Origin of the sequence: Microbacterium sp. p3-SID336 (genome assembly GCF_025143365.1) — a bacterium.
Classification (GTDB): Bacteria; Actinomycetota; Actinomycetes; order Actinomycetales; family Microbacteriaceae; genus Microbacterium.
Map to the genome: position 1 here is coordinate 56889 of NZ_JALXPE010000001.1, position 56128 is coordinate 113016.

At 69.7% G+C, this 56128-nt stretch carries 57 protein-coding genes, 1 tRNA gene and 1 pseudogene (2 of these 59 only partly in view); 42 read left to right on the plus strand and 17 right to left on the minus strand.

Translation table 11 applies throughout. The features are described 5' to 3' along the window. The 23 genes from pyrF to M3C17_RS00405 all read left to right on the plus strand — a co-directional run. Window positions 1–416 carry the final stretch of an orotidine-5'-phosphate decarboxylase gene (pyrF, locus tag M3C17_RS00295; RefSeq protein ID WP_259975602.1) on the plus strand. The gene continues 430 nt to the left of window position 1, outside the view, so 416 of the gene's 846 nt are visible here — the last part of the coding sequence; its start codon lies off the left edge, out of view; the stop codon is at window positions 414–416. Beyond that, window positions 409–1320, plus strand: a complete 912-nt coding sequence (gmk, locus tag M3C17_RS00300; protein WP_259975603.1) for a guanylate kinase — start codon at window positions 409–411, stop codon at window positions 1318–1320. The genes pyrF and gmk overlap by 8 nt, the downstream gene beginning before the upstream one ends. Window positions 1321–1386: 66 nt before the next feature. Continuing rightward, window positions 1387–1641, plus strand: coding sequence for a DNA-directed RNA polymerase subunit omega (gene rpoZ, locus M3C17_RS00305; protein ID WP_259975604.1), 255 nt, complete (start codon window positions 1387–1389; stop codon window positions 1639–1641). A gap of 91 nt (window positions 1642–1732) precedes the next feature. Next, window positions 1733–2926: a methionine adenosyltransferase gene (gene metK, locus M3C17_RS00310; protein WP_259975605.1), complete on the plus strand. Its 1194-nt coding sequence runs from the start codon at window positions 1733–1735 to the stop codon at window positions 2924–2926. 16 nt (window positions 2927–2942) lie between these two features. Further along, window positions 2943–4901, plus strand: coding sequence for a primosomal protein N' (locus M3C17_RS00315; RefSeq protein ID WP_259975606.1), 1959 nt, complete (start codon window positions 2943–2945; stop codon window positions 4899–4901). A gap of 18 nt (window positions 4902–4919) precedes the next feature. Beyond that, on the plus strand, window positions 4920–5837 hold the full coding sequence (fmt, locus tag M3C17_RS00320) for a methionyl-tRNA formyltransferase (protein WP_259975607.1): 918 nt from the start codon (window positions 4920–4922) through the stop codon (window positions 5835–5837). Beyond that, window positions 5834–7300 (plus strand): RsmB/NOP family class I SAM-dependent RNA methyltransferase, encoded by a 1467-nt coding sequence (locus M3C17_RS00325; RefSeq protein ID WP_259975608.1) that lies wholly within the window; start codon window positions 5834–5836, stop codon window positions 7298–7300. The genes fmt and M3C17_RS00325 overlap by 4 nt, the downstream gene beginning before the upstream one ends. A gap of 2 nt (window positions 7301–7302) precedes the next feature. Further along, window positions 7303–7983, plus strand: a complete 681-nt coding sequence (gene rpe / locus M3C17_RS00330) for a ribulose-phosphate 3-epimerase (protein ID WP_259975609.1) — start codon at window positions 7303–7305, stop codon at window positions 7981–7983. Continuing rightward, complete coding sequence (locus M3C17_RS00335; RefSeq protein ID WP_259975610.1) at window positions 7980–8243, plus strand: phosphoribosyl-ATP diphosphatase; 264 nt, start codon at window positions 7980–7982, stop codon at window positions 8241–8243. The genes rpe and M3C17_RS00335 overlap by 4 nt, the downstream gene beginning before the upstream one ends. 38 nt (window positions 8244–8281) lie before the next feature. Continuing rightward, complete coding sequence (gene hisG, locus M3C17_RS00340) at window positions 8282–9121, plus strand: ATP phosphoribosyltransferase (protein WP_259975611.1); 840 nt, start codon at window positions 8282–8284, stop codon at window positions 9119–9121. After that, window positions 9121–9882 (plus strand): imidazole glycerol phosphate synthase subunit HisF, encoded by a 762-nt coding sequence (hisF, locus tag M3C17_RS00345; protein WP_259975612.1) that lies wholly within the window; start codon window positions 9121–9123, stop codon window positions 9880–9882. Before hisG ends, hisF begins: the two co-directional genes overlap by 1 nt. Beyond that, complete coding sequence (hisI, locus tag M3C17_RS00350; protein ID WP_259975613.1) at window positions 9879–10262, plus strand: phosphoribosyl-AMP cyclohydrolase; 384 nt, start codon at window positions 9879–9881, stop codon at window positions 10260–10262. The genes hisF and hisI overlap by 4 nt, the downstream gene beginning before the upstream one ends. After that, window positions 10259–10849: a Trp biosynthesis-associated membrane protein gene (locus tag M3C17_RS00355; RefSeq protein WP_259975614.1), complete on the plus strand. Its 591-nt coding sequence runs from the start codon at window positions 10259–10261 to the stop codon at window positions 10847–10849. Before hisI ends, M3C17_RS00355 begins: the two co-directional genes overlap by 4 nt. A gap of 44 nt (window positions 10850–10893) precedes the next feature. Continuing rightward, window positions 10894–11124, plus strand: a complete 231-nt coding sequence (locus M3C17_RS00360) for an HGxxPAAW family protein (RefSeq protein WP_259975615.1) — start codon at window positions 10894–10896, stop codon at window positions 11122–11124. Window positions 11125–11126: 2 nt separating this feature from the next. Then, window positions 11127–11900 carry an indole-3-glycerol phosphate synthase TrpC gene (gene trpC, locus M3C17_RS00365; protein WP_259975692.1) on the plus strand — a complete coding sequence of 258 codons (774 nt, stop codon included), beginning with the start codon at window positions 11127–11129 and terminating at the stop codon, window positions 11898–11900. After that, a complete protein-coding gene (gene trpB, locus M3C17_RS00370) occupies window positions 11897–13165 on the plus strand; it encodes a tryptophan synthase subunit beta (protein WP_259975616.1) in 1269 nt (422 codons plus the stop codon). The genes trpC and trpB overlap by 4 nt, the downstream gene beginning before the upstream one ends. Continuing rightward, window positions 13162–13965: a tryptophan synthase subunit alpha gene (trpA, locus tag M3C17_RS00375; protein WP_259975617.1), complete on the plus strand. Its 804-nt coding sequence runs from the start codon at window positions 13162–13164 to the stop codon at window positions 13963–13965. The genes trpB and trpA overlap by 4 nt, the downstream gene beginning before the upstream one ends. A 10-nt stretch (window positions 13966–13975) precedes the next feature. Beyond that, a complete protein-coding gene (lgt, locus tag M3C17_RS00380; protein WP_259975618.1) occupies window positions 13976–15022 on the plus strand; it encodes a prolipoprotein diacylglyceryl transferase in 1047 nt (348 codons plus the stop codon). 141 nt (window positions 15023–15163) lie between these two features. Continuing rightward, on the plus strand, window positions 15164–19687 hold the full coding sequence (gltB, locus tag M3C17_RS00385) for a glutamate synthase large subunit (RefSeq protein ID WP_259975693.1): 4524 nt from the start codon (window positions 15164–15166) through the stop codon (window positions 19685–19687). Then, window positions 19680–21146 carry a glutamate synthase subunit beta gene (locus tag M3C17_RS00390; RefSeq protein WP_259975619.1) on the plus strand — a complete coding sequence of 489 codons (1467 nt, stop codon included), beginning with the start codon at window positions 19680–19682 and terminating at the stop codon, window positions 21144–21146. The genes gltB and M3C17_RS00390 overlap by 8 nt, the downstream gene beginning before the upstream one ends. 58 nt (window positions 21147–21204) lie before the next feature. Then, on the plus strand, window positions 21205–22653 hold the full coding sequence (pyk, locus tag M3C17_RS00395; RefSeq protein WP_259975620.1) for a pyruvate kinase: 1449 nt from the start codon (window positions 21205–21207) through the stop codon (window positions 22651–22653). 110 nt (window positions 22654–22763) lie between these two features. After that, window positions 22764–23573 carry an alpha/beta fold hydrolase gene (locus tag M3C17_RS00400; protein WP_259975621.1) on the plus strand — a complete coding sequence of 270 codons (810 nt, stop codon included), beginning with the start codon at window positions 22764–22766 and terminating at the stop codon, window positions 23571–23573. Next, the gene (locus tag M3C17_RS00405) at window positions 23513–24226 is read left to right on the plus strand and encodes a triacylglycerol lipase (protein ID WP_259975622.1); all 714 of its coding nucleotides are present in this window, start codon (window positions 23513–23515) and stop codon (window positions 24224–24226) included. The genes M3C17_RS00400 and M3C17_RS00405 overlap by 61 nt, the downstream gene beginning before the upstream one ends. A 49-nt stretch (window positions 24227–24275) precedes the next feature. On the opposite strand, the gene M3C17_RS00410 is transcribed toward M3C17_RS00405, so the two are convergent. Beyond that, a tRNA-Leu gene (locus M3C17_RS00410) sits at window positions 24276–24358 on the minus strand. Between the two features lie 100 nt (window positions 24359–24458). Between M3C17_RS00410 and M3C17_RS00415 the strand changes: the two genes are divergently transcribed. Then, window positions 24459–25076 carry an ANTAR domain-containing response regulator gene (locus tag M3C17_RS00415; protein ID WP_025103469.1) on the plus strand — a complete coding sequence of 206 codons (618 nt, stop codon included), beginning with the start codon at window positions 24459–24461 and terminating at the stop codon, window positions 25074–25076. A gap of 8 nt (window positions 25077–25084) precedes the next feature. Further along, window positions 25085–25651, plus strand: a complete 567-nt coding sequence (locus M3C17_RS00420; RefSeq protein ID WP_259975623.1) for a GNAT family N-acetyltransferase — start codon at window positions 25085–25087, stop codon at window positions 25649–25651. Here the strand turns inward: M3C17_RS00420 and M3C17_RS00425 are convergent. Beyond that, on the minus strand, window positions 25626–26054 hold the full coding sequence (locus tag M3C17_RS00425) for a hotdog fold thioesterase (protein WP_259975624.1): 429 nt from the start codon (window positions 26052–26054) through the stop codon (window positions 25626–25628). The two genes, M3C17_RS00420 and M3C17_RS00425, sit on opposite strands and share 26 nt — an antisense overlap. A 45-nt stretch (window positions 26055–26099) precedes the next feature. Between M3C17_RS00425 and polA the strand changes: the two genes are divergently transcribed. The 4 genes from polA (at window position 26100) to M3C17_RS00445 (ending at window position 31502) form a co-directional block, all read left to right on the plus strand. After that, on the plus strand, window positions 26100–28733 hold the full coding sequence (gene polA, locus M3C17_RS00430) for a DNA polymerase I (RefSeq protein ID WP_259975625.1): 2634 nt from the start codon (window positions 26100–26102) through the stop codon (window positions 28731–28733). Between the two features lie 72 nt (window positions 28734–28805). After that, a complete protein-coding gene (locus tag M3C17_RS00435) occupies window positions 28806–30482 on the plus strand; it encodes a DUF885 domain-containing protein (protein ID WP_259975626.1) in 1677 nt (558 codons plus the stop codon). Window positions 30483–30607: 125 nt separating this feature from the next. After that, window positions 30608–30859 (plus strand): hypothetical protein, encoded by a 252-nt coding sequence (locus tag M3C17_RS00440; RefSeq protein ID WP_259975627.1) that lies wholly within the window; start codon window positions 30608–30610, stop codon window positions 30857–30859. A 157-nt stretch (window positions 30860–31016) separates the two neighbouring features. Next, a complete protein-coding gene (locus M3C17_RS00445; protein ID WP_259975628.1) occupies window positions 31017–31502 on the plus strand; it encodes a hypothetical protein in 486 nt (161 codons plus the stop codon). Between the two features lie 32 nt (window positions 31503–31534). Here the strand turns inward: M3C17_RS00445 and M3C17_RS00450 are convergent, their stop codons facing one another. Further along, entirely contained in the window at window positions 31535–32218 is a 684-nt protein-coding gene (locus tag M3C17_RS00450; RefSeq protein WP_259975629.1) for a zf-TFIIB domain-containing protein, read from the minus strand. 205 nt (window positions 32219–32423) lie between these two features. Between M3C17_RS00450 and M3C17_RS00455 the strand changes: the two genes are divergently transcribed. Together M3C17_RS00455 and M3C17_RS00460 are read left to right on the plus strand one after the other, a co-directional pair. Then, the gene (locus M3C17_RS00455) at window positions 32424–32990 is read left to right on the plus strand and encodes a hypothetical protein (protein WP_259975630.1); all 567 of its coding nucleotides are present in this window, start codon (window positions 32424–32426) and stop codon (window positions 32988–32990) included. A 322-nt stretch (window positions 32991–33312) separates the two neighbouring features. Further along, the gene (locus M3C17_RS00460; RefSeq protein ID WP_259975631.1) at window positions 33313–33456 is read left to right on the plus strand and encodes a hypothetical protein; all 144 of its coding nucleotides are present in this window, start codon (window positions 33313–33315) and stop codon (window positions 33454–33456) included. Window positions 33457–34430: 974 nt separating this feature from the next. Here the strand turns inward: M3C17_RS00460 and M3C17_RS00465 are convergent. Both M3C17_RS00465 and M3C17_RS00470 read right to left on the minus strand, forming a co-directional pair. Next, window positions 34431–34922 (minus strand): HIRAN domain-containing protein, encoded by a 492-nt coding sequence (locus M3C17_RS00465; protein WP_259975632.1) that lies wholly within the window; start codon window positions 34920–34922, stop codon window positions 34431–34433. Between the two features lie 117 nt (window positions 34923–35039). Beyond that, the gene (locus tag M3C17_RS00470; RefSeq protein ID WP_259975633.1) at window positions 35040–35369 is read right to left on the minus strand and encodes a hypothetical protein; all 330 of its coding nucleotides are present in this window, start codon (window positions 35367–35369) and stop codon (window positions 35040–35042) included. A 223-nt stretch (window positions 35370–35592) separates the two neighbouring features. Here M3C17_RS00470 and M3C17_RS00475 point away from each other — a divergent pair, with 223 nt between their 5' ends. Beyond that, a complete protein-coding gene (locus tag M3C17_RS00475) occupies window positions 35593–36198 on the plus strand; it encodes a hypothetical protein (RefSeq protein WP_259975634.1) in 606 nt (201 codons plus the stop codon). 298 nt (window positions 36199–36496) lie between these two features. On the opposite strand, the gene M3C17_RS00480 is transcribed toward M3C17_RS00475, so the two are convergent. The 3 genes from M3C17_RS00480 to M3C17_RS00490 all read right to left on the minus strand — a co-directional run bounded on the left by M3C17_RS00480 (window position 36497) and on the right by M3C17_RS00490 (window position 40189). Further along, a complete protein-coding gene (locus M3C17_RS00480; RefSeq protein ID WP_259975635.1) occupies window positions 36497–36823 on the minus strand; it encodes a hypothetical protein in 327 nt (108 codons plus the stop codon). An 86-nt stretch (window positions 36824–36909) separates the two neighbouring features. Then, window positions 36910–37848 carry a P22 phage major capsid protein family protein gene (locus tag M3C17_RS00485; RefSeq protein ID WP_259975636.1) on the minus strand — a complete coding sequence of 313 codons (939 nt, stop codon included), beginning with the start codon at window positions 37846–37848 and terminating at the stop codon, window positions 36910–36912. Between the two features lie 853 nt (window positions 37849–38701). Further along, window positions 38702–40189: a recombinase family protein gene (locus M3C17_RS00490; RefSeq protein WP_396819413.1), complete on the minus strand. Its 1488-nt coding sequence runs from the start codon at window positions 40187–40189 to the stop codon at window positions 38702–38704. On the opposite strand from M3C17_RS00490, the pseudogene M3C17_RS00495 reads away from it, so the two are divergent. The 6 genes and pseudogenes from M3C17_RS00495 to M3C17_RS00520 all read left to right on the plus strand — a co-directional run. Then, window positions 40180–40344: pseudogene (locus M3C17_RS00495) on the plus strand (DUF885 family protein); the annotation flags it as partial. The gene M3C17_RS00490 and the pseudogene M3C17_RS00495 sit on opposite strands and share 10 nt — an antisense overlap. A 60-nt stretch (window positions 40345–40404) precedes the next feature. Continuing rightward, on the plus strand, window positions 40405–41439 hold the full coding sequence (locus M3C17_RS00500) for an LLM class flavin-dependent oxidoreductase (protein WP_259975638.1): 1035 nt from the start codon (window positions 40405–40407) through the stop codon (window positions 41437–41439). 47 nt (window positions 41440–41486) lie between these two features. Continuing rightward, window positions 41487–42839: an MFS transporter gene (locus M3C17_RS00505; protein WP_259975639.1), complete on the plus strand. Its 1353-nt coding sequence runs from the start codon at window positions 41487–41489 to the stop codon at window positions 42837–42839. A gap of 43 nt (window positions 42840–42882) precedes the next feature. Then, a complete protein-coding gene (locus tag M3C17_RS00510) occupies window positions 42883–43629 on the plus strand; it encodes an SGNH/GDSL hydrolase family protein (RefSeq protein WP_259975695.1) in 747 nt (248 codons plus the stop codon). Between the two features lie 84 nt (window positions 43630–43713). Continuing rightward, window positions 43714–44460: a formylglycine-generating enzyme family protein gene (locus M3C17_RS00515; protein WP_259975640.1), complete on the plus strand. Its 747-nt coding sequence runs from the start codon at window positions 43714–43716 to the stop codon at window positions 44458–44460. Between the two features lie 105 nt (window positions 44461–44565). Continuing rightward, a complete protein-coding gene (locus M3C17_RS00520) occupies window positions 44566–45378 on the plus strand; it encodes an arginase family protein (protein WP_259975641.1) in 813 nt (270 codons plus the stop codon). A gap of 21 nt (window positions 45379–45399) precedes the next feature. On the opposite strand, the gene M3C17_RS00525 is transcribed toward M3C17_RS00520, so the two are convergent. Together M3C17_RS00525 and M3C17_RS00530 are read right to left on the minus strand one after the other, a co-directional pair. Continuing rightward, complete coding sequence (locus M3C17_RS00525) at window positions 45400–46578, minus strand: DUF4232 domain-containing protein (RefSeq protein WP_259975642.1); 1179 nt, start codon at window positions 46576–46578, stop codon at window positions 45400–45402. An 18-nt stretch (window positions 46579–46596) separates the two neighbouring features. Then, complete coding sequence (locus tag M3C17_RS00530) at window positions 46597–47916, minus strand: nitrate/nitrite transporter (RefSeq protein ID WP_259975696.1); 1320 nt, start codon at window positions 47914–47916, stop codon at window positions 46597–46599. A 77-nt stretch (window positions 47917–47993) separates the two neighbouring features. Here M3C17_RS00530 and M3C17_RS00535 point away from each other — a divergent pair, with 77 nt between their 5' ends. Together M3C17_RS00535 and M3C17_RS00540 are read left to right on the plus strand one after the other, a co-directional pair. Then, the gene (locus M3C17_RS00535) at window positions 47994–48362 is read left to right on the plus strand and encodes a VOC family protein (RefSeq protein WP_259975643.1); all 369 of its coding nucleotides are present in this window, start codon (window positions 47994–47996) and stop codon (window positions 48360–48362) included. 30 nt (window positions 48363–48392) lie between these two features. Next, complete coding sequence (locus M3C17_RS00540) at window positions 48393–48830, plus strand: pyridoxamine 5'-phosphate oxidase family protein (RefSeq protein WP_259975644.1); 438 nt, start codon at window positions 48393–48395, stop codon at window positions 48828–48830. Between the two features lie 21 nt (window positions 48831–48851). Here the strand turns inward: M3C17_RS00540 and M3C17_RS00545 are convergent, their stop codons facing one another. The 6 genes from M3C17_RS00545 to M3C17_RS00570 all read right to left on the minus strand — a co-directional run bounded on the left by M3C17_RS00545 (window position 48852) and on the right by M3C17_RS00570 (window position 54318). Then, the gene (locus M3C17_RS00545) at window positions 48852–49070 is read right to left on the minus strand and encodes a hypothetical protein (protein ID WP_259975645.1); all 219 of its coding nucleotides are present in this window, start codon (window positions 49068–49070) and stop codon (window positions 48852–48854) included. Further along, on the minus strand, window positions 49037–50011 hold the full coding sequence (locus tag M3C17_RS00550; protein ID WP_311198412.1) for an alpha/beta hydrolase: 975 nt from the start codon (window positions 50009–50011) through the stop codon (window positions 49037–49039). Before M3C17_RS00550 ends, M3C17_RS00545 begins: the two co-directional genes overlap by 34 nt. After that, window positions 49971–50762: a bifunctional 2-polyprenyl-6-hydroxyphenol methylase/3-demethylubiquinol 3-O-methyltransferase UbiG gene (locus tag M3C17_RS00555; protein WP_259975647.1), complete on the minus strand. Its 792-nt coding sequence runs from the start codon at window positions 50760–50762 to the stop codon at window positions 49971–49973. Before M3C17_RS00555 ends, M3C17_RS00550 begins: the two co-directional genes overlap by 41 nt. A 343-nt stretch (window positions 50763–51105) precedes the next feature. Beyond that, window positions 51106–53466 (minus strand): excinuclease ABC subunit UvrA, encoded by a 2361-nt coding sequence (locus tag M3C17_RS00560; protein ID WP_259975648.1) that lies wholly within the window; start codon window positions 53464–53466, stop codon window positions 51106–51108. 37 nt (window positions 53467–53503) lie between these two features. Beyond that, entirely contained in the window at window positions 53504–53914 is a 411-nt protein-coding gene (locus M3C17_RS00565; RefSeq protein ID WP_259975649.1) for a VOC family protein, read from the minus strand. Window positions 53915–53919: 5 nt separating this feature from the next. After that, window positions 53920–54318 carry a helix-turn-helix transcriptional regulator gene (locus M3C17_RS00570; RefSeq protein WP_259975697.1) on the minus strand — a complete coding sequence of 133 codons (399 nt, stop codon included), beginning with the start codon at window positions 54316–54318 and terminating at the stop codon, window positions 53920–53922. Between the two features lie 179 nt (window positions 54319–54497). Here M3C17_RS00570 and M3C17_RS00575 point away from each other — a divergent pair, with 179 nt between their 5' ends. After that, window positions 54498–55094, plus strand: coding sequence for an HdeD family acid-resistance protein (locus M3C17_RS00575; RefSeq protein ID WP_259975650.1), 597 nt, complete (start codon window positions 54498–54500; stop codon window positions 55092–55094). Between the two features lie 65 nt (window positions 55095–55159). Here the strand turns inward: M3C17_RS00575 and M3C17_RS00580 are convergent, their stop codons facing one another. Further along, the gene (locus tag M3C17_RS00580) at window positions 55160–55924 is read right to left on the minus strand and encodes an SDR family oxidoreductase (protein ID WP_259975651.1); all 765 of its coding nucleotides are present in this window, start codon (window positions 55922–55924) and stop codon (window positions 55160–55162) included. Window positions 55925–56045: 121 nt separating this feature from the next. On the opposite strand from M3C17_RS00580, the gene M3C17_RS00585 reads away from it, so the two are divergent. Further along, on the plus strand, window positions 56046–56128 hold the beginning of the coding sequence (locus tag M3C17_RS00585) for an NfeD family protein (RefSeq protein ID WP_259975652.1). The gene runs 391 nt beyond the window's last position; 83 of the gene's 474 nt are visible here — the first part of the coding sequence; it begins with the start codon at window positions 56046–56048; its stop codon lies off the right edge, out of view.

Consider the following 56128-nt stretch of genomic DNA (forward strand, 5'->3'; position numbering starts at 1 on the left):
CGCACGGCAAGGGCCTGTTCGTGCTGGCCGCGACCAGCAACCCCGAGGCCGCCGAGCTGCAGCGCGCCACCACGGCGGACGGATCCACCGTGTCGGCGGCCGTCGTCGCCGCGGTGTCCGCGAGGAACGCCGCCGCGGTGGCTCCGGGGGAGTGGGGCAGCGTCGGCTTCGTCATCGGAGCGACCGTCGAGCGGACGCAGACCGGGATCGGCGACATCGACCCGCCCGCGCCGATCCTGGCCCCCGGCTTCGGCGCCCAGGGCGCCGAGCCCGCGCAGCTGACGGCACGATTCGGTGCACTCGCTCCGTGCGTGATCGCGAGCGAGAGCCGCAGCCTGCTCTCGGCGGGACCGGACGCTCTGTCTGATGCGATCGCGCAGCGCGCCGCCGAGTACCGGGAGGTGACCCGTGGCTGAGGAACGCCGTGCCGTCCCCGAGGTGGACAGGGCCGCAGCCGCGCGCCGTGCCGTGGAGCGCCGCCGTGCCAGAGCGTCGCTCAAGCGCGATCTCACGATGCGCGTCGTGACCCCCCAGTCCGTGCTGCACAAGGCCACCTCCGACCCCGACTCGGTCGAGGGCTCCTTGCGCGTCACCGATTTCCTGCTCGCGCTCCCCGCGATCGGCGCCGGCAAGCGCGACCGCGTGCTGGCCGAGCTGCACATCTCCCCGGTCAAGCGCCTGGGCGGTCTCGGCGCGCGGCAGCGACGCGTGCTGGAGGAGTGGCTGGACGGCAGGTTCCCCGTGCCCGCGCCGCGCGGAGCCCGCAGCCGCCTGCTGGTGCTCGCCGGGCCGACGGCCGTGGGCAAGGGGACCGTCGCCGCGCACATCCGCGAGAACCATCCCGAGATCCACCTCTCGGTCTCGGCGACCACGCGGGCACCCCGCCCGGGCGAGATCGACGGGGTGCACTACTACTTCGTCGACGACGCCGAGTTCGACCGGCTGATCGCCGACGGCGAGCTTCTGGAGTACGCGGTGGTCCACAACCGCTCGCGCTACGGCACGCCGCGGGCGCCCATCGACGCGGCCCTGGCCGAGGGCAAGACCGTCCTGCTGGAGATCGACCTGCAGGGTGCGAGGCAGGTCCGCGACGCCGAGCCGTCCGCCACGCTGATCTTCCTGCTGCCGCCGAGCTGGGACGAGCTCGTGCACCGACTGGTCGGACGCGGCACCGAGGACGCGGAGGAGCGGGCGCGCCGCCTGCGCACCGCGAAGGTCGAACTCGCGGCACAGAACGAGTTCGACCACCTCATCGTGAACGAGGACGTCGCCGCCGCCGCCCGCGAGGTCGTAGACTTGTCTACGAGCTCTGCGCGCTGACGCTTCTTCGCGCGCCCGCAGCACCGTCTTCGCGACGACCGTCGTCGCCTGATCAGGAGGTCCCCCATGGCCGGACGCAACAACGGCATCATCGATCCCCCCATCGACAACCTGCTGGAGCGGGTCGACTCCAAGTACGAGCTCGTGATCTACGCGGCCAAGCGCGCGCGCCAGATCAACGACTACTACTCCGACCTGCACGAGGGGAACCTGTTCGACAACGTGGGCCCGCTGGTCGACTCGTCCGTCGAGGACAAGCCGCTCACGATCGCGCTGCACGAGATCAACGAGGACAAGCTCCGCCTGCGTCACGTGGAGTGATCTTCGGCGACCGCGCCGCCGCGACGTCGGCGGTGCGGTCCAGAATGGGTGCCACACCCCTCCCACCGTCCGTCCCCGTTCTGGAGCCCCGATGAGCGCGCTGCGTCTGTTCACGTCCGAGTCCGTCACGGAAGGACACCCGGACAAGATCTGCGATCAGATCTCGGACAGCATCCTCGACGGCCTGCTCGCGAAGGACCCGGGCTCCCGCGTCGCGGTCGAGACCCTGGTCACGACCGGCCTCGTGCACGTCGCGGGCGAGATCAGGACGGACGCCTACGTCGACATCCCGACGATCGTGCGGCAGGTCGTCAACGGCATCGGCTACACGTCGTCCGACACCGGCTTCGACGGCGACTCGTGCGGCGTCAGCGTGTCCGTCGGCGAGCAGTCGAGCGACATCGCGCACGGCGTCGACAACGCGCAGGAGCATCGCGATGGCTCCTCCGTCGACCCGCTCGACGGTCTCGGCGCGGGCGACCAGGGCATCATGTTCGGCTTCGCGACGAACGAGACGCCGCAGCTCATGCCGATGGCCGCGTGGACCGCGCACCGCATCGCAGAGCGCCTGACGGAGGTACGTCGCAGCGGCCTCCTGCCCTTCCTCCGTCCCGACGGCAAGACGCAGGTGACGCTCGGCTACGACGGCTTCACACCGAAGACCGTCGATGCGGTCGTGCTGTCGACGCAGCACAACCCCGACATCTCGCAGGAGGACCTCAAGGCGCGGGTGCGTGAGCACGTGATCGACCCGGTGCTCGCGACCACCGGCCTCGACCTCGACGACGTCACCTACTACATCAACCCCGCCGGCCCCTTCGTCACCGGTGGCCCCAAGGGCGATGCGGGCCTCACGGGTCGCAAGATCATCATCGACACCTACGGGGGAGCGGCGAGGCACGGCGGAGGCGCGTTCAGCGGCAAGGACCCGTCGAAGGTGGATCGGTCCGGGGCCTACGCCACCCGCTGGGTCGCGAAGAACGCGGTCGCGGCCGGGCTCGCCGACCGCCTCGAGGTGCAGGTCGCCTATGCGATCGGCGTGGCACGCCCCGTCGGGCTGTACGTCGAGACGTTCGGCACCGGACGGGTGTCGGATGAGGTGATCACCCGGGCGATCGACGAGGTGTTCGATCTGCGCCCGCAGGCGATCATCGAGCAGCTCGACCTGCTGCGTCCGATCTACGCGCAGACGGCCGCCTACGGGCACTTCGGCCGCGAGCTCCCCGACTTCACGTGGGAGCGCACCGACCGCGCCGAAGAGCTGCGACGCGCTGCCGGGCTCTGATGGGGCCGCGGTCCTGATGTCTCCGGAGAGCCGGCGCATCGCGCGCGTGCTCCTCGATTCGCCGCTGCCACAGCTCGACCGGCTGTTCGACTACGCGCTGCCCGCCGAGCTCGGCGAGGTGGTTCCTGGCGTGCGCGTCCGGGTGCCGCTGCGCACCGCGGGGCGGGTCGTGGACGGCTACGTCGTGGAGCTGGACGTCGAGGACGACGCGGATCGCCCGCTCTCCGAGGTGGAGTCCGTGGTCTCGGCGGTGCCCGTGCTGCCCGAGCGGCTGTACCACCTGTGCCGTCGAGTCGCCGACCGTGCGGCCGGCTCGGCCTCCGATGTGCTGCGCCTCGTCATCCCCAAGCGACAGGTGCGCGTGGAGAAGGCCTGGACGGCGGATGCGCCCGTGCTCGCACCGGATGAGGCCGCGCTCACCGCCGCGGATGCGCTGATCGACACCTACGACGGGCTGCGGGCGGTGCTCGACGACCGCGGTCGCGCGGCGGTCGAGGCCGTCCCGCAGCTGTCGGACGACGTGCAGGGGTGGGCGCGTCTGCTCGCGGCCACCGCGGCGCACACGCTGGCGGCGGGGCGCTCGAGCATCCTCGTGGTGCCGGACCACCGCGACCTGGATCGCCTGCTCGTCGCCCTGGAGGCTGTGGTCCCGGCGGACGCGGTCGTGCGCCACGACTCCCGTCAGTCCAACCCCGACCGATACCGCGGGTTCCTGCGCACGCTGGAGGACGCGCCCTGCGTCGTGGTGGGCAACCGCTCCGCCGTCTACGCACCGGTCGTCGCGGGGGTGGTCGCCGTCTGGGATGACGGGGACTCACTGCTCAGCGAGCCGCTGGCGCCGGGCGTGCACGCCAGGGACGCAGCTCTGCTGCGACAGGAGTCCGAGCAGTCGGCACTGCTGCTGGTCGGGCACACCCGGACGACGGAGGCGGAGCGTCTCGTCGCGCACGGGTGGCTGCGCGATGTGCGCGCGGCCCGACGTGTGCTGCCGCGCGTGCTGCTGAGTACCCCGCAGGAGCTGGAGCGACCCGCAGCGCAGCGACTGCCGTCCTCCGCCTTCCTCGCGGCTCGGGCCGCCGCCGCCGAGGGACCGGTGCTCATCCAGGTGTCGCGACCGGGATTCGCCCCGTCCCTGGTATGCGCGGACTGCCGCGCGCCCGCGCGCTGCCCGCACTGCGGCGGTCCACTCGGTGCACGTCATCGCGGCGCCGTGCCCGTGTGCGGCTGGTGCGGCCGCGGAGCCGGGGCCTGGACGTGCCCCGCGTGCTCGTCGACGCGTCTGCGGCTGGCCTCGTCCGGCAGCGAACGCACGGCGGACGAGCTCGGTCGCGCGTTCCCCGGCGTGCGCGTGATCGTGGCCGACGGTGCGCACCCGGTCGAGCGCGTGGATGCGCGGCCGGCTCTCGTCGTCGCGACCCGCGGTGCGGAGCCGCTCGCGGAGGGCGGCTACCGCGCCGTGGTGCTGCTCGACGGCGCACGGATGCTGCAGGCGCCCGACCTCCGCGTCGGCGAGTCGTGTCTGCGGTGGTGGTCGAACGCGGCGGCGCTGGCGGCTCCGGGGGCGCCCGTGCACCTGGTCGGTGTGGACGGCGCCGTCGCCAAGGCCCTGGCCACGTGGAACCAGGCGGCGTACGCGCGCACCGAGCTCGAGCACCGCGCTCCGCTGCACATGCCGCCCACGGCGCGCGTGGCTCAGGTCGAGGGCACCGCGGCCGCCGTCGCACGGGCTCTCGAGTCCCTCGGCGCGCTGTCGCTGCCCGCCGACGCGGTGCTCGGGCCGGTCCCGGTCGAGGGGGACGACGTCCCGCCGCGGGTGCGGGCACTCGTGCGCTTCGACTACGGCGCAGGCACGAGGGTGGCGACCACGCTGCGCGCTGCCGTGGTGGCGGAGGCGGTGAACGGGCGGGGGGGCCGTGGCCGCGCGACCCGCAGCGCACTGACCGTGCGTCTCGATATCCTCGATCCAGAGCTCTGACCCTTCCGGAGAACCTTCATGCGTCTCGTCTTCGCCGGCACTCCTGCTGCCGCCGTCCCCACCCTCCGCCGTCTCGCCTCCGAGCACGACATCGCCGCCGTGGTGACGCGCCCGGATGCCCCGCTCGGGCGCAAGCGCGTCCTCACGCCCTCTCCCGTCGCGCAGGCCGCGGCCGAACTCGGTCTCCCGGTGATCCACGCCGCACGACTCGACGACGCGGCGACAGCGGAGGTGACGGCGCTCCAGCCCGAGCTCGGGGTGATCGTCGCGTACGGGGGACTCGTGCGAGAACCACTGCTGTCGGCGCCGACGGCCGGGTGGATCAATCTGCACTTCTCGCTCCTGCCGGCGTGGCGCGGCGCGGCGCCCGTGCAGCGCGCGCTCATCGCGGGGGACGCCGAGCTGGGCGCGAGCGTGTTCCAGCTGGTGCCGGAGCTCGACGCCGGCGACGTGTTCGCGTCGCGCACCGTCGCCGTCCCGCCGACGGCGACGGCCGGGGAGGCCCTCGCGACGCTGGCGCTCGACGGCGCTGAGCTCACCGCCGAGGTCGTCGCGGGGATCGCCGACGGTTCCGCGCGCGCTGTCCCGCAGCAGGGCGAGCCCACGTTCGCCGCCAAGCTGACCCTGGAGGACGGCCTGCTCGACTTCACCCAGCCGCTCGACGCGGTGTATGCCCGGTTCCGCGGTGTCACGCCGGAGCCCGGGGCGCACACGACCGTCGGCGGTCAGCGTCTCAAGATCCTCGCGGCAGAGCCGTCGCCCGACGCGGAGGTGCTGCCCCCCGGGCGCCTGGCCGGGACGAAGAGCGGGGTGCGGATCGGCACCGCCACCGCCCCGCTCACGGTGACGCGGCTGCAGCCCGCTGGCAAGGGCCCGATGAATGCGGCGGACTGGTGGCGCGGGCGGCAGGGAACCGAAGGGGAGGCCGGATCATGACCGACCGGGAACGCCGGAATCCGCCGGCACGGCACGGGACACGGCCGGCGGCCCCGGCACGGGAACACGGACCGCGGCGCACCGTGCAGCCGGCCCGGCGGGTGGCATACGAGGTGCTGCGCGCGGTGTCCGAGTCCGACGCCTATGCGAACCTGGTGCTGCCGTCGGCGATCGCCGATGCCGGGCTGGATGCGCAGGACGCGGCGCTCGCGACCGAGCTCACCTATGGCACGCTGCGACGCCGTGGCACGTACGACGCGGTCATCGCGAACGCCGCCGACCGTGCCGTGGACGCGATCGATCCGGCCGTCCTCGACGCGCTCCGGCTCGCCGTGCATCAGCTCCTTGCGACCAGGGTGGCCTCGCATGCCGCCGTGAACGAGTCGGTGAACCTCGTGGCGACCCACAGCGGTCGCGGGGCGGCGAGCTTCGCCAACGCGGTGCTGCGCCGCATCGCACGGGAGTCGCCCGGTGAGTGGCTGGAGCGCGTGGAGGCCGCTGCCCGGTCCGATGACGAGCGCCTCGCACTGCGGGCCGCCCATCCGGTGTGGGTCATCCGGGCGCTGCGGCGCGCTCTCGCGGCTGAGGGCAGGGGCGAGGAGCTCCCCGCGCTGCTGGAGGCCGACAACGTCTCGCCGGAGGTCACGCTGGTGGCGCTGCCCGGACTCGCCGAGCCGGGGGAGCCGCGGCGACGGTTCGCCCCCACGGCTTTCGCATCCCCGGGCGGAGACCCGCGGCGGGCGGTGACCGCGTCGGACGGTGCGGTCCGCGTGCAGGACGAGGGGTCGCAGCTCGTGGCTCTCGCACTGGCCGAGGCCGCGCCCATCCGCGCGGGGGAGCAGTGGCTCGACCTGTGTGCGGGGCCGGGCGGCAAGACCGCGCTGCTCGCGGCGGTGGCGCGTGAGCACGACGTGACGCTGGAGGCCAACGAGGTGGTGCCGACCAGGGCGAGACTCGTGCGCAAGGCGCTGCGTGCGGTGCCCGGCGACGTCCTCGTGCACGAGCGAGACGGGCGGGAGCTGGCGGCGGAGCGGCCCGGCGCCTTCGACCGTATTCTGGTGGACGCGCCCTGCACCGGGCTGGGTGCGCTGCGCCGCCGCCCTGAGGCCCGGTGGCGGAAGAGCCCTGCCGATGTCGCGGACCTCGTGCCATTGCAGGTCGAGCTGCTGTCGGCGGCCGTCGACGCGCTGGCCCCGGGCGGCATCGTCGCCTACGTGACCTGCTCCCCGCATCTGGCCGAGACGACCGGAGTGGTGCAGGACGTGCTGCGGGACCGGCCGGGCGTGGTCGAGCTTGACGCCCGGCGGGTGATGCAGCAGGTCGCGCGTGCGCCGATGGACCTCGCCGACGAGGGGCGCGCTTCCGGCGGCAGCGTGCAGCTGTGGCCGCACCGCCACGGCACCGACGCCATGTTCCTGGCGCTGCTGCAGCGCACCGACGACACCCCCGAAGGGATGGACTGACCATGGAGCTGCCCCGCGCGCCGCGCATCAACCCGAGCATCCTCGCCGCGGACTTCGTCAACATGCAGGCGGAACTCGCCCGCATCGCGACGGCGGACTTCGCCCACGTGGACGTGATGGACAACCACTTCGTGCCGAACCTCACGTTCGGACCGCAGATGGTGCAGCGCATCCAGGAGACCAGCCCGATCCCGCTCGACGTGCATCTCATGATCACCGACCCCGAGCGGTGGGCGCCCGGGTACGCCGAGCTCGGGGCGGCCAGTGTGACGTTCCACCTGGAGGCGTCCGGGGACCCGATCTCCCTCGCACGGCGACTGCGCGACATCGGCTCCCGGGCAGGGGTCGCGGTCAGGCCGGACACCCCGGTGGAGGGTCTGTTCCCGGTGCTGGACGAGTTCGACCAGATCCTCGTGATGACGGTCGAGCCCGGATTCGGCGGGCAGGGCTTCCGGTCGGAGACGTTGCCGAAACTGCGCGCCCTGGCCGACGAGGCCCGACGCCGTGGCTCCCGCGTGTGGCTGCAGGTGGACGGCGGCATCTCAGACGACACGATCGTGCAGGCGGCCGAGGCGGGGGCCGACACCTTCGTGGCCGGGTCCGCGGTGTACGGCGCGGACGACGTGGAGGCGGCGGTCACCCGGCTCAGGGAGCGCGCGCGAGCCGCTAGCCTGGAAGGGTGAAGACTTTCGATGAGCTGTTCGCCGAGCTCAGCGTCAAGGCCGAGACCCGCCCCGAGGGTTCCGGCACGGTCGCGGAGCTCGACGGCGGCGTGCACACGATCGGCAAGAAGATCGTGGAGGAGGCCGCCGAGGTGTGGATGGCGGCCGAGTACGAGTCCGACGAGGCGGCGGCGGAGGAGATCTCCCAGCTGCTGTACCACCTGCAGGTGATGATGCTCGCGAAGGGCCTCTCGCTGCAGGACGTCTATCGACATCTGTGATGCGCTCCGCTCCCACCCCCTCGATCTGAAAGACGTTCATGCTGCGCATCGCCGTTCCCAACAAGGGCTCGCTCTCCGAGACCGCCGCCGAGATGCTCGCGGAGGCGGGCTACGCCGGCCGCCGCGACCCCAAGACCCTGCACGTCGTCGACGCCGACAACGGCGTCGAGTTCTTCTTCCTCCGTCCCCGTGACATCGCGACCTACGTCGCGTCCGGCGCCCTCGACGTCGGCATCACGGGCCGTGACCTCCTGCTCGACGTGCAGCAGCCCGCGCGCGAGATCGAGCAGCTCGGCTTCGGCGGATCCACCTTCCGCTTCGCCGGCCCTCCTGGTCGCTTCGCTTCGATCGAGGATCTGGAGGGTGTGCGCGTGGCTTCGGCCTACCCCGGGCTCGTCGGCTCCTTCCTGCGCGAGCACGGCGTGGACGCGGAGCTGGTGCAGCTCGACGGCGCCGTCGAGTCGGCCGTGCGTCTCGGCGTGGCCGATGCCGTCGCCGATGTGGTCTCGACGGGCACGACCCTGCGCCAGGCGGGGCTGGAGATCTTCGGTCCCGTCATCCTGGAGTCCGAGGCCGTGCTGATCAGCCGTCCCGGCGATGCGGAGGGCGTCGACACGCTGCTGCGCCGTCTGCGCGGCGTCATGGTGGCCCGCCGGTACGTCCTGCTCGACTACGACCTGCCGACCGAGCTGGTCGACCGCGCGGTGGCCATCGCGCCGGGGCGCGAGTCCGCGACGATCTCACCGCTGCGCGATCCGGCCTGGGTCGCCGTGCGCGTCATGATCCCGCGCCGGCGGGTCAACCAGGTGATGGACGATCTGTATGCGCTGGGCGCCAGGGCGATCCTGGTGACCGCCATCCACGCGGCGAGGCTCTGATGGCGCTCGCGAGCCGCGTGATCCCATGCCTCGACGTGGCCGACGGTCGCGTGGTGAAGGGCGTGAACTTCGAGAATCTGCGTGACATGGGGGACCCGGTCGAGCTCGCGCGGCACTACGCCGCGCAGGGCGCCGATGAGATCACGTTCCTCGACGTCACCGCGACGGTCGACGCGCGTGCGACGACCTACGACGTGGTGCAGCGCACGGCCGAGCAGGTGTTCGTGCCGCTCACGGTCGGCGGGGGAGTGCGCAGTGTGGAGGATGTCGCCCGACTACTGTCGGTCGGCGCCGACAAGGTGGGCGTGAACTCCGCCGCGATCGCGCGCCCGGAGCTGATCGGCGAGATCGCCGACCGCTTCGGAGCGCAGGTGCTGGTGCTGTCGCTGGATGTGAAGCGGGCGGACACCACGCGGTCGGGCTTCGTGGTCACGACCCACGGCGGTCGCACGCAGACCACGCTGGACGCGCTCGACTGGGCGAGGGAGGCCGCTGAGCGCGGTGCGGGCGAGCTGCTGGTCAACTCGATCGATGCCGACGGCACGCGCGACGGCTTCGACCTGGAGCTCGTGCGCCTGATGCGCGAGGCCGCCCCCATCCCCGTGATCGCCTCCGGGGGCGCGGGTCGTGCCACCGACTTCGCCCCGGCCATCAAGGCCGGAGCCGATGCCGTGCTCGCGGCGAGCGTCTTCCACACGGGCGCTCTCACCGTGGGGGACGTGAAGGACGCGCTGCGCGCGGAGGGAGTACTGGTCCGATGAGCGAGACGACGCAGAACGGGGAGTCGCGCGACGTCGAGGAGCGGATCGCTCAGGTCGCCTTCGACGAGCGCGGGCTGACTCCGGTGATCGTGCAGCAGTGGGACACGCGCGAGGTGCTCATGCTCGCCTGGGTCGATGCGGAGGCGCTGCGCCGCACGCTGACCTCGGGAAGGGCGACCTACTGGTCCCGGTCGCGCCAGGAGTACTGGCGCAAGGGCGACACCTCCGGGCACATCCAGGTCGTGCGCGAGGCACGTCTCGACTGCGACGGAGACGCCGTGCTGCTGCTGGTGGATCAGACCGGCCCCGCCTGCCACACCGGCACGCGCACCTGCTTCGACACCACGGACCTCGGCGCGCGCGACGGAGCCGCCGCATGAGCATCGCCAAGCGCGGTCGCGCGCTGTCCGTCTCGGGTTTCCTCCTCGCCGGCGCCATCGGCATCATCTCCTCGACGCAGACCTGGTTCACGGTCGAGCGCGCCGATGCGGGGGAGGCGATCCTCGTTCCCGGAGCGTCGGCGCTGGTGCTGCTCGCTCCGATGAGCCTGACGGTTCTGGCGCTGGGCGCCGCCCTGGCGATCGCCGGTCGTGCCGTGCGGCTCGTGTTCGGCGTGCTCGCCGCCGCAGCCGCGCTGTTCCTCGGCTGGTCCACGCTGCAGCTGCTGGTCGGCGAGCCGTACGCGGCCGTGGCTGCGACGGTGACCGAAGTGACGGGGCTCGCCGGCGACGACGCGGTGCATGAGGTCGCGGCGAGCATCGTGCCGTCGGTCTGGCCGTACATCGCCCTCGTCGCCTGGGCGATCCTGCTCCTGGCGTCCGTGGTCGTCCTGCTGACGTGGCGCGGATGGAAGGCCGGCGGGCGACGGTACCGCACCGAGACGGCGCATGCGGAGACCCACGACGGCCCCGTCGACGCCGTCGATTCGTGGGACGACCTGTCCCGCGGAACAGATCCCACGCGCTGACCCCGATAGACTGAACACATCGCACGTCGTCCCCGGAGGAGAACATGACCAACCCGATCGCCGACCCCGGCCACGGACACTCGCCTGCGGCCTGGACCGCCGTCGTGATCATGCTCGTCGGCTTCACCGCCGGCACCATCGCGTTCTGCTTCGAGCAGCCGACGCTCGTGTGGATCTCGGCCGCCCTGATCCCGATCGGAGCCATCGTCGGCTGGGCGCTCGCGAAGGCGGGCTACGGCGTGAAGGGCCCGAAGTACTCTCCGAAGGCCCACTAATGGTGCTCGCCGACCTGACGGCCGGCGCTGTCGCAGACGCCGAGCGTCGTTCCCTCTCCCGCCCGCTCGACGTCGTGGAACGGGAAGCCCTCGCGCGCCCCGCCGCGAAGGACGCACTGTCGTTCCTCGCTCCCGCCGAGCGCGTGAAGATCATCGCGGAGGTCAAGCGGGCGAGCCCCTCCCGTGGTGCTCTCGCCGAGATCCCGGATCCCGCGCATCAGGCCTCGCTGTACGAACAGGGTGGCGCCTCGGCGATCAGCGTCCTCACGGAGGAGCGCCGCTTCGGCGGCAGCCTGTCCGACCTGGAAGCCGTGACCGCACGCGTGTCGCTGCCCGTACTCCGCAAGGACTTCATCGCCACGCGCTACCAGGTGCTCGAGGCGCGGGCGGCCGGCGCCGACCTCGTGCTGCTGATCGTGGCCGGCCTCGAGCCCGCGGTGCTGCGCGACCTGTACGGCTTCATCCTCGAACTCGGCATGACGCCGCTCGTCGAGACCCACTCCGCCGAGGAGCTGGAGGCCGCGATCGACCTCGGTGCCGACCTGATCGGTGTGAACGCGCGCGACCTGAAGACCCTCGAACTGGACCGCAACCTGTTCGGCCGTCTCGTCGAGCGCATCCCCGCGTCGGCGATCAAGATCGCGGAGTCCGCGGTGCTTACTCCCGCCGATGTCGCGCATTATCGATCGGCGGGCGCCGATGTGGTGCTGATCGGCGAGGCGCTCGTGACCGGCGACCCCGTGGCCACCCTCAAGACCTTCCTGGAGGCGTCGTGAGCCTGCGAGACCAGCACGGACCCTACTTCGGCGAGTTCGGCGGGCGCTACATGCCCGAGTCGCTGATCGCGGCGATCGACGAACTGACCGTGGCGTATCAGGAGGCGATCGTCGACCCGGCGTTCCGTGACGAGCTGGCGCACCTGCTCAGCTCCTACGCGGGGCGCCCCTCCGCGCTCACCGAGGTCCCGCGGTTCGCCGAGCATGCCGGCGGCGCTCGGGTCTTCCTCAAGCGCGAGGATCTGAACCACACCGGCTCGCACAAGATCAACAACGTGCTGGGCCAGGCGCTCCTCACGAAGCGTCTCGGCAAGACGCGCGTGATCGCGGAGACGGGCGCGGGCCAGCACGGCGTCGCGACCGCCACGGCGGCCGCCCTGTTCGGCCTCGACTGCACGATCTACATGGGCGAGGTCGACACCGAACGACAGGCGCTCAACGTCGCCAGGATGCGGCTGCTGGGTGCGGAGGTCGTCCCTGTGACCTCCGGATCGCGCACGCTGAAGGACGCGATCAACGACGCCTACCGCGACTGGGTCGCCTCGGTCGAGACGACCAACTACATCTTCGGGACGGCGGCCGGTCCGCACCCGTTCCCCGCGATGGTCCGCGACTTCCAGAAGATCATCGGGGAAGAGGCCCGCGCGCAGCTCCTCGACGAGGTCGGGCGGCTGCCGGATGCGGTGTTCGCGTGTGTGGGCGGCGGCTCGAACGCGATCGGCATGTTCGACGCCTTCCTCGACGACGAGGGCGTGAGGCTCTACGGCGTCGAGGCGGCGGGCGACGGCGTCGACACCGACAAGCACGCCGCCTCGATCGAGCGCGGACGCCCCGGTGTGCTGCACGGCGCCAAGACCTACGTCCTGCAGGACGAGGACGGGCAGACCGTGGAGTCGCACTCGATCTCCGCGGGACTCGATTACCCGGGCGTCGGCCCCGAGCACTCGTGGCTCGCCGACATCGGCAGGGCCGAGTACATCCCGGCCACCGACGACGAAGCCATGCAGGCGCTGCGACTGCTCAGCCGAACGGAGGGCATCATCCCCGCGGTGGAGTCCGCGCACGCCCTGGCGGGGGCCCTCCGCATCGGCCGCGAGCTCGGGCCGGATGCCGTGCTGGCCATCTGCCTCTCCGGTCGCGGCGACAAGGACATGGACACGGCCGCGCGCTACTTCGAGCTCTACGACGCGTCGGCCCTCGCGCACGACGCCTCCGCCGAGAGCGAGGCCGAGGAAGCGGCGTCGAAGGGGGAGCCGCAGCGATGAGCCGTGTCGAACAGGCCATCCAGAAGGCGCACGACGCGGGCCGCAGCGCCTTCGTCGGGTACCTCCCGGTCGGTTTCCCGGACCTTCAGACCAGCATCGGTGCCGCCGTGGCGCTCGCGGAGAACGGCGTGGACATCATCGAGCTCGGGCCGCCCTACAGCGACCCGGTGATGGACGGCGCGATCATCCAGGAGGCGACCACCGCGGCCCTCGCCGCCGGGTTCCGGATGAAGGACCTGTTCACGGCCATCCGCGCCATCACCGCGAAGACCGACGTCCCCGTGCTCGTGATGACCTACTGGAACCCGGTGCTGCAGTACGGCGTCGACCGCTACGCCGACGACCTGCTCGCCGCGGGCGGCGCGGGACTGATCACTCCGGACATCACGCCCGACGCCGCGGGGGAGTGGATCGCCGCGAGCGAGCGCACCGGCCTCGACCGGATCTTCCTCGCCGCGCCCACCTCGTCCGACGAGCGGCTCGACCTCGTGGTGAAGTCCTCGACGGGCTTCGTCTACACCGTGTCGACCATGGGCATCACGGGGGAGCGCGCCGAACTCGACCGCGCCGCCCGCACCCTGGTCGGCCGTCTCCGCGCGCACGGGGCGGCCCGCGCCTGCGTCGGCATCGGCATCTCCACGGCCGCGCAGATCGCCGGCGTCTCCGAGTATGCGGACGGCGCGATCGTCGGCACCGCGCTCGTCCGCGCCCTCCGCGACGGCGGCGTCCCCGCTCTCGCCGAGGTCACCCGAACCCTGGCCTCCGGCACGTCGTCGGTGCGCCCCGTCCCCGAGAACTAGAATCGCACTCATGTCCCTCGCGCTCCCCAGCACCGTCACCGGCGTGCTCGCCAGCATCCCGAGCCCGCCCGTCGCCTACATCGACCTGGGCCCGGTCCGGATCCACTTCTACGCGCTCTGCATCATCGCCGGCATCATCGCCGCCGTGCTGCTGACCAACCACCGCCTCACCAAGCGCGGTGCGGAGCCGTGGGTCGTGATCGACATCTCGATCCTGGCGGTGCCGCTGGCCATCATCGGCGCGCGCATCTTCCACGTGCTGACGCACCCGAACTTCTACTTCGGGGAGGGCAAGAACACCTGGAACCCCTTCGAGCCCGGCTCCGTGTGGGCGATCTGGGAGGGCGGCATCGCGATCTTCGGCGCGCTCATCGGCGGTGCGGTCGGCGCCTATCTCGGCTGCCGCTGGACCGGCATCCGGTTCTGGACGTTCGCCGACGCCCTGGCACCGGGCCTGCTGCTGGCGCAGGCGATGGGCCGCTTCGGCAACTGGTTCAACCACGAGCTCTACGGCCTGCCGACCGACCTGCCGTGGGGCCTGGAGATCCCGGCGACCTACCCCTGGAACGGGCAGCCGAACACGGCGCTTCCCCCCGGGCTTCCAGAGGGCACGCTGTTCCACCCGACGTTCCTGTACGAGGTGCTGTGGAACGGCCTCGGCGTGATCGTGCTGCTGTGGCTCGGCCGCAAGCTCTTCTTCCAGTGGGGCCGCCTGTTCGCGATCTACCTGATCTGGTACTCCGCAGGCAGGATCCTGTGGGAGTCGATCCGCATCGACCCGAGCGAGGTCATCCTCGGGCTGCGCAGCAACGTGTGGGCCGCCATCATCGGCGTGATCGTCGGACTCGTCATCCTCGTGGTCCAGACCCGACGCCACCCGGGTCTCGAGCCCTCGCCGTACCAGCCCGGCCGCGGCCGGAAGGACCTGGACGCTGATGTACAATCGCAGGACAATCCCTCTGATTTCGTGGACGTGAGCGAGCCTCCGGCCGACGAGGTCACCGCAGGAGCCACTGCCACAAGCGCTGCTCCCTCGAGCGAGGACGGCTCTCGATAACGCCGCCTCCGGCGGGAGAACCATTGCACTGAACGAGCGGGCCGACGACGTCCCCGGGTTTCACCGAAGATCTGAGGACGGTAACTGGTGTACTTCCAGCCCCCTTACGGCGCCTCCGGCGCTTACCCCCCGAAGCAGGGCATGTACAACCCGGCGTTCGAGAAGGACGCCTGCGGCCTGGCCATGGTCGCAACGCTGCGCGGCGAAGCCGGGCACGACATCATCGCGCTGGCCCTCGAGGCCCTGCGCAACCTGGAGCACCGCGGGGCCATCGGCTCGGACGCGGGCACAGGAGACGGGGCCGGCATCCTCACCCAGATGCCGGACGCCTTCCTCCGCGCGGTCACCGGCTTCGAACTGCCGCCCGTGGGGGAGTACGCCGCCGGACTGGCCTTCCTGCCTCGCGATTCGAGCGAGCGCCGCCAGCAGAAGGCAGGCATCGAGCAGATCGCCCGCGCCGAGGGACTCCGGGTCCTGGGCTGGCGCGAGGTCCCCACCGCGAACGAGAACCTCGGCAAGCTGGCCGATGAGGCCCGCCCCGCGTTCGAGCAGCTCTTCGTGAGCGCCGGCGGGGCCACGCACGCCGACGCGCCGCTCACCGGCATCGCCCTCGACCGCGTCGCCTATCGCCTGCGCAAGCGCGCCGGGCATGAGCTGGGCGCCTACTTCGTGTCCCTGTCCAGCCGCACGCTCGGCTACAAGGGCATGGTCACGACGCTGCAGCTGGAGCCGTTCTACCCCGACCTGCAGGACGAGCGCTTCGCCTCCGAGCTCGCGGTCGTGCACTCGCGCTACTCGACCAACACGTTCCCGTCCTGGCCGCTCGCGCAGCCGCTGCGCATGCTCGCACACAACGGCGAGATCAACACCGTCGGCGGGAACCGCAACTGGATGCGCGCCCGGCAGTCGCAGCTGGAGTCCGAGCTGCTGGGGGACATCGCCCCGCTGCTGCCGATCTGCACCGACGGCGCGAGCGACTCGGCGTCCTTCGACGAGGTGCTGGAGCTGCTGACGCTGACCGGGCGCAGCCTGCCGCACGCCATCATGATGATGGTGCCCGAGGCGTACGAGAAGCAGGCCGACATCTCGCCGGAGCTGCGCGCGTTCTACGAGTACCACGCGAATCAGATGGAGCCGTGGGACGGCCCGGCCGCCCTCATCTTCACGGACGGCACCCTGGTCGGCGCGACGCTCGACCGCAACGGACTCCGCCCCGGTCGATGGACCGAGACGACCGACGGCCTCGTGGTGATCGGCTCCGAGACCGGCGTGCTGCACTTCGAGCCCGAGCGCATCAAGCGCCGCGGCCGCCTGCAGCCCGGCAAGATGTTCCTCGTCGACACCGCCGAGCAGCGCATCGTGGAGGACGAGGAGATCAAGCACGACCTCGCGACGCTGCACCCGTGGCAGGAGTGGCTCGACGCGGGCGCCGTCCGCCTGGCCGACCTTCCCGAGCGCGAGCACATCGTGCACCCGCCGGCGTCGATCACCCGACGCCAGCGCACGTTCGGCTACACCGAGGAGGAGGTGCGGATCCTCCTCACGCCCATGGGTCAGACGGGCGTGGAGCCGCTGGGTGCCATGGGCTCGGACACCCCGATCGCGGTACTCAGCAAGCGGCCTCGCCTGCTGTTCGACTACTTCACCCAGCAGTTCGCGCAGGTCACGAATCCGCCGCTGGACTCCATCCGCGAAGAGGTCGTCACGAGCCTCAAGCTCGGCCTCGGTCCCGAGGTCAACCTGCTCAGCTGGGGTCCCGAGCACACGCGTACGGTGTCGCTGGACTTCCCGGTGATCGACAACGACGAGCTCGCGAAGATCCGGCACATCGACAAGGCCCTGCCCGGGCGCTCGAGCGCCACGATCCGCGGTCTGTACCACTTCGACGCCGGCCCCCACACGCTCGCGGAGCGCCTGACGGAGATGTGCGCCGAGGTCGACGAGGCCATCGCGAACGGGGCCGAGTTCATCATCCTGTCCGACCGCGACTCGAATAAAGACCTCACCCCGATCCCGTCGCTGCTCATGGTGTCGGCCATCCACCACCACCTCATCCGTCGCGAGAACCGGATGAAGGTCGGCCTGATCGTCGAGGCCGGAGACGTGCGCGAGGTGCACCACGTCGCCACCCTCATCGGCTACGGCGCCTCGGCGATCAACCCGTACCTCGCCATGGAGACCGTCGAGCACCTGGTGCGCACGGGCTACATCACCGGCATCACGCCGGAGAAGGCCGTCAAGAACCTGATCTACGCGCTCGGCAAGGGTGTGCTGAAGATCATGTCGAAGATGGGCATCTCGACGGTGTCGTCCTATGCGGGCGCCCAGGTGTTCGAGGCGGTCGGGCTCAGCCAGGAGTTCATCGACTCCTACTTCACCCGCACCGAGTCGAAGCTCGGCGGCATCGGCATCGAGGAGATCTTCGCCGAGAACCAGGCCCGCCACGACTACGCCTACCCGGAGGACGCTGCGGCCAGGGCGCACGAGCGGCTGTGGACCGGCGGCGAGTACCAGTGGCGTCGCGACGGCTCGCCGCACCTGTTCAACCCCGAGACGGTGTTCAAGCTGCAGCACTCCACGCGCACGCGCCGCTACGACATCTTCCGCGAGTACACGAAGCTCGTCGATGACCAGGCCGCGGAGCTCAAGACGCTGCGCGGGCTGTTCACGCTGCGCACCGGCACCCGCAAGCCGGTTCCGCTGGACGAGGTCGAGCCGGTGTCCGCGATCGTGAAGCGCTTCTCGACGGGCGCGATGAGCTACGGCTCCATCTCCAAGGAGGCGCACGAGACCCTGGCGATCGCCATGAACCGGATCGGCGCGAAGTCGAACACGGGTGAGGGCGGCGAGGATCCGGATCGGCTCGTCGACCCCGAGCGTCGCAGCGCGATCAAGCAGGTCGCCTCGGGGCGCTTCGGCGTGACGAGCCTGTACCTCACCGAGGCGGACGACATCCAGATCAAGCTCGCCCAGGGCGCCAAGCCCGGAGAGGGCGGTCAGCTCCCGCCGACGAAGGTGTACCCGTGGGTCGCCCGCACCCGGCACGCGACGGCCGGTGTGGGCCTGATCTCCCCGCCGCCGCACCACGACATCTACTCGATCGAGGACCTCAAGCAGCTCATCTTCGACCTGAAGCGGGCGAACCCCGAGGCGCGCATCCACACGAAGCTGGTCAGCCAGTCGGGCATCGGCGCGGTCTCGGCCGGTGTGGCGAAGGCCCTCAGCGACGTGATCCTCGTGTCGGGGCACGACGGCGGGACGGGCGCGAGCCCGCTGAACTCGCTCAAGCATGCGGGCACCCCGTGGGAGCTGGGCCTGGCCGAGACGCAGCAGACGCTGATGCTCAACGGCATGCGCGACCGCGTGGTCGTGCAGGTCGACGGCCAGCTGAAGACCGGCCGCGACGTCATCATCGGCGCGCTGCTCGGCGCGGAGGAGTTCGGCTTCGCGACCGCCCCCCTCGTGGTGAGCGGCTGCATCATGATGCGCGTCTGCCACCTGGACACCTGCCCGGTGGGCGTCGCGACGCAGAACCCTGTGCTCCGTGACCGCTTCACGGGCAAGCCGGAGTTCGTGGTGAACTTCATGGAGTTCATCGCGGAGGAGGTGCGTGAGCTGCTCGCCGAGCTGGGCTACCGTTCCCTCGACGAGATCGTCGGCCGCACCGAGCTGCTGGAGACCAACGCGGCCATCGCGCACTGGAAGGCGGAGGGGCTCGACCTCAGTCCCGTGCTGGAGGGCCCGGCGTTCCCGGCGGGCGAGCCGCGCCGCAGCGGCCGCACCCAGGACCACGAGCTCGACAAGCACTTCGACGTGCAGCTGATCGACATCGCGAAGAACGCGCTGCTCAACGGCGAACCCGTCGTGGTCGAGCTGCCCATAGCGAACACCGAGCGCGCGGTCGGCACCATGCTCGGCCATCAGGTGACCTCGCGCCACGGCGCCACCGGGCTGCCGAAGGAGACCATCGACGTCACCCTCACGGGCACGGCGGGGCAGTCGCTCGGCGCGTTCCTTCCGCCGGGGATCATCCTGCGGCTCGAAGGCGACGCGAACGACTACGTCGGCAAGGGCCTGTCCGGCGGCGACATCACGATCCGCCCGCCGCGGGCGTCGTCGATCGCCCCGCACGAGAACGTGATCGCGGGCAATGTGATCGGCTACGGCGCGACCTCGGGCACCATGTTCATCTCGGGCGTGGTGGGAGAGCGGTTCCTGGTGCGCAATTCCGGAGCCACGGCGGTCGTCGAGGGCGTCGGCGACCACGCTCTCGAGTACATGACCGGCGGACTTGCCGTGATCCTCGGTCCGACGGGGCGCAACCTCGGAGCCGGGATGTCGGGCGGCGTCGCCTATGTGCACGCGCTCGACACGGCGAAGGTCAACGCGCAGTCGCTCGGCAGCGGTGAGCTTCGCCTCGAACCGCTCGACCGCGCCGATCTGGAGGTGCTGCGCGGGCTGCTCGTCGAGCATGTCGAGCGCACGGCCTCTCCGCGCGCCGCGGCTCTGCTGGAGGACTTCGACGCCGCCGCGGCCGAGTTCGTGAAGGTGCTCCCGCGTGACTTCGCCGCCGTGCGGAGCATGCGCGAGGAGGCACTGGCCGAGGGGATCGACCCCGACGGCGACATCGTCTGGAACCGCATCCTGGAGGTGACCGGTGGCTGATCCCAAAGGCTTTCTGAAGGTGACCGAGCGGGAACTCCCCGCACGCCGTCCGGTGCCGGTGCGCATCATGGACTGGAAAGAGGTCTACGAACCCGGTGACAAGGCGGTGCTGCGTCGCCAGGCCGGTCGCTGCATGGACTGCGGCGTGCCGTTCTGCCACTCGGGCTGCCCACTGGGCAACCTCATCCCGGAGTGGAACGACCTGACGTGGCGCGGCGAGGGTCGCGCGGCGATCGAGCGCCTGCACGCCACGAACAACTTCCCGGAGTTCACCGGACGGCTGTGCCCTGCGCCCTGCGAGAGCTCGTGTGTGCTCGGCATCAACCAGCCGGCCGTGACGATCAAGCAGATCGAGGTCTCCATCATCGACGAGGCCTTCGCGAAGGGCTGGGTCGAGCCGGAGCCGCCGGAGCGTCTGACCGGCAAGACCGTCGCCGTGGTCGGATCGGGTCCTGCGGGCCTCGCGGCCGCGCAGCAGCTGACCCGCGCGGGGCACACAGTCGCCGTCTTCGAGCGCGATGACCGGATCGGCGGGCTGCTGCGCTACGGCATCCCCGACTTCAAGATGGAGAAGTCCCAGCTGGAGACCCGTCTGCGCCAGATGCAGGAGGAGGGGACGAGGTTCCGCGCCGGCGTCGAGATCGGCAAGGACATCTCCTGGGCGGACCTCAGGGCAAGGTACGACGCGGTCGTGATCGCGACCGGCGCCACCGTGCCCCGTGACCTGCCCATTCCCGGCCGCGACCTCGACGGCGTGCACTTCGCGATGGAGTACCTCGTGGAGTCCAACCACGCCGTCGCGGGCGACAAGGTCGCCGACCAGATCACCGCCGAGGGCAAGCACGTGATCGTGATCGGCGGTGGCGACACCGGTGCGGACTGCATCGGCACCGCGCACCGTCAGGGCGCCCTCAGCGTCACCAACCTCGCGATCGGCACGCAGCCGGGCACTACGCGGCCGGACCACCAGCCGTGGCCGATGATGCCGACCCTGTTCGAGGTGTCGTCCGCGCACGAGGAGGGCGGCGAGCGGGTGTTCCTGGCGTCGACCGTGGAGTTCCTCTCGAACGAGGTGGGGGAGGTGCGGGCGCTGCGCGTGGCCGAGACCGAGTACCTCGACGGCCGGCGCGTGCCCAAGAGCGGCACGGAGCGGGAGATCCCCGCCGATCTGGTGCTGATCGCGATGGGCTTCACCGGTCCCGAGCAGGACGGCTATACGGAGGACACCCGTCCGCAGGTGACCGACCGCGGGGCGTTCCAGCGCGACGGCAGCTACGAGTCCTCCATCCCGGGCGTCTTCGTGGCCGGTGACGCCGGTCGCGGGCAGTCGCTGATCGTGTGGGCGATCGCGGAGGGCCGTGCGGCGGCCGCGAACGTCGACCGCTTCCTCATGGGGACCACCGTGCTTCCCGAGCCGGTGCGACCGAGCGATGTCGCGATCGGACTCCAGCCCGCGTAGGCTGGGGCAGGCATCGTCGCCCGAACGTTCATCCCCCACTTCTATTCTGGAGAGTTCATTGAGACGCGCGAAAATCGTCGCCACCCTGGGCCCCGCCACTTCCACGTATGAGACGGTGCGTGCACTGATCGACGCCGGTGTGGACGTGGCCCGACTGAACCTCAGCCACGGCGACTACTCCGTGCATGAGAACAACTACGCGAACGTGCGTCGCGCCGCGGAGGACTCCGGTCGCGCCGTGGCGATCCTGGTCGACCTGCAGGGTCCGAAGATCCGCCTCGGACGGTTCGAGGACGGGCCGTACGAGCTCGCCAAGGGCGACATCTTCAAGATCACCACCGAGGACATCATCGGCAACAGGGAGATCTGCGGCACCACCTTCAAGGGCCTGCCGAACGACGTCAAGCCCGGCGACTTCCTGCTGATCGACGACGGCAAGGTCCGTGTCGAGGTGGTCGAGACCGACGGCGTGACGGTCACTACGCGCGTCGTCGTCGCGGGAGCGGTGTCGAACAACAAGGGCATCAACCTGCCCGGCGTCGCCGTGAACGTCCCTGCTCTGAGCGAGAAGGACGAGGACGACCTCCGCTGGGGTCTGCGCACCGGCGCCGACCTCATCGCGCTGTCGTTCGTGCGCAACGCCGCCGACGTCACCCGCGTGCACGAGATCATGGCGGAGGAGGGCGTGCGCGTCCCCGTGATCGCCAAGATCGAGAAGCCGCAGGCGGTCGACGCGCTGGAGGAGATCGTCGACGCGTTCGACGGCATCATGGTCGCCCGCGGCGACCTCGGCGTCGAGCTGCCGTTGGAGGCCGTCCCGATCGTGCAGAAGCGCGCGGTGGAGCTCGCCCGTCGCAACGCGAAGCCCGTGATCGTGGCGACCCAGATGCTGGAGTCGATGATCAACAGCCCCGTTCCGACGCGCGCCGAGACCTCCGACGTCGCGAACGCCGTCCTCGACGGCGCCGACGCGGTGATGCTCTCCGGTGAGACCAGTGTGGGTGACTACCCGGTCGTGGTCGTGGAGACCATGGCGCGGATCATCGAGTCGACCGAGGAGCACGGCCTGGAGCGCATCCTGCCGCTCACCACGAAGCCGCGCACGCAGGGTGGGGCGATCACTCTCGCCGCGCTCGAGGTGGCCGAGTTCGTCGACGCCAAGTTCCTGTGCGTCTTCACGCAGTCCGGTGACTCCGCCCGCCGCCTCTCGCGTCTGCGTTCGCGCATCCCGATGCTGGCGTTCACGCCGGAGCCGAGCATCCGCCGCCGCATGGCGCTGACGTGGGGCCTTCGCTCGACGCTCGTGGACATGGTGCAGCACACCGACCTGATGTACCACCAGGTCGACGAGTACCTGCTGGAGAACGGACTGGCCGTCGAGGGCGACAAGGTGGTCGTGATCTCCGGTTCTCCTCCCGGCATCGTGGGTTCGACCAACGACCTGCGCGTGCACAAGGTCGGCGACGCCATGCGCGGCGCCGCGCCGATCTACAAGGCCGGCGTCTGACGCAGAGCGTTCCGAGAGGGGGTGGGGCTTCGGCTCCACCCCTTCTCGCATGGGGCGCCCTCACGTCAACCCTCTGCTCCGGGCGTCGCCTCGGGGCTAGCGTGTGCAGCATGGTCTCCCGTCGCCGTCTGGTCCTCACCTCGGGGCTGACCTTCCGCGTGCTCGACACCCCGCGCCCGTCCGGCGATTCCGGGCCGACTGTCGTGCTGGTCCACGGGATCGGGATGTCGCACCGCTATCTCTCCCGGCTCCACGCGGTGCTCGCGGAGCACACCCGCGTCGTCTCGATCGACCTCCCTGGTTTCGGCGGACTGCCGAAACCGCCGTACGACCTGTCGGTGGAGCGGATGAGCCGTGCCCTCGGGGCCGTGATCGCCACCCTCGGCGACGATCGCGTCGTGCTGGTCGGCCACTCGATGGGGGCGCAGTGGGCGGTGGAGACGGCGCTGCAGCATCCGGAGCTGGTCCGTGCTGTCGTCCCGATCGGGCCGGTGGTCGACGCCCGGCATCGCACTCTCACCGCGCAGGCGCGAGCACTCGCGGTGGACACCCTGGGCGAGACTCCGGCGATCAACGCGATCGTCTTCACCGACTACCTGCGCTGCGGGGTCCGCTGGTACCTGCGGCAGGCGCGGCACATGATTGCGTATCCGCTCGAGGAGCGCATCGCGCTGCTCGCGGTGCCCGTGCTCGTGCTCCGCGGAGGCGCGGATCCCGTGGCGGGTCGAGCGTGGTGTCGCCGGCTCCGGGATGCCGCAACGGTCGCGCGACTCGTCGAAGTCCCCGGCCGTCATCACGTGGTGCAGCAGTCGGCGCCTCGGGCTGTCGCGGATGCGATCCTCGTGCACACGGCAGGACCGTGGCCGACGCGGACCGGTGCGGAGCAGTCCAGGGGAGGGAGTGTGCCATCGACGCCCTGAAGCGACTCGGGTGGTGGGCCGCCGACTACGCGTACGCGGGGTTCTGGCAGGTCCGGTCGTTCTTCGGGCGCTCCGACCCCGCGGGCTTCGCCACGGGTGCGGGTGTCCCCATCGTGGTGCTGGCCGGCGTGTACGAGACGTGGCGCTTCCTCGAGCCGCTGGTCGTGGCACTCCACGACCGCGGGCACCCCGTGTACGTCGTGGACGCCCTCCGCCGCAATCGCTTCCCCGTGGTGGACGAGGCGCAGCAGATCGCGGCGTTCCTGCGGGAGCGCGACCTGTCGGGCGTGATCCTCGTCGCGCACAGCAAGGGCGGACTCGCCGGCAAGCTCGCGATGACGGCCGCGGAGGGGTGGCGGATCCGCTCGATGCTCGCGGTGGCGACGCCGTTCGGCGGCTCGCGCTATGCGCGACGGATGCCGGGCAGGGTGCTGCGGGCCTTCGCGCCGGACGATCCGTCGATCGTGGCTCTGGCGCGCGAGATCGAGGTGAACGCGCGGATCGTGTCGGTGTACGCCGAGTTCGATCCGCACATCCCGGAGGGGAGCGAGCTGCCGGGCGCGAAGAACGTGGTGCTCGGCACGGGCGGCCACTTCCGGATCCTCGCGCACCCGCGCGTGCTGGCAGAGCTCGCTGTCCTCGCGGAGAGCTGACGGCAGAGAGCGGGGAGGCGAGGGACGGAACCCGTCGCTCGCCACGGGGTGCCGGCGGTGGGACTCGAACCCACACGCCCTCTCGGACAAAGCATTTTGAGTGCTCCGCGTCTGCCATTCCGCCACGCCGGCTCGTGTGTCGCGACTACGACTGTAGCGCAGCGCACGGCCAGTTCCCCGCGCAGGGGCGCCCCTCGACCGGCGGTGGGGACCTCTCCGTTAGGATGGTGGGGTGACCGAGCAAGAACAGGCTGAGCAGCCCACGGCATCCGCACCCCGACGCGTCGTCGTCGCCGAAGACGAGTCGCTGATCCGTCTCGACATCGTCGAGATCCTCCGCGACAACGGCTTCGATGTCGTCGGAGAGGCCGGCGACGGGGAGACCGCTGTCGCCCTCGCGACCGAGCTGCGTCCCGACCTCGTCATCATGGACGTGAAGATGCCCCAGCTCGACGGCATCAGCGCGGCCGAGAAGCTGCACAAGGGCAACATCGCTCCCGTCGTGCTGCTCACCGCGTTCAGCCAGAAGGAGCTCGTGGAGCGGGCGAGCGAGGCGGGGGCACTGGCCTACGTCGTGAAGCCGTTCACCCCGAACGACCTCCTCCCCGCGATCGAGATCGCGCTGGCCCGCCACGAGCAGATCATCACGCTCGAGGCCGAGGTCGCCGATATGGTCGAGCGCTTCGAGACCCGCAAGCTGGTCGACCGCGCGAAGGGCCTCCTCAACGAGAAGATGGGGCTGAGCGAGCCCGAGGCCTTCCGCTGGATCCAGAAGGCGTCGATGGACCGCCGCCTCACGATGCAGGATGTGGCCAAGGCGATCATCGAGCAGCTCGCGCCCAAGAAGTAGCGGCTCCCGTGCTCCGGCTCGACGCAGACCACGTGCTGCGGCCGGTGCGCGCAGGAGACGGGCCGGGCCTCGCCGCGGCCTACCGTGCCAATCGTGCGCACCTCGCGCCGTGGGAGCCGTTGCGGGATGACGTCTTCTTCACCGACGCCTGGCAGGAGCGCCTCGCGGCTCAGTGCGTGGCCGAGGCCGAGGCGGGACGGAGTGCGCGGTTCGTGGTGGTCTCCGAAGAGGACGAGGCGATCCGCGGCCGCGTGAACCTGAACAACATCGTGCGGGGCGCGTTCTGGAGTGCCGATCTCGGCTACTGGATCGACGCGGCTCGCACCCGGCGGGGGCTCGCCCGACGCGCGGTGGCCGCGGTCGCCGACCTCGCGCAGCACGACCTCGGCCTTCATCGGCTGCAGGCATCGACACTCCTGGGCAACGTGGCGTCGCAGCGCGTGCTCGCCGGTCTCGGCTTCGAGCGCATCGGGCTCGCGCCCCGCTACCTGCGCATCGCGGGGGAGTGGCAGGACCACCTGCTGTTCCAGCTGCTGCTGGAGGAGCCGCTCAGCGCCCGGCGGGAGCGTCCTTGATCATGTTGGTGATGCGGATCGTGGAACAGCGACGCCCCTGATCGTCCGTCACGACGATCTCGTGCACGGTGATGCTCCGGCCGAGGTGCACCGGAGTGCACACGCCGGTCACGATGCCGGAGGTGGCGGAGCGGGTGTGCGTCGCGTTGATGTCCACGCCGACGGCGATCCGGCCGGCGCCGGCGTGCAGGTTCGCAGCCATGGAGCCCAGGGACTCGCCGAGCACCACGTAGGCGCCGCCGTGCATGAGGCCGACCGGCTGGGTGTTCCCCTCCACCGGCATGGTGGCGACGCAGCGGTCGATGCCGAACTCCAGGAACTCCATGCCCATCTTCTCGGCCAGTGCTCCCATACCGCGGGCTGCCGCCCACTCGAGCCCTTCGCTGGTCGCGACCTCGCTCATGCATCCTCCTCTGCGGGTGTCCGTGCTCCTCGTTAGGCTGACAGGGTGACGGACTCCGCAAAGCCTACCCTCATGGTCGTCGACGGCCATTCGCTCGCCTACCGCGCATTCTTCGCGCTCCCTGTCGACAACTTCACGACGAAGGACAACCAGCACACGAACGCCATCTACGGCTTCCTGTCGATGCTGGTCAACCTCATCAAGGCCGAGCAGCCGACGCACATGGCCATCGCCTTCGACACGTCCCGGCACTCGTTCCGCACCGACGAGTACCCGGAGTACAAGGCCACGCGGTCCGAGACGCCGCAGGAGTTCAAGGGGCAGATCCCGCTGCTGCAGGACTGCCTGGCCGCCATGTCCATCCCCGTACTCACCCAGGAGGGCATCGAGGCCGACGACATCCTGGCCACGCTCTCCACCCAGGGAGCCGCGCAAGGCTACGACGTGCTCGTCGTCTCGGGGGATCGCGACACCATCCAGCTCGTGAACGACGAGGTCACGCTGCTCTACCCGTCCGTGCAGGGCGTTTCCCAGCTGAAGCGCTACGACCCGGCCACGGTGCAGGAGCGCTACGGCGTGCGCCCGGAGCAGTATCCGGACATCGCCGCACTGGTCGGCGAGACCAGCGACAACCTGCCGGGTGTGCCGAAGGTGGGCGAGAAGACGGCGGTCAAGTGGCTCACGCAGTTCGGCTCGCTCGACGAGCTGCTGGAGCGGGCCGACGAGATCAAGGGCGTCGTGGGCGGCAACCTCCGCGAGCACATCGAGGACGTCCGCCGCAATCGCAAGCTCAACCGTCTCCTCACGGATGTCGAGCTGCCGGTCGCTCCCGCCGATCTCGCCGTCACCCCGATCGACGCGGAGGCCGTGCGCGACATCTTCGCGCGGCTCGAGTTCCGCACGCTGCTGCCGCGCGTGTTCGAGGCCGTGGGTGCGGGTGAAGTGGCCGACGACCCCGCTGCCGTGGTCGAGATGCCCGTTCCCGTCGAGGTGTCGGCGGCCGACTTCGCCTCCTGGGCCTCCGCGCAGACCGACGACGTCGCGCTGCGCCTCACCCTCCAGTCGGGCGCGCCGCTGCGCCTCGGCGCCGCCACCGCCTCCGAGCTGCGCGAACTCGACTGGAGCGACGCCACGGCCGAGGTTCTGCGCGGCTGGCTCGAGTCGGATGCGCCGAAGGCGCTGCACGATGCGAAGCCCCAGCTGAAGGCACTCCGGCGGCACGGCGTGCGTCTGGGCGGCCTCGTCTACGACACCAGCCTCGCGGGCTGGCTGCTCCGCCCGAGCTTCCCCGACAAGACGCTGTCCGACCTCGTCCAGCGCTACCTGGGCGAGAAGCTGCCCGAGGCCGACCCCTCGCAGCTGGTACCGGAGACCGAGGGTGCCACCCCCTCGCAGGAGGCGTGGTTCGTCCGACGGGTCGCCGAGGCGCTGCGCGCGGACCTGCCCGAATCCGTCGACACCGTGCTGCGGGACATCGAGCTGCCCACGCTGCGCGCGCTGGCCGACATGGAGCTCGCGGGCGTCGCCGTCTCGCACGAGGTGCTCTCCACGTTCTCGGGTGAGCTGGCCGCACGCGCCGACGTGCTGGCGCAGGAGGCCTTCTCCGTCGTCGGCCGTGAGTTCAACCTGGGCTCGCCGAAGCAGCTGCAGGAGGTTCTCTTCGAAGACTTGCAGCTGCCGAAGACGAGGAAGACCAAGACCGGCTACTCCACGGATGCGGCGGTGCTCGCCGACCTGCAGGAGTCCCACCCCCACCCGTTCCTCAGCCTGCTGCTGCAGCACCGCGAGGCGACCAAGCTGCGCCAGATCATCGAGTCGCTCGACACGGCGATCGGCCCCGACCACCGCGTGCACACCACGTACGTGCAGACGGGGAGCCAGACCGGGCGTCTGTCGAGCACGGACCCGAACCTGCAGAACATCCCGGTGCGCACGGAGGAGTCCCGCCGCATCCGCAGCGCATTCGAGGTCGGCGAGGGCTATGAGACGCTGCTGACGGCCGACTACTCGCAGATCGAGATGCGGATCATGGCGCACCTGTCGGGCGACGAGGGCCTGATCGAAGCGTTCAACAGCGGTGAGGACCTGCACCGTTTCGTGGGCGCCCGGGTGTTCGGCGTCGAGCCGGCGGACGTGACGCCCGCGATGCGCACGAAGGTCAAGGCCATGTCGTACGGACTGGTCTACGGGCTCTCCGCGTTCGGCCTGTCGAAGCAGCTGCGTATCGAGCAGTCCGAGGCGAAGCAGCTCATGATCGAGTACTTCGCCCGCTTCGGCGCCGTGCGCGACTACCTCAGGGCCTCCGTCATGAAGGCGAAGGAGGTCGGCTACACCGAGACCATCTTCGGCCGCCGTCGCCCGTTCCCCGACCTGGCGAGCCCCAACCGGGTGCTGCGGGAGAACGCAGAGCGCGCGGCGCTCAATGCTCCGATCCAGGGCAGCGCCGCCGACATCATGAAGATCGCGCTGTTCCACATCCACGACGACCTGCACGAGGCAGACCTCGGGTCCCGCGTGCTGCTGCAGATCCATGACGAGCTCGTGGTGGAGGTCGCTCCGGGGGAGTGGGACCGCGTGGAGCAGATCGTCCGCCGTCGCATGGGCGATGCCGCCGAACTGTCCGTGCCGCTGGATGTCCAGGTCGGACGCGGCCGAGACTGGAACGAGGCGGCACACTGACCGGGTGACACCCTGACCCGGGTGGCACACAGACCCCGGTGGCGGCGGGGGTCGGGGGATAGGCTGAAAGCTATGACTTCCGCACCCCGCACCCCCTCCGCCATCGACGAGGTCGCCGATGAGTGGGTCGACACGATCGCCGTCCTGGCGCCGACTCTCGGGACCTACATCGGTCGCACCGAGGTCAACGACCGCTTCGGCGACCTGAGCCCGGAAGGGCACGAGCAGATCGCCGCCGCCACACGGGCAACCCTCGACAAGCTGTCGGCACTGGAGCCGGTGGATGCGATCGACGAGGTCACGAAGACCGATCTGAGCGCCGAGCTCCGTCTGGACCTCGAACTGCACGAGGCGAAGTGGCACCTGCGCGACCTCAACGTGATCGCCTCGGCGGCACAGGACGTCCGGGCGGCGTTCGATCTCATGCCGACGGACACCGCGGAGGACTGGGAGGTGATCTCCACGCGTCTGTCCGCTGTTCCCGCGGCCCTCCGCGGCTACATCGAGACGCTGCGCACGGGCATCGCCGAGGGCGTCACGCCGGCCCGCCGTCAGGTGGCCGAAGTCGCGACGCAGATCGACCGCTACATCGCTGATGACGGGTTCTTCGCGGCGTTCGTCGCACACGCCGACCCGAAGGAGGGGCAGCTGCCGGCGTCGCTGGCTCGGGCCCTGGCCGACAACTCGGCCGCCGCCCGTGTCGCCTACGGCGAACTGCGCCGCTTCCTCGCGGAGGAGCTGGCGCCGGAGGCGGGGGAGACCGACGCGGTCGGCCGCGAGCTCTACGCCCTCAACTCCCGTCGCTTCCTGGGCGCCACGATCGACCTCGACGAGACGTACGAGTGGGGTCGCGAAGAGCTCGCCCGCATGGTGGCCGAGCAGACCGCCATCGCGAACGAGATCCTCCCCGGCGCCTCGGTCGAGGAGGCGGTGGCGCACCTCGAGGCCGACCCGGCGCGCAAGCTCGTGGGCACGGACGCGCTGCAGCGGTGGATGCAGGAGACGAGCGACCGCGCGGTCGCCGAGCTGGGCGCCTCACACTTCGACATCCCGGAGGCCATCCGCACGCTGGAGTGCATGATCGCGCCGACGCAGGAAGGCGGGATCTACTACACGGGCCCCACCGACGACTTCTCCCGCCCCGGCCGGATGTGGTGGTCGGTGCCCGAGGGCGTCACCGAGTTCGACACCTGGCGGGAGCTCACCACGGTGTACCACGAGGGCGTCCCGGGTCATCACCTGCAGATCGCTCAGGCCGTCTACAACCGCGCCGAGCTCAACTCGTGGCGGCGGCTGCTGGCCGGCACCTCGGGTCATGCGGAGGGGTGGGCGCTGTACGCCGAGCGGCTGATGGAGCAGCTCGGCTACCTCGACGACCCGGCCGACCGCCTGGGCATGCTGGACGGCCAGCGGATGCGGGCTGCGCGAGTCGTGCTCGACATCGGGGTGCACCTGGGCAAGCCGCGCCTCGACGGCGAGGGGGTGTGGGATGCGGCCTACGCGCTGGACTTCATGCGCCGCAACGTGAACATGTCGGACCAGTTCGTGCAGTTCGAGGTCAACCGCTACCTGGGCTGGCCGGGGCAAGCGCCGTCGTACAAGGTCGGGCAGCGCATCTGGGAATCTGCCAGGGAGGATTACGCCGCGAAGATGGGCGATGCATTCTCGGAGAAGGACTTCCACAAGCGGGCTCTCGACCTCGGAGGCGTCGGACTCGACACGCTCCGGTGGGCGCTCAAGGAACTGTAAGCACCGGAGCGGAGCAGACGCGAAAGGAGTCTCACGCGAGGCTCCTTTTGTGCTCTGACCGTGTATAAACGTGCGCGACTGTCTACTCCTGGGCCGCGATAGGCGCGACTCAGGAGGCCAGGACAATGCAGACACTCACGGATGCCATCGCCGCGCACGGCGCTGAGCTCCTAGGGAGCTCCGCCTGGCGATGGCTCGATGAGCTCGAGGCGGAGCGCGCCGCCATCGTTTCGGAGGCGCTGGTCGTCGCCGGGGTCGATAGCCTCGTGGACTTGACGCTCGCGAGACCGGCTCTCGGTGGTCTCGATGCGGACGAGCTCGAGGCGATGCTGACGCATCTCCCGGACACGGAGAGGCCCGAAGCTCAAGCCGCCTAGGCGGGCGGATCGAACATGACCTAGATGCCCCATCCGCCCTGACGCCAGGGTAGTCGACTGTTCAAGGGGCCTCGTCATGGTCAGCCGTGGCGGGGCCTCCGTCGCGCGTGCGGCGGCACGTCGTCGGCGTCTCTTGACTCGCTGGGAGGAGGCTCACATGGCGGTGACGTTCGCATGCCCGAGGTGCGGCCAGTCAGCGCGCATCGTGTCGGGCGGCCACGTCGAGGCGCACGAGGCAACGCCCGGCGAGCCCTGCACGTACACGAAGACGCCGAGCTCGGGCGGCGTTCGCGACAAGGAGTCCGCCGAGGTGCGGGCGAATCGCGCGGCCCAGCGTCGGGCGGAGGACGCCGAAAAGGCGGCGGCCAGAGCGGCTCAGAAGGCACGAGCGGCGGAGAGCCGCGAGAAGGCAGAGGCGGCTCGGCTGGAGCAGAAGCGTCGGACGGCGGCGTCCCGGGTCGAGTGCCCGAGATGCCATGCGCTCGTCCTGCCGTCGAAGATGTCGCCGACAGGTCTGGTCGCGCACACTCGCCCCTCCGGGCGCTGGTGTAAGGGCGGCGCCGAGCCGTCAGGCAAGCAGGGCAAGGTCAAGCGGAGTGTGTGGCCCGTCTCAGGTGGCCTGCCGGGTCTGGGGCGGCGCTAGCCCCACCTATGCGCTGGAAATCCGGCAGGAGCTCACAGCCTGAGGCTCCCGCACGAAGGGCAACGCCAGCGTGGGCCTCCGTCGGTATCCGTAGGCGTGAGCTCGACGAAACACGCCGGGCAGAGGTCCTCCGGCGTCGAAGGAGCGTACTGCCCGTCGATGAAGTCTCCGCGGGTGAAAAGGACTCCCTCGACCTTGCTGGCGGCCTCCTCGGCTTCCTCCTCCGTCGCTCCGTTCTCAAGAGCTTGGGCCTTGACCCAGCGGCGGTGCATGAGGGGCTCCCGGGTGTCGCGAACGGGGGTGTTGCGCACGTTGGCCGCGTCGAGGACGGCGATGAACCGCGCGAACGCGAAGCCGAGACGGTCGGCAGGAGTCGGGACCTCGGGCTCATCATCGCCGCCGTGGAAGGCGGAGATGAGGCCGTTGAGCTCGTCCTCCACGAGGTCATAGTCAACGCGATGAGCGGCTCGGTTCCGGATCGCGTTGAGTGAGGCGATGACGGAGGCGTGCTCGGAGGTCACAGCACCGAAGGCCTGAGCGATCCGCAACTTGACTGCGAATGTGAGCCGGTCGGTGGCGAGCGCGCTCGGATCGTCGGCGCGGAGTTCTATGGCGCGGTTGAGGCATCGCTCAACCCGGAGGTGTCCCTTGACAAGGACGCTCAGGGTGTTTCCCTCGCTGAGATGAACTGCGAGCTTCTGGGCGTCTACAGGCATGTGTCCATGATGGACGATGTAGACGCCGAAAGGCCTCGCGCCGGAGAGGAACCGGGCGGGGGCCTTCTGGGTTAGGGGGCGTGCTTGACTTGGCGGGCTGGTTCGTTGACGAGGTGCACCGAGAGATTGGCGACGCCGACTCTGCGGCGATCGTCGCGTCTGTCGCGGCGTGATCGAGCGGGGTGGCCAGCACTAGCATCGGAGCATGATCTGGGATAGCTGGACGGCAGGGGACTGGGCGGGCATACTGGGTACCATCATCGCCGCCTTCGTCGGCGTTGGCGGCTTGCTCATCGTCCTAGGCGTCGAGCGTTCGGGGCGATACGTCGAACGGGTCGACGCGTCCCTCGCCGAGGTCATCGCCGCGCTCGGGCGGCGTGCGGCGGAGCTTGACGTTTACACGTCCGAGCTGTTCTCGCTGAACGACTCCCACTATCAACAGGTGATGGTCTCTCAGCGCCGAGACGCGAGGCGAGCGTCCCCCGGCGGCCCGCTGGACGCCGATCTCCAGGCCGCCGCCGAGGTCGCATGTCTTGCGGCAACGCGACGGCGAGATAGAGCGCCAGTCGAAGCCCTGGCGGCGGCAACGTTCGATCTGAAACAGGCAGTGACGCTCTGGCAGATGGAGCGCGCCGGGCGAATCGCCGCCGACGTGCGGCGTTGGCGAACGGGAGAGCTCGACTCTCCGGCGTTCATCGTCCGGATGCAGGAGCATCGAGATGGTGCCCGGGCGTCTGGCGAGGCCGCCCTCGCCGCCGAGAACGGTGGCTGAACAAGATGCCGGTGAGCGTGGCGAGTCCGGGGAGTGCGTCGATGAGAAGGCGGGCGATGGTCAGAGCGTCGGTGTTGAGCATGGCGCGGAGTCTAGGGGCGCTCACGCCAAGGGGACGGGGTTAGGCGCTCCGGAAGCGAATGAGTGTGACTGGAGAGAGTCGGAGTAGTCGAGCGTTCCAGAGACGCCGTCCTGGTCAGCCGTGCCGGGGCAGTCTCGGACGACGATGAGGATGGACTGCTCACGCCAGGATTAGGCCGCTAAAACGCCCCTAGCGTAGATCGGAGCGGAACGATTCGCGTTCCCGAGACAAGGAGCCGCAATGACCTACTTGGTCCCCACGCCCGATGCTGGCCTGACCGATCCGTCCCACTCGTGGCGACACCCCGACGGCACGATCACCCCGGCGAGTGACGACGACATCGCGCGTCTCGTCGAGACAGACGACGAGCGCACGCTCGGCTGAAACGCCGCAAGGCCCCCGGCCGAAGATGATCCGGTACGGGGGCCTTCTGTGTCGGACGTGTGGTTGAAATCGCTGACCGTCTGAATCAGCGGCCCCGGACCTTCTGCCGTTGGACCTGAGCGCGAACGTACTTGGTCGCTCCCCATAAGCCGTTTCGGGCGGCGGCGGGGTTGGCTCTATGAGCATGGTGGACGAGGTCATGGCACGTCGGGCAGACAGGTACAAGGTCCATGAGGCGCTCCGCTCCCAGGTTCTTGTATGTGCGGTGGTGCAGATGCATCCCCGGTTTGCGAGGAGCATCGCAGACGTAGCAACCCTTGGGGAGAGCGGATGCCCAGTAGCGCGCGCGAACCTCGGCCCATGCACGCGAAGCGATGTATTCGCGGTATCCGGCGCGGGAGACCGTCGCGCGGCCCGGGATGCCCAACGTTCAGCCTTCCCAGTGGGCGCGAACGTGTGCGGCGTGTTGGCCTCGCACAGTTTCGTTGGCCGCGAGAGTGCGTCGTACCTTCTCTGGGTCGATGGCGAAGCGGAGCGCGTCGAAGCGGCTGTAGTCGTCTAGCCCTGGCGTCTTGCTGTGCTCGATCGGGTCGAAGCGTTGAGCCCATCTCGTGCCATCCAGCGAGGCCCATGCAGCGCCGACGGACGAAGGCCAGACCGATGGTTGCTCTTCTAGGATCGCCGTCGCCTGAGTCCGCAGGTACGAGACTAGGAGCATACAAGCGCCGCACGCCGGGGCGTTCGCCGTCGCCCTCTCGTTCGCTTCATGTTCTTCCACCGTCGGGAAGGTCGAGCGGGGCCCGGACTCCGCACGTCGATCGCAGAGCGAGCGGCCATCCGGCATCCAGACGTGGACGGTCTTGGGGTCCTGGTTAGGCATGGCCAGATGCTATCTCGACGCTCAGACGTCGGGGCGCGCCAAAACAGTAAAAGGCCCCCACCGCGCGGAGGAATCCAGGTGGGGGCCTTGGGGCTCAGAAGGTGCGGTACAGGTGGCGGAGTATGTCGGAAGGGGCGGAGATGACCTTCGCGGGGTCGGTCGAGATGACCACAGCTTGCAAGGGCTCGCCCGCGTCAAGACGTTTCGCCAGGCCCCGGGCCATGCCCTTGTTGTAGTGACCGAGCATCTCTCCGCCGACGTGAATCGCCACGGCATCGGGGTCGTGGGGGTTATCAGGTTCCCGCACGAGTCCGGCGGGCCCGAGGCTCGCCTTGCCGGTGTAGTAGCGCGTGCCGCGAACCTTGACCCCGAAGATACCGAGCCGACGTAGATAGCGGTTGTCGACGTTGATGAGCTTGCCCGTGGTGTCCTCGGCTAGCCATAGTGCTCCAGCGTGGCGTACGAGGTGTAGCGGAGGTAGGCCATCGGCACGGGGAGCGAGCAGCTCCGCTTGCCGTTCCGTGGAGAGGTAGAGGCTCTCATATGCCTCATTCTGAGCACTGACAAGCTCCGCGTGGTAGGTCACGTCGAGAGGACGTCGTGCGTGGGCCTCGCCTGGACTCACGGACGCGATGCCGAGAGCACCTCGCGAATCGAGTTGAGAAGACCCATGCGGTCATCCTAGGGTCACGCCGCGAGTCAATCATGCGGCAACCTCTCGCCGGAGACTAGCGAACGGATCCTCGTGATCTTCGAGGGCCTCGGACAGGGCCGTCGCGGCGCAGTCGAACGAAGCTGTTGCGGCGTCGATGACGGCGAGCGAGGAGAGCACCTGGGCACGGAGTGCAAGGCGCGAGGGCGCGGTCGCGAGCTCGCCCGTGGGGTCGCTTACGCCGAGCGTGGTCGTCATGCGTGCGCCGGGCGACTTGTCCCACTGGGCGGCGGAGCTCGCTCTGAGGAGGTCGACGAGGCGGAGGACGCTGGCGGCGTGCGCGGTGGTCAGGTCGCGGAGCGTATGGTTGGCGGCGATCATCGGATCGTTCGCTGGGTAGTGGTTGTCATGGTGTCTCCTTGGTGATCGCGGGCAGTCGCACGCTGGTGGTGAGGGGTAGAAGTCTGGGAACAGTCAGGAGGGAGGCTCACGGCTGGCGAACCCTGGAACCCGCGCGGGCAGGGAGACGCTATGCCGCTCCGGGCTTCCGTCGGCGGGGCTGGTGAGAGTCCCTCCCCAGGGTCAGCGCCGGTACGATCTGGGCATGCTGACTATCTCGGTGGAGTACCGGTCATGGCCCGGATACGGCGAGCACGCGGAGCCCGTACGTGTGGACCTCGAAGGGGAACCACATGAGTCGTTCGCTGAGGTGCTCACCGCGCGGTTGTACCCTGACAGCGATTACGCCGGTCACGTCGAGGTGGAACTCCCTGACGTCGAGGTAGGGACATTCGCCCCTATTCCTGAGGACGTGACGATGGAACAGGCGCACGCGTTCGCTGGCGGCGAGGTGCTCACGATAAGCCGAGCGGGTCGAGGCGGCGGTCTGATCGCAACTCTCGCTGAGTGGGTTGGTGTAGGGCTGACCTTATCTGGCGTCTGGGACCTTCTCCGACGCGGCGGCGACACCTATGTCAATGCCGTCTATCGGCGTCAGCGCCAGGAGGCGAGGCGTTGGCTTGTTGCCGGTGCTGACACCGACCCTCATATGGAGTTGATCCAGTGGGTGAAGGAGCATCCTGGTTGGTCGCTCGGGGACGTGGAGGTGGCCTTCGGGCTGGGCGTCGCGGACGCCGCCGCTCTGCTTCGGCGAACGGGGTACGTCCCGGACGACGATATGGGCTACTACTGGCGCGAGGTGGCGGAATGAGTACCTGCTAAGCGTGAGAGAGGGGCCCGCCGCTCGTCCAAGGAGACGGAAGTGAGCGGCGGGCCGGGGAGACCACGAACGTGCTCCATGCACTCCACCCGGGTACATAGTCCGCTGAGCGCTCATCCCCCCCAGGATCGCCGGATGCTCACCCCACGCGGTTCTTACTCGCTGGGTCCACTCTCGTCGGTGGAAAGGAGAACGCCGACGGAGCTCACTGGCGCACCGGCCACGGCGCGTCAATGAGGAAGAGGCTGGCGAGGCTCTCCAAGGAGCGTCGCCAGGAGCTAGTGGTTGGTCAGTCTCGCCGAGACAGGCGGAGGCCGTGCTCGGCCAAGACTCGGGTGAGCTCGCGAACGGTGGCGTCCGATGGGCGGGCGAGGACGATTTGGCCGGCGTGCGGGTAGAACGCCGTGAGGGCGGCGGAGGTGGCGAGCTCGATGGCGTCGTCGGGGATGCGCCAGATGTTGCGGGCGAGGCCACTGGCGGCGGTGTACTCGCCTCGGATCGCCTCGTATGCCATGCCCTGCCCGAAGTCGATAAGGGTGTCGTCGGTGACGGCGGCGAAGACGTTGAGGACGTCGTGGTCGCGGACGAGGGAGAGGAAGCGTGCGCGAGGTGACATGAGGGTCCGATCTGAGAGGTAGTGGGGAGCGGGGCCCCGCGTCGTGTAAACGCTGGGGCCTCGCGGTGACGCCGGAGCGTCGAGGATTACGCCGAGGTGGAGACCGTGACGACGGCCCCGCCCTCGACGGGGGTGACCGTCGCGGAGTGGGCGTCGTAGTCGCGCTCGACGTCGTAGAGCGGGCTGATGCCCGTTCCGACGAACACCGATGCGACGGAGCGCTCGGTCAGGTGGGTGGCGTCGTAGTCGCGGAGGTATCGGACGGCGAGGCCGTCCTTGACCGTGACGTTGCCGAACGGGACGCCGTTGGGCACCTCGGGGGCGACGGTCGCGACGTAGAGTCCCGTCTGGGTCGTGAAGACGATCTCGTCGTCCTCGATACTTCGTGCCGTCTCGGCGACCTCGAAGCCCGCGATGCGACCGGCAGAGCCGGAGCGGAGGGCGTTGGCGTCGCCGGTCTTGGCGAAGTCCAGCGCGCCGGAGAGGAGGAGGTCGTCGATGACCGCGCCGCCGACGAAGGCGACGAGGTCGGCGTTGGCGACATCGACGCCCTTGGCGCGAAGCGCGCGGCGGCCCTTGACGAAGACGTCGGTGGGCTTGGCGGCGTCGTAGCCGGTCGGCTCGGCGCTGGCCGCGATTCCCGAGAGGAGACCGGCGAGGGCGTTGTCGATGCCGTCGGCGATGCTCTCCGCCTGGGGGCGGAGGACCTGCTTGGAGAAGTCGGTGAGGTCGAGCTTGAGCTCTGCGTCGCCGATCTTGACCGCGCTAACGAGGTTGGTCGAGAGGTCGACCGAAGTGCGCTTCTCGATGAGCTCGTCGAAGACGACGGCGGTGGTCGTGTCGCGGAGGCTCCGCGCGCGGGCGGTGAGCGCCGACGGGATGCGGAGGTACGCCTTGCCGCCTGTGCCCGGGGCGAAGTCCGCCTCGGTGTAGCGGCGGACGTGGCGGGCGATGTCGAGCTTGCTCGTGACGAGGCCGAGGGTAACTTCTCCGGCCTGCTCGGGGGTGTAAAGGTTGAATGCCATGAGGCTCTCCTATGGAGTAGTGCGCCGGGATGGCGCGATGAGTGCGGAGCCGCCTTGCGGTTGTGGCGCGCGTCGACCTTGCGGCGTGCACCGGAGATGCTCAGCGCCGTCCAGACGCGCTAGAAGCGCGCCCGTGGGCGTCGGGCGGTAGAGGGCCTGGAGAGGCCCGGAGAGCGTCGGCTAGCCGCGTTGACCTTGCGCAGCGGCGGGACGAGCTCAGGGTCCGTCGTGCCTCGTGGGGAGCGACCCCGGGGAGACGATGCGGACGGCGCGCTCGGGGCGCGTCTTGACGTGGAGGAGACCGCCTGGAGCGGCGATAGTGCCCGCCGTTAAACGGCGAGGAGGCGCACGGTCGCGCGGGCGACCTGCTCCAGCTTGAACATGTCGCCGGAGCCGAGAGCGGCGTTGGCCTAGCGGCGAGGCGCTGGCGCTGGGCAAGGAGCCGAGCGCGGTAGAGCTTGGTGCGGCACGAGACGGAGCACGTGCTGGCCGCCGGGTGCGCAGCGGCGAAGCGGCTTCCGCAGTGCGCGCAGAGAAGCGCGAGAGATGTCATGGTCGACTCCTAGATGGTGTCGTGCGACACAAGGTAGGCAAGAAAAACGCCCCCGGGCGAGGACCTGGCCGGGGGCATAGAGATAAAACTCTCTTCATTGAGTAGACCGCCTGGGTGCCCTCGCGATAAGGAAGCGAGCGCGGTGGCGCTCGGAGTGACGGAATGACGGATAAACCGTCACTTCCTATTCCTTTAGGAGTAGTTCTCTCTCTCGAAGGCGGAATAGGAAGTGACGATTTGAACCGTCACTCCGTCACTACCGGCGCCACGCTGGCCCCAACGGGCTCGTCCCGGCGACGGCTAGCCCGCCGCATCGGCTCCCGCGTTCAGGTGCTCGGCGACGAGGTGCCAGACGTAGACGCGGGAGAGGCCGCGACCCGGCGAGACGGTCACGCCCAGAAGCTGAGAGAGAGCCGCGCGCTGGCGGTCGAGGTCGAGCTCGGAGATGCGCTGAGCGACTACGTCGCGGAGCTCCCAGAAGTCGGAGCCCGGAGTCCGCTTAGCCGTCTCGATAAGAAGATCGCGAGCGAGGGTCGCCAGGGACGCTGAGGACGTCCGAGAACCGCGGGCGGCGTCGAGGGCGGCCTCTACCTCTCGCCGCTCGTCACGGAGCGCCACGAGGCGGGAGCGGGCGGCCTGGGGCGAGATGAGCTCGTCGTCGCGGTCGGCCATAGTGGCCGCCGTCGCGCGTTCGATGCGTTCCAGGTTGGCGACGAGCGGGCCAGCGGACTCGGGCTCGTCGCCCGCCAAGGCGGAAGGGTCGGTGGTGAGGAGTGCGAGGGCCATCTCACGGCGAAGGTGCTCGTCGAGGAGCTCCGCCTTGATGCTCGCGTGGGGTCGGTCGTCGAGGAAACGACCCCCTGAGCGGGTCAGGGTGCGAATCTGGCAGGTGTAGTAGCCAGAGTGAACGTTGAGGACGTTAGGGCATCCCTCGACCCCGCATGAGGCGAGGCCGGAGGAGAGATGTCGGCGGCCAGGCCCCGCCAAGGTTCGGCGCTTCTCGTCGGTCAGGATGGCGCGGACCTCCTCGGCGAGCTCGGGGGAGACGATGGGTGTAATGCGGTCGGAAGGGACAGCCGTGCCGTCGACGGGCACGAGGCCGCCGTAGGAAGGGTTGAGGAGCATGTAGCGGACGCGCGCGCCTCCCCAGCCCTTGCCGGTCCCGGGCGGGATGTTGTCGGCAAGGAGCCCGGCGGCGACGGAGCGGAGGGAGGAGCCGTTGGCGATCTGCTCGAAGCATCGGCGGACGATGGCCGCCTCGTCCTCGCGCGGCGTCTCGCCGTCGAGCTCGTAGCCGTACCGGCGTCGGCCAGCGTGGGGGCGTCCAGCCGCCGCTCGTCGCTCATTGGCTCGGCGGTGGCGGGCCCCCTTGCGCTCGATCTCGGAGCGGGCGACGGCGGCCTTCACTCGGGCGAACATGCGCCCGCCATCGGTTGAGAGGTCGGCCTCCCCGTTCGCCGTGACGATGACGAGCCCGGTCTCCTCGGCGGCGTCGATCCAGTCCTCTAGCTGGCGCGGCTGGCGCGTGAGGCGGTCGAGGTCGTAGCAGACGATGGCGTCGAAGGCCCCGCGCTGGTAGTCCTCGACCATGCGGTCGTAGGAGGGGCGGCGGACGTCGCGCTTGGACGCGGAGACGGAGTTGTCGACGTAGGGCTCCCCGGCCTGGGTCCAGCCGCGTTGCGCGATGATCGCGAGGCAGTCCTCTAGCTGGCGCTCGACGGCGGCCTCATCGCCGGTACGGTCGAGGGATATGCGGAGGTAGATGGCGGCTCGCTTGGTCACCGTCATATCGCAAGTTACGTCAGCGCATCTGGGAGCAGGTCCGCGATGCGGTCCGCGACGCCGAGGGCGACGCGTTCTCGTTCAAGCAGTTCCATAAGCGCGCGCTGGACCTCGGCGGCGTCGGTCTGGACACGCTCCGCAGCACGCTGCTGCCGCGCTGACCCACGCGGGAATGCCTGTGTACCCGACCGTGTTCATTCACCTGAATAGGAAGGGCTGACATGGACATCGAGTTCGGGCTGGACACGTTCGGAGACATCACGCGCGGCGAGGACGGGGAGCTGCTCAGCGGCGCCCAGACCATCCGCAACGTCGTGGCGCAGGCGGAGCTGGCCGACACGGTCGGCGTGGATTTCTTCGGGGTGGGGGAGCACCACCGCACGGAGTTCGCGGTCTCCGCACCCGAGATGGTGCTCGCCGCCATCGCGGCGCGCACGAACCGCATCCGGCTCGGCACTGCCGTGACCGTGCTCTCGTCCGACGACCCGGTGCGGGTGTTCGAGCGGTTCTCCACCCTGGATGCCCTGTCGGACGGGCGCGCCGAGGTCGTGCTGGGTCGTGGGTCGTTCATCGAGTCCTTCCCGTTGTTCGGCTACGACCTCCGCGACTACGACACCCTCTTCGAGGAGAAGCTCGACCTGTTCGTGCAGCTTCTGGCGGAGAAGCCGGTGACCTGGTCCGGCACCATGCGCGCGTCACTGGAGAATGCGGACGTGTTCCCGAAGACCGCGAACGGCCTGCGCACCTGGGTGGGTGTCGGCGGCAGTCCAGAGTCGGTCGTGCGCGTGGCGCGGCACGGCCTGGGGCTCATGCTGGCGATCATCGGGGGACCGGCCGCGCGCTTCAAGCCCTTCGTGGACCTCTACCACCGATCGGTGGCGTCGTTCGGCACGACCTCGCACCCCGTCGCGGTCCACTCGCCCGGACACATCGCCGACACGGACGCCGAGGCCTGGGAGGCGGCCTACTCCGGCTTCGAGGCCATGAACAACACGATCGGCCGGGAGCGCGGATGGCCGCCGTACAGCCGCGCGCGCTTCCAGAACGACGTGGGGCCGGAGGGCGCGCTGTACGCCGGGTCGCCCGACCGGGTGGCGGCGAAGATCGCGGACACCGTCACGACGCTCGGGCTCGGCCGCTTCGACCTGAAGTACGCGACGGGCACGCTCTCGCATGAGGCGATGATGCGAAGCATCGAACTGTACGGAACCGAGGTCATCCCGCGGGTGCGCCGCCTGCTCGCCGCCGCGGACTGATCGCGCCGAGTCCAGCACGCGACACGCGACACTTTACTATGAGAGGCATGGCCAACACCGCCCTGCCGAGCCGCACGTCGCTCGCCGAACGCCTGGATGCTCTCCCGTTCACCCGCAGGCACCTGCGACTGCTGTCCGGCTCCGGACTCGGCTGGGCCCTCGATGCGATGGACGTCGGTCTCATCTCCTTCATCATCGCGGCGCTCAGCCAGGAGTGGACGCTCTCGAAGGGGGAGGCGGGCCTGATCGCCTCGCTCGGCTTCGTCGGCATGGCCATCGGGGCCACTCTGGGCGGACTGCTCGCCGATCGCTTCGGTCGACGGCAGGTGTTCGCGCTCACGCTGCTCGTCTACGGCGTGGCCACGGGTGCGAGCGCGCTCGTCGGGGGAGTGGCCGCCCTGCTCGTCCTGCGCTTCTTCGTCGGACTCGGCCTCGGGGCCGAGCTGCCTGTGGCCTCGACCTACGTGAGCGAGTTCGCCCCGGCGCGCATCCGCGGACGTCTGATCGTGATCCTGGAGGCGTTCTGGGCCGTGGGCTGGACCGCGTCGGCGCTGATCGGGTTCCTCGTGATCCCCGCCTCCGAATCCGGATGGCGCTGGGCCTTCGCGCTCGGCGCGATCCCTGCCCTGTATGCGCTGATCGTGCGGTGGGGACTGCCGGAGTCCCCGCGCTGGCTCGCGTCCCGGGGACGGATCGCCGAGGCCGAGCGCATCGTCTCGACGTTCGAGGCCGACGCAGGGGTGACGTCCGCACCCGCCATCCGTAAAGAGCCCGCGTCTCGCGCGATCGCGCAGACCGCCAGGGCGCGGCTCGCGACCCTCTGGAACTCCGAATTCCGGGTGCGCACGCTCTGCCTGTGGCTTGTCTGGCTCGGGGTGAACTTCGCCTATTACGGGGCCTTCATCTGGATCCCGAGCATCCTCGTCGATGCGGGCTTCGACCTGGTGCGCTCGTTCGGCTTCACCCTGGTCATCACGCTCGCCCAGCTTCCCGGTTACGCCGTGGCCGCCTGGCTGATCGAGGTGTGGGGCCGCCGTGTCACGCTCTCCGTGTTCCTGCTGGGCTCCGCCGTCTCAGCCGTCCTCTTCGGAACGGCGTCGACCGAGGTCGCCATCATCGGGGCAGGCATGGCCCTGTCGTTCTTCAACCTCGGGGCCTGGGGTGCGCTGTACGCGGTGACGCCGGAGATCTACCCCACCTCGCTCCGGGGGACCGGTGCCGGCTGGGCGGCCGGGATCGGTCGCATCGCCTCGATCGTGGCTCCACTGTCGGTGCCGCTGCTCCTGGCGGCGGGCGGCGCACCACTGCTCTTCGTCGTCTTCGCGGTCTGCTTCCTGGGCGCAGCGGGCGCCGCCTGGGGTCTCGTGGACCGGGGCGGTGCCGCCCTCGACGATCGCTGAGCCCGATGTCGACGGCCGGCCCTAGGCTGGGGACGTGGCTGATGTGCGATTCGTGGCGATAGGCGACTCCTTCACGGAAGGTGTCGGCGACGTGCTGCCCGACGGTCGCGAGCGCGGCTGGGCAGACATCGCCGCACAGGGGTGGGCGGATGCGGCCGGACACCCGATCCAGTACGCGAACCTCGCGATCCGCGGCAAGCTCGCCTGGCCCATCGTGGAGCAGCAGCTGGAACCGGCGCTGGCTCTGCGGCCCACGCATCTGTCCTTCAACGGCGGCGGCAACGACATGCTGCGGCCCCGCACCGACGTCGAGCACATCGCCGACGCGTTCAGCCGGGTGCTGCGGCGCTGCGACGAGGAGGGCGTGACGATGATCCTGCTCTCCGGTGCGAACCCGAGCGGCCAGCTGCCCATGGGGTCCCTCGTGCAGCGACGCGGTGATCTGCTGTCGGAAGCCGTCCTCCGGCGCATCGAGGATCGCCCCGACGTGATCCGTGCGCTCAACTGGCCGGACCGCGAGCTGGCGATGCCGCCGTACTGGTCGGACGACCGCCTCCACATGAACGCGGCCGGCCATCATCGCGTGGCCGCGCGCGTGCTGCACGCTCTCGGCTACGAGCCGCCCGAGGCCTGGTGGGCGCCGCTCGAGCGCCGGGCTGCGGCATCGTCCGGTCTCGCGTACTACCGCCAGCACGTGGGCCCGTGGGTACGACGTCGTGTGACGCGCACGTCCTCGGGAGACGGCCGCACCGCCAAGTATCCGTCCTGGGTGGAGCGGACACCTGCGTGAGGGCGTCCGTACGGGAGGGAGACCCGTGTATGCGTCGGCACCGACGGGTACACCCGTGAGCTCGGTGGTAAGGGAGGGGCACCCGTGAGCGACATCGAGCTCGCGGGGATCCCCGCAGGGACGGTGAGGCTGCATGACGCCAGGAACGGCGTGCATCGCGAGGTCGAACTTCAGGAGTTCCAGCTCGGCGTCTTCCCGGTCACCGAGGAGCAGTTCGCCGAGGTGCTGGGCATCTCCGCGACTCATCCGCGTCGTCCTGCCTCCGACGTGAGCTGGCTGCGCGCCGTGCGCTTCTGCAACGCCGCCTCGGAGTGGGAGGGCCTCGACCCGGTGTACCGCTTCGACGGCGAGGAGGTCAGCTGGGACACGACCGCCGACGGCTATCGTCTGCCCACGGAGGCGGAGTGGGAGCACGCGTGCCGCGCCGGCTCCGCGGGCCCGCACTACGCCCCGCTGGCCGACGCCGCCTGGACGGCCGCCGACCACGTCACCACGCCGCAGGATGTGGGCGGGAAGCTGCCGAACCTGTACGGAGTGTTCGACACGCTCGGCAACGTCTGGGAATGGTGCTGGGATCTGCTCGACCCCGCCCGCTACGACGACTACCGCGTCTTCCGCGGCGGCGGTTACGCCGACGAGGCCTGGAGTGTGCGCGCCGGCGTGCGGCGCGGGGGAGCGCCGCGTATGCACCACGGGGACGTCGGGATGCGCGTGGCCCGTGGCGGCTTCGATACAGAGGGAGAGGCGCAGGGGTGGTCGGCGCGTGTGGATCGGATTCGGGGCAGCGTGGACGGTCCGCTGCCGAGCGGCTGGACCCCGCGGGGCCGCTGAGCCGCTGAGCCATCGCGACGACGTTCCTTCGGCGGTGCCCCTGTGCCGCTGCGCCGTCGTGACGCTGTTTTGTCGCCGATGCCGCGCGGGTGGGAGACTATGCGGATGCCCTCGCCGTTCTCCCTCATCGTCTCCCAGGGTCGTGTCGCAGACCGCACCGACGGCGCTCTGATCGGTGCACGCCGCGTCGCGGACGCGCTGTCGGCTCTGCTGGGTGTCGCACCGCAGACGGTCGGCGCGCCCGCCCCTGCGCGCGTGGACGACTGGTCGGCCGCGCTTCCCGAGGCCGCGGAGACCCTCCATGGTCTGCGCGACGCCGTGGATGCCGCCATCGCCGCCGGCACCACCCCACTGCTCGTGACCAACACGTGCGCGGCGAGCCTCGGTAGCCTTCCCACGGCGGCCGCGCGGCACCCGGACGCCGTCGTGCTCTGGATCGACGCCCACGGCGACTTCAACACCCCCGCCACCACGGAGTCCGGCTACCTGGGCGGCATGGTGCTCGCGGCGGCCTGCGGGCTCTGGGACAGCGGTCACGGCGCAGGGCTCGACCCGACGCAGGTCATCGTCGTGGGCGGGCGGGACATCGACCCGGCGGAGGGCGAGCTGCTTGCGCAGAGCGGCGTCACGGTGCTCGGGCCGCGCGACAGCACGCCCGAGCGCGTGCGCGAACTCGTCGACGGACGCCCCGTGTGGATCCACGTGGACTGGGATGTGCTCGAACCTGGATACATCCCCGCCGCCTACCGCGTGGGCGACGGGCTGCTGCCGCACGAGGTGGCGGCACTGTTCGCCGCGCTTCCTCGAGACAGCGTGCGGGGCGTGGAGCTCGCCGAGTTCGAGGCGGGCGACGCCGAGGTGCCGGAGCGGGTCAGTGTGGAGTTGATCGTGGAGACCGTCCAGCATCTGCTGCGCTGACCTCCGGCGAAACGGGCGGGCTCAGGGGTTCGCGCCGGGAGCTGCTCCCAGGTGCCACGCGGTCACCTCGACGGTGGAGCCCGCGGTGACGTCCAGTTCGACGGGCCAGGGACCGCGATCGAGGCCGGGCAGTGCGGCGGCATAGAGCTGACGCGCGACCAGCGCCCCCTGCGTGGAGTTGGCATCCCAGCCGATCACCGCGGTGGCCTGGCCCTGCGCCGGGATCGTGATGGGCGCACTGCCGGGATCGACGGCCAGGAACGACGAGCCGTGTTGCACGTCCACGTCGAGCAGGTGTCCGTTCTGGTCGGCGAAGGCCACGTCGGGGTAGCCCTCGATGACGCAGGGCTGCTCGCTGAAGTTCATCAGGTGCACGACCTGTGAGCGGTGACCGGTGGCCCCGTCCGACGCTCCGAGCAGCATCATCGCGCGATCGCTCGTGCATCCGTCGACACCCTGGTCCGGTGGGGACACGCCGGGAGCGGTGTCGGGCACGGGCTCACCGTCCGCGAGCGGGTCGACGAACGCGCCGCTCTCGTCCGTGATTCCCTGCTGGGCGGCGTTCTCACGGATGATGTCCTGCCTCCTGGCTTCATCGGCGAATCCGCCCAGGGCGACGAAGAGCACCACGGACACGAGCGCGGCGAGCATCCTCGGTCGGGCGGTCGGCGGCGCCGCGGCCACGGGGATCCGTCGATGCAGAAGCAGGGCGGGGAGCCAGCCCCAGGCGACAGCCCAGTAGGTCGTCCCGGGCGCGGTCTCGACCACGGCGGCGGTGAGCCCGCGGATCCCCGAAGCCGGGAGGAACGACAGTGCCCGCACGGCGTCCATGCACAGACCGAGGGCCGTGCCGGCGAGGACGGTTCCGAGCCACAGCACCAAGAAGGCAGGGCCCGTGTGCACGGCGCGGTCTGCGACCAATGCGGTGACGGAGGTGAGCACGGCCGCGGAGAGCAGCAGCATGACGGCTGCCCAGACGCCGGGGTACGACCAGACCTGCGTCTGCGCAGGACCGATGCCGAGGAAGCTGAGCAGCCGGGTGACGACGATGTCGGAGCCGAAGAGCCTCGCGACCCCTCCGGCGAGAAGCCACAGCAGCGAGAGCGTGAGGCCGGCGACGATACCGGGGGAGAGCCGCGCCATGAGCCGGCGGGACGAGTCGTCAGGGCGCGCGGAGGCGTGTGGGGGAGCGGAGGCCATGCCTCATCCTAGGAGTGGTCAGCGGCGGCGCTCGGGATCGAGGCCCATACGGATGCGCGTGCGCTTTCGTTCGCGCAGGATGAACACCACACCGATGGCCCAGAGCGGTACCGGAGCGAGGAATGCAAGACGGAACGCCTCCAGCGAGTAGGTGTCCGGTGTGCCGGCGCCCTGCAGGTCGAGCGCCCAGCCGATGAGGAAGATCGCGATGAGCGCGGCGATGAACCCTCCGGCGTTGGTCACGCCGGTCGCAGTGCTCAATCGGTGCGTCGGGTTGTGCGTCCTGGCGTGGTCGAACGCGATCATCGACGCCGGCCCGCCGGTCGCGAGGGCGATGGCCAGCAGGGTGAGCAGCCACGCCGGGGCGGGGCCGGGGAACGCGATCACGGCCAGCCACGCCAGGACCTGCACGCCGACGGCCGGGAGGACGAGGGCCAGGGAGCGGTGGTTCGGCATGCGCCGGGAGAGGTCACCGATGACGGGACCCAGCACCATCCCGGCGACGACGTAGACCGAGATGATCCCGGCTGCCGCGGCGGGTCCGAGCCCTTCGCCCGCGGTGAGGAACGGCATCCCCCAGAGCAGCACGAACGCCGTGCCCGCGAAGGGCGTCGTGAAGTGGGACCAGAAGGCGAGGCGCGTGCCGGGGTGCGCCCAGGCGGCGCGGATGCCCACGCCGGTGTCGATCGAGGAGGTCACCACCCGGACGACGCCGGTGTCCGTGTTCACGGTGACGTCGGCACCGCGCTCGGCGGGGTGGTTGCGGATGATCAGCCACACCAGGACCGTGAAGAGCAGCCCGAGTCCGGCGATGCTTCCGAATGTCACCGACCAGGACGTGGCGTGCAGCAGGGCGGCGACCGGCACGAGGGCGATCAGCTGGCCCGTCTGCCCGATGATGCCGGTGAACTGGACCATGAGCGGCCCGCGCTGTGCGGGGAACCAGGTCGCGACGAGGCGCAGCACCGCCGGGAACACCGCCGCATCACCGGCGCCCAGCAGGACACGGGCGACGATGGCGACGCCGATGCTCGGGGAGAGCGCCATCGTGAGCTGACCGGCGGCCATGAGCAGCATGCCGATCGTGATGATCGGACGTGAGCCGTAGCGGTCGAGCAGCACACCCACCGGGATCTGCATGCCTCCGTAGACGGCCAGCTGGACGACGGCGAAGAGCGCGAGCGTGGAGGCGTCGGCATCGAAGCGGTCCGCTGCCTCGACGCCGACCGCGCCGAGGGACGTGCGGTTGGTGATCGCGAGCACGTACGCGGCGACCCCGACGGACCAGATCGTCCATGCGCGCCACCCCGGGTTCGCAGAGGCGGGGGAGGCGGACAGCACCTTTCCACGCTACTCCTGCGCAGGAGTGCCGCCGCACGCACCGCGATGTCGGCGGTCGGCGCTACCGTGCACGCATGACAGGGAACACTCAGCATCACACCATCGACTATGTCGAGCTCGTCGTCACCGACCTGGCAGCCGCGAAGGAGTTCTATAGCTCCGCCTTCGGATGGGAGTTCGTCGACTATGGACCGGAGTATGCGGGCATCGCGTCCGGCAGAGGTGATGGGAGTGAGGTCGGCGGTCTGATGCGCGCCGACGAGCCCCGACCGGTGGGTGGTCCGCTCGTGCTCCTGTACTCGGATGGCCTCGATGCGACTCGCGATGCGGTCGAGCACGCGGGTGGGCGGATCCTCCAGGAGCCGTACCCGTTCCCCGGCGGGCGCCGTTTCCACTTCGCTGATCCGTCCGGCAACGAGCTGGGGGTGTGGTCGACGCAGTGACCTTGCCGGCTCAGCGCTAGGGTGCTGAGCATGACAGGTCACCCCGTGGACAAAGACTCGGTCGTCGCGTTCGTTCGGACCCAGGGCAGGGGAGTGGTGGCCACGGTGAGCTCGGGCGGCACGCCCGAGGCTGCACTCGTCGGCCTGGTCGCGTTGGACGACGGCACGATCCTCTTCACGACCCGCGCATCGTCGCGGAAGCACGAGAACATCGCGCGCCGGTCGGCGGTCGCGCTCGTCGTGGGTACCGAGGGGGAGGTGTCGCTGCAGATCGAGGGCACCGCGACCATCGCTTCTGCCGAGCGCCGTGCGGAGCTCGCTGAGGAGTTCCTCAACCACGCACCCGGCTCGCGTGTGCGAGACCCGGCGTTCGCTCTCGTCATCGTCACGCCGACCTGGGTGCGCTCGTACGACGTGTCCGGTGCGGAAGCCGTCGTCCGCGAGGAGGACTGGACAGCGGGGCCATAGAGCGCGCGGTGTCGGTCACGGTCACGCACCGCGAAGGCGTGCCGCACCGGCCTGTGTGACGCCGCTCTGTGTGACGCCGTTCAACCGCGCGGCCTCGCTCCGCCGCGCGGCATCGTTCGGTTGCGCGGCAATGGTCGGTTGCGCGGCAATGGTCGGTTGCGCGGCAATGGTTGGTTGCGCGGCAATGGTTGGTTGCGCGGCAATGCTCAGATGCGCGGTGGGGAGACCGAGGAGAGCCAATTCGCGATGATCCTGAGGAAGATCTCCGGCTGTTCGACCCACGGGTAATGTCCGCAGCCGTCGATCATCGAGAGGCGTGCGCCGAGAGTCGTGGCGTAGTCCGCGACGGGGCGGATGCCGGTGAGGTAGTCGTGGCTGCCGCCGACGACGAGCGTTTGCCGCAGGGGAGCGGCGCGGATACGAGCGGGCGCGTCAGCAGGGATGTCGGTGAACCACGCCAGCGCGGAGGCCAGGCTGACGACACCCAGTGACGCGTGAGCCTGTTCGATCTCGGTCCAGTGCGCGTACGTCGCCGGGGCTTGTCGACGGAACGCCTCACGGAACGCATCCTCGGTGGTCGGATCGTCCTGTTTCAGCGAACGGAGTGCTTCTGCGACAGCGGGATCGGCGGTGTCGAGAACGACGGAGTCCCCGTCGTGACGGGTACCGGTCAGCCAGGTGGCGGGCGGCGTGACGAGAGCCGACGACCGCACGCGACCCGGATAGCGCGTCGCGACGGCGAGGGCGAGGCGGGTACCCGCGGAGTGCGCGAGAAGGTCGATCCCGTCGAGCCCCATGGCATCTGCGAGGGCGATCACGTCGTCCGCGTCCGCCCACCATCCACGGGAGAGTCCGCCGCTCTGTGGCGTTCCGCGTGGATGCAGGACGAGGAGTCGGCGGACGCGGTCGAGCCCTGCCAGATCACCCAGATACTCGGAACCGCGACATGGACCGCCAGGGAGGACGATGAGCGGCTCGGCGTCAGAGTCTCCCGACTCGGTGACAGCGAAGGGGAGATCCAGCTCTTCAACGTGCACGGCTTCCACCCTGCCATGACCCGGCGCGGGAGGGGAGATGCGTCCCGCGCACGTTTCGCACGCACTTCCTTCGCCTGGCGTGTGTGCGTAACGATACGAGCCGCTACGCGAGCCCCGATCCGAGAAGATGATTGCTGAAGTCACGAATGTGACCGGCGCCAGCGAACGTTCTGGCGAGCTGAATCGCCGCCGCGTAGTCCGCTTCGTTCACCTCGGTCACGCTCTCGAGCGCAAACCCGCCAGGGCCCTCGAGTCCGATGACTGTCACGTCGCGGATCCCGGATGCGAGCATTTCCTCCTCGAGTTCACGCGCGGTGTGGAAGTGACCGCCGGGGAAACGTGTCGATCCAACCGGCGTGCCCACGCGCAGAAGATCGAGCCACCCATCGAGATCGGCGTCCAGGAGAGCTGGCTCCAACGCCGCGGCGGCGAAGACAGCCAGCCGGGGGATTGCGGATGCGTGTACGACCCCACCGGGCCGGCAGACGCGACGTGCCTCCCTCAACGCTCGGCGGCGATCATCACGCCCCGCCAAGTGATAAAGCGGTCCGGCGATCAGCACCGCATCGAACGAGTCATCGGGAAAATCGAGTGCTCGTGCGTCGCCGACAACGGCCTTGAAGGTGCCGACGAGCGCGGCCGTCGCAACCTGACTGGGCACGGGATCCACCAGCACCACGTCATACCCCGTAGCAACAAGTGCCGCCGCATGCACACCGGTCGCTCCGCCGACATCGAGGACACGGGCAGGGGGAGGGGTGGCACGGCGGATCACTTCCTGAGTTCGCTCGAACTCGAGTCGCCCCTGGGCGGATCGTGTTGTCAGGCGCGCATTCTCATCGAACTCGCCACTGTAGTAGGCCTGTATCGCCTCGTCGATTTCGTTCTGATTCATGCGTCACCGTTCTGTAACCGATGAAAGCGCTCTCTCTGTCCGTCCGCGCGCCCGATTCGAACTCGGCCATCCTAGAAGCGGCAGGCGCGCAGCGGTCGAGGCCAGGACCGGGAAATAGGTCCACAGACGTCGGACCGATGGGCGTGGGATCACCGGCTCCGCAATTCCTCCCGCGGCGCCGCTGCGCCTCGGGCCGCTTGTCTCATCGATCCCACGGTCCGACACGCGGTCAGGGATCGCTCGGTGCAGGCGCAAGACGAGGGGAGACGAGGAACAGACCGCCACCTCCTTGAACTGACATAATGTGCATTATCGGATATCGCCTGTGCTGACGACGGCGGAGTTACCGTGCGCCCACGTACTCCGCCAGATGCTGTCCCGTCAGCGTCGAGGCGTCCGACACCAGTGCGGCCGGAGTGCCCTCGAACACGATGCGTCCGCCGTCGTGGCCCGCGCCAGGACCGACGTCGATGATCCAGTCCGCGTGTGCCATGACCGCCTGGTGGTGCTCGATGACGATCACCGTCTTACCTGCGTCGACCAGGCGATCCAGCAGACCGAGGATCTTGTCGACGTCGGCGAGGTGCAGGCCTGTCGTCGGCTCGTCGAGCACATAGACGTCGCCCTTCTCGCCCATCTGGATCGCGAGCTTGATGCGCTGGCGTTCACCGCCGGACAGTGTCGACAACGGCTGCCCGAGCGACAGGTACCCGAGTCCGACGTCCTCGAGCCGCCCGAGGATCGCGGCAGCCGCCGGAAGCTTGGCCTCACCGTCGCTGAAGAATCCGCGGGCCTCGGACACCGGCAGGTCGAGCACCTCGGTGATGTCCTTGCCCCCGAGCTTGTAGTCGAGCACCGCCGCCTGAAAGCGCTTACCTCCACAGTCTTCACAGGGCGTCTCGATCGTGTCCATGAAGCCGAGCTCCGTGATGATCACGCCCGCACCCTTGCACGTGGGACACGCGCCTTCGGAGTTCGCGCTGAACAGTGCCGGCTTGACGCCGTTGGCCTTCGCGAACGCCTTGCGGATCGGCTCCAGCAGCCCGGTGTACGTGGCAGGGTTGCTCCGGCGCGATCCCTTGATCGCGGACTGGTCGATCGCCACGACACCGTCGCGGCCAGTGACCGATCCGTGGATCAGCGAACTCTTGCCGGAACCGGCGACGCCCGTGACGACGGTCAGCACGCCGGTCGGGATGTCGACGCTCACATCCTGCAGATTGTTCGTCGAAGCTCCGCGCACTGCGATCGCTCCCTTCCCCGTACGCACCTCTTCCTTCAGGCCCGCACGGTCCTCCAGATGCTCGCCGGTGCGTGTGCCACTGGCCTTGAGCCCCTCGACGGTGCCTTCGAAGCAGATCTCGCCACCGGCACTCCCGGCCCCCGGACCGAGGTCGACCACGTGATCGCCGATCGCGATCGTCTCCGGCTTGTGTTCCACGACGAGCACGGTGTTGCCTTTGTCACGCAGCTGCAGCAGCAGCCGGTTCATGCGCTGGATGTCGTGCGGGTGCAGCCCGATCGTGGGCTCGTCGAAGACGTAGGTGACGTCCGTGAGCGAGGAGCCGAGGTGGCGCAGCATCTTGATCCGCTGCGCCTCTCCCCCGGACAGCGTGCCGGAGGGCCGTTCCAGGCTCAGGTAGCCCAGCCCGAGGGTGACGAAGGCATCGAGGTTCGCACTCAGTGCCTGCAGGAGCGGGGCCGCTCCGGGCAGCGTCAGGCCGCGCACCCACTCAGCGAGGTCCGTCACCTGCATGCGACAGGCATCGGCGATGCTGATGCCGTCGATCTTCGACGACCGCGCGCCCTCGGTGAGCCGCGTGCCGTCGCACTCCGGGCACACCGCGAACGTGGCGACGCGCTCCACGAAGGCGCGGATATGCGGCTGCAGCGCATCCAGGTCCTTCGAGAGCATCGACTTCGTGATCTTGGGGATCAGGCCCTCGTAGGTCATGTTGATGCCCGAGATCTTGACCTTGGTCACCTCGCCGTAGAGGAAGAGCTGCCGCTGTTTGTCGGTGAACTCCCGGATCGGCTTGTCGGCGGGATAGAAGCCCGACTGCGAGAACCCCTTCACCATCCACCCGTCTGCCGTGTACCCGGGCACCATGATGGCGCCCTCGTCGAGCGACTTGGACTCGTCGACGATCTGCGAGAGATCGAGGTCGGACACCGCTCCCCTGCCCTCGCATCGCGGACACATCCCTCCGAGGTAGATCGCGTCCTTCACGATCTTCTTCTCTCCGCCCGGCCCCGTCATCACGCCGCTGGCCTTCTGCGTGGGGATGTTGAACGAGAACGCGGTCGGACCGCCGATGTAGGGCTGGCCGAGCTTGCTGAACAGGATGCGCAGCATGGCGTTGGCGTCCGTGACCGTCCCCACGGTGGACCGCGGGTTCGCGCCCAGCCGCTCCTGATCGACGATGATCGCCGTGGTGAGGCCCTCGAGCACATCCACGTCCGGGCGCGGTACGGACGGCATGAAGCCCTGCACGAAAGCGCTGTAGGTCTCGTCGATCATGCGACGCGACTCTGCGGCGATCGTGTCGAACACGAGCGAGCTCTTCCCCGAGCCGGACACCCCGGTGAAGACGGTGAGGCGGCGTTTCGGGATCTCGACGCTGACGTCCTTCAGGTTGTTCTCCCGCGCGCCCTGCACGCGGATGAGATCGTGAGTGTCCGCGGGGTGCTCTGCTGCGCTCATCGGCGCCCTTTCTGTCGAGGCGGTTGGTGGCGGTCGCTCAGGCGGCCTGATTGATTCGAAGGAGGTTCCCCGCCGGGTCGCGGAATGCGCAGTCCCTGACGCCGTACGGCTGATCCATGGGCTCCTGCACGACATCGGCGCCCGCTGCCACCAGGCGGTCGAACACGGCCTCGAGATCGTCGCTGGCCAGGGTGAGCGCGGCGTAGCTCCCCTTCGCGATGAGTTCGAGGATGGTCTGCCGCTCCGCGTCGGTGAGGCCGGGGTCGGTCGCCGGCGGGTGGAGCACGATCGAGGTCTCCGGCTGACCGGCGGGGCCGACGGTGAGCCAGCGCAGTCCGTCGTACCCGACGTCGTTGCGCACCTCGAAGCCGAGGGCGTCGCGGTAGAACCCGAGAGCGGCGTCCGCGTCGGTGTGTGGGAGGAAGGCGTAGTGGATGCTGATGTTCATGGTGCTCACGCTAGGTGCGCGTCGGTGCGCGGCGCTTCTCGATTCCTGATCGGTCTGGTGACGTGCTTCGCCTGGAACGAGGGGATCCCCTCGACGGTGGCGGCGCGTTCACGGTACACGCTGGGTGAGACACCCACCAGCTCTGAGAATCGCGTGCTGAAGGTGCCGAGCGACGAGCACCCCACCTCGAAGCACACCTCCGTCACGCTCAGGTCTCCGCGCCGGAGCAGCGCCATGGCGCGCTCGATGCGCCGCGTCATCAGATAGGAGTACGGCGACTCGCCGTAGGTCTCCCGGAAGCGCCGGCCGAGGTGACCCGCGGACAGGTGCACACCGCGTGCGAGGGCCTCGACGTCCAGCGGCTTCGCGTACTCCCGGTCGATCCGGTCCCTGACCTTCCGCATCACCACGAGCTCGCGCAGACGAGCGTCATCCACGGGTGTCACGTGTCGATCCTCCCATGTCACGGGATGCCGCGTCATGACGGACTGCGACGCGCGCGGGCGCTCCTCCCCCACGGGACGCCTGTGAGCGCTACCCTGGGGGCATCCTCACAGGATCTTCTCAGAAAGGGTCCCCCACCATGTCTGAAGCATTCACAGAGACGAAGTCGTTCTTCAAGTCGATCCGCGTGGCCCTCGCCGTCTCCGGCGCTCTGGCGCTCATCGCGGGCATCGTCCTCCTCGTGTGGCCGGTGAAGTCGGCCGTCATCGTGACGGCGATCTTCGCCTCGTATCTGATCATCGCCGGAATCGTCTACATCGGACTCGGCATCTTCTCTCGGGAGAAGGGCGGATGGGCGCGCGTCGGCCATATCGTCCTCGGCCTGCTCTACATCGCCGCCGGCGTCATCGCGTTCTTCAACCTGAACGTCGCCGCCGCCACCCTCGCGCTCGTGGTCGTCATCTTCATCGGCGTGAGCTGGATCGTCGACGGCGTCGTGGCACTCTCCCTGCTGGGCAGAGACGGCTCGCGGGTCTGGACGATGCTCTACGCCGTGCTCAGCATCATCGCCGGAATCATCGTGCTGTTCTCCCCGGCCATCGCCGGATTCGCGTTCTGGCTGCTGCTCGGCATCTCGCTCGTGGTGCTCGGCATCATCCAGATCGTCCGCGCCATCACGCTCGGCAAGGACGAGAAGAAGGTCCTCGGCGACGTGCAGGGTTCGCCCGCCGTCTGATAGCCACGCAGACAGTTCCGCCCCGGCCCCGTTCACGGAGCCGGGGCGGAGTCGTCCGGTCGAGGTCAGTCGGCGACGAACGCGCTGACGTCACCGACGAGTCGGGTGTTGTCGGCAGGAACGGGGTCGATGACCGCCTTGGCGACCTCGGCGGCGAACTCCGAGACGTTGTACAGGCGCCCGGCGGACTCGCGGCGCTCGGCGATCGCCCCCGGGTTCGCGCGCTCCAGCAGGGTGGCGGTGATGGTGCCCTCGATCATGTCGCCCGACACGACGGTGAAGCCGATGCCCTTCTCGGCCAGACCGGGGATGAGCTCTCGCAGGGCGTCCTCTCCGGCGCGCTTCGACAGCGCGACGGGCTCGTACTCGGGCATGGTCGGGGTGGTGCGGATGAAGTGAGCCTGGTGGCTCGTCACGAAGACGACCCTGGCGCCGTCCTCGAGCAGCGGAGTCGCGGCTTCGAGGACGTTCAGCTGCGCGTCGCGGTTGAGAGTGAGCGCGTAGTCCGCTGCCATGCCCGACTCCATGCCGCCCGAGGCGTTGAGCACCAGCACGTCGAGGCGACCGTACTCCGCGCGCACCGCGTCGAACATCGCCGCGACCGAGGCGGGATCCGTCAGGTCCGCACCGACGACCAGGGCGCGACGTCCGAGTTCGCGCAACTCGGCGGCGAGCTTCTCGGCTCGCGGCGCCTTGTTCCGGAAGTTGATGACGACGTCCGCGCCGGCCTCCGCGAGGTAGCGCACGGTGTCGGCGCCGATGCCCCGGGACGAGCCGGTGACAAGAGCGACCTTGCCGTCGAGGGATCCTGCGGGAAGAACGTCGGTCACGGTGACTCCTCATGCTGCGTGGAACGCCGTGATCGCACGGCTCTCACACATTACCAAGGGGGCGCAGTGGCGCCGGGACGGGCGGTGCCGCGCGTGATACGTTGACGACAAAGGAGGCCGTATGGACAACTTCTCGACATTCGTGACGTTCATCGACCACTGGGCCTGGATCGGCTGGCTCGTGCTGATCGCCGTCTTCCTGGT

Bases quoted from the DNA above. Each gene is read 5' to 3' on its own strand.
- rpoZ (WP_259975604.1), top strand. From the start codon at position 1,387: ATGGCCGGACGCAACAACGGCATCATCGATCCCCCCATCGACAACCTG.
- metK (WP_259975605.1), top strand. From the start codon at position 1,733: ATGAGCGCGCTGCGTCTGTTCACGTCCGAGTCCGTCACGGAAGGACAC.
- M3C17_RS00315 (WP_259975606.1), top strand. From the start codon at position 2,943: ATGTCTCCGGAGAGCCGGCGCATCGCGCGCGTGCTCCTCGATTCGCCG.
- fmt (WP_259975607.1), top strand. From the start codon at position 4,920: ATGCGTCTCGTCTTCGCCGGCACTCCTGCTGCCGCCGTCCCCACCCTC.
- M3C17_RS00325 (WP_259975608.1), top strand. From the start codon at position 5,834: ATGACCGACCGGGAACGCCGGAATCCGCCGGCACGGCACGGGACACGG.
- rpe (WP_259975609.1), top strand. From the start codon at position 7,303: ATGGAGCTGCCCCGCGCGCCGCGCATCAACCCGAGCATCCTCGCCGCG.
- hisG (WP_259975611.1), top strand. From the start codon at position 8,282: ATGCTGCGCATCGCCGTTCCCAACAAGGGCTCGCTCTCCGAGACCGCC.
- hisF (WP_259975612.1), top strand. From the start codon at position 9,121: ATGGCGCTCGCGAGCCGCGTGATCCCATGCCTCGACGTGGCCGACGGT.
- hisI (WP_259975613.1), top strand. From the start codon at position 9,879: ATGAGCGAGACGACGCAGAACGGGGAGTCGCGCGACGTCGAGGAGCGG.
- M3C17_RS00355 (WP_259975614.1), top strand. From the start codon at position 10,259: ATGAGCATCGCCAAGCGCGGTCGCGCGCTGTCCGTCTCGGGTTTCCTC.
- M3C17_RS00360 (WP_259975615.1), top strand. From the start codon at position 10,894: ATGACCAACCCGATCGCCGACCCCGGCCACGGACACTCGCCTGCGGCC.
- trpA (WP_259975617.1), top strand. From the start codon at position 13,162: ATGAGCCGTGTCGAACAGGCCATCCAGAAGGCGCACGACGCGGGCCGC.
- lgt (WP_259975618.1), top strand. From the start codon at position 13,976: ATGTCCCTCGCGCTCCCCAGCACCGTCACCGGCGTGCTCGCCAGCATC.
- gltB (WP_259975693.1), top strand. From the start codon at position 15,164: ATGTACAACCCGGCGTTCGAGAAGGACGCCTGCGGCCTGGCCATGGTC.
- M3C17_RS00400 (WP_259975621.1), top strand. From the start codon at position 22,764: ATGGTCTCCCGTCGCCGTCTGGTCCTCACCTCGGGGCTGACCTTCCGC.
- M3C17_RS00425 (WP_259975624.1), bottom strand. From the start codon at position 26,054: ATGAGCGAGGTCGCGACCAGCGAAGGGCTCGAGTGGGCGGCAGCCCGC.
- M3C17_RS00435 (WP_259975626.1), top strand. From the start codon at position 28,806: ATGACTTCCGCACCCCGCACCCCCTCCGCCATCGACGAGGTCGCCGAT.
- M3C17_RS00440 (WP_259975627.1), top strand. From the start codon at position 30,608: ATGCAGACACTCACGGATGCCATCGCCGCGCACGGCGCTGAGCTCCTA.
- M3C17_RS00445 (WP_259975628.1), top strand. From the start codon at position 31,017: ATGGCGGTGACGTTCGCATGCCCGAGGTGCGGCCAGTCAGCGCGCATC.
- M3C17_RS00450 (WP_259975629.1), bottom strand. From the start codon at position 32,218: ATGCCTGTAGACGCCCAGAAGCTCGCAGTTCATCTCAGCGAGGGAAAC.
- M3C17_RS00455 (WP_259975630.1), top strand. From the start codon at position 32,424: ATGATCTGGGATAGCTGGACGGCAGGGGACTGGGCGGGCATACTGGGT.
- M3C17_RS00460 (WP_259975631.1), top strand. From the start codon at position 33,313: ATGACCTACTTGGTCCCCACGCCCGATGCTGGCCTGACCGATCCGTCC.
- M3C17_RS00470 (WP_259975633.1), bottom strand. From the start codon at position 35,369: ATGATCGCCGCCAACCATACGCTCCGCGACCTGACCACCGCGCACGCC.
- M3C17_RS00475 (WP_259975634.1), top strand. From the start codon at position 35,593: ATGCTGACTATCTCGGTGGAGTACCGGTCATGGCCCGGATACGGCGAG.
- M3C17_RS00480 (WP_259975635.1), bottom strand. From the start codon at position 36,823: ATGTCACCTCGCGCACGCTTCCTCTCCCTCGTCCGCGACCACGACGTC.
- M3C17_RS00485 (WP_259975636.1), bottom strand. From the start codon at position 37,848: ATGGCATTCAACCTTTACACCCCCGAGCAGGCCGGAGAAGTTACCCTC.
- M3C17_RS00490 (WP_396819413.1), bottom strand. From the start codon at position 40,189: ATGACGGTGACCAAGCGAGCCGCCATCTACCTCCGCATATCCCTCGAC.
- M3C17_RS00500 (WP_259975638.1), top strand. From the start codon at position 40,405: ATGGACATCGAGTTCGGGCTGGACACGTTCGGAGACATCACGCGCGGC.
- M3C17_RS00505 (WP_259975639.1), top strand. From the start codon at position 41,487: ATGGCCAACACCGCCCTGCCGAGCCGCACGTCGCTCGCCGAACGCCTG.
- M3C17_RS00520 (WP_259975641.1), top strand. From the start codon at position 44,566: ATGCCCTCGCCGTTCTCCCTCATCGTCTCCCAGGGTCGTGTCGCAGAC.
- M3C17_RS00525 (WP_259975642.1), bottom strand. From the start codon at position 46,578: ATGGCCTCCGCTCCCCCACACGCCTCCGCGCGCCCTGACGACTCGTCC.
- M3C17_RS00535 (WP_259975643.1), top strand. From the start codon at position 47,994: ATGACAGGGAACACTCAGCATCACACCATCGACTATGTCGAGCTCGTC.
- M3C17_RS00540 (WP_259975644.1), top strand. From the start codon at position 48,393: ATGACAGGTCACCCCGTGGACAAAGACTCGGTCGTCGCGTTCGTTCGG.
- M3C17_RS00555 (WP_259975647.1), bottom strand. From the start codon at position 50,762: ATGAATCAGAACGAAATCGACGAGGCGATACAGGCCTACTACAGTGGC.
- M3C17_RS00560 (WP_259975648.1), bottom strand. From the start codon at position 53,466: ATGAGCGCAGCAGAGCACCCCGCGGACACTCACGATCTCATCCGCGTG.
- M3C17_RS00565 (WP_259975649.1), bottom strand. From the start codon at position 53,914: ATGAACATCAGCATCCACTACGCCTTCCTCCCACACACCGACGCGGAC.
- M3C17_RS00570 (WP_259975697.1), bottom strand. From the start codon at position 54,318: ATGCGGAAGGTCAGGGACCGGATCGACCGGGAGTACGCGAAGCCGCTG.
- M3C17_RS00575 (WP_259975650.1), top strand. From the start codon at position 54,498: ATGTCTGAAGCATTCACAGAGACGAAGTCGTTCTTCAAGTCGATCCGC.